The sequence below is a fragment of the Phormidium sp. CCY1219 genome (genome assembly GCF_055795085.1).
In genome coordinates this window covers 1-41,089 of sequence record NZ_JAYFEQ010000859.1, presented here as the reverse complement: position 1 = coordinate 41,089, position 41,089 = coordinate 1, and the positions used below count along the sequence as shown (strand labels likewise).

The window sequence follows — 41,089 nt, the reverse complement described above, 5'->3', positions numbered from 1 at the left end:
CATTTCCCCTGGCTCTCATCCCGACGCTCACCAAGCACGGGTAGAGCGCGGGGCTTCCCGCCGAGAAGCTAAATATTGGCAAATATTGGCTGCCAACTGTGTTCGGTCGAATAGCATTTGCGATCGCCCGTCGTCCATTGTTGGCCGGATGGACTACCCTCTATTTTCTCTACAATCTTGGTATATTCACCATTACACTGCTACGAGGGCAGGAGAAGACCTCCACGCCTATGGGTCTGCATCAAGGGTCGCTACGCCTGTCACACCCCGCTGAGGGAGCTATCCGGGGTTGAGTTGGGGTTTGGCATCCTGCCACTTCCCGCAATCGGAATCAACGGGTTTTCGTTTCCTGTTTGGAGGCGATCGCAAAAGCCGCACGCCGTTTTCGCAATCGCCAAGCCCGTCGAAGCCTCTAGCTCCGTTATAGCCTTTTGTCCCCTACAACCCCAAGACAGTTTTAAGCTAAGGTATGGTTTGGAACTTTCAAGTCCCTGCCTCGATCGCTTGCAGTTTTCTAAGGCAGCGACCCCTGCCGCCACTGAACGCTGTCGTCTCTCAGGAGAGCGTCAGCGCATTTTAAACCAGGGTGCAAGGGAGCCTCTGTTCGGGGATAACCTAGGAGCGATTGCAGAAGCGGCAATGCAGGCCGCCTCATCCAGTTCCGCAGGCGCGTGCAACCACTCGCCGCAACGGCCTCTTTTTCAATTTACCTTGAAAACATCCACTCCCCTCCCCTTTGTTTGACTTTCCCCTAGTGGCTGGATGCCAATCTGTTGTATAGTCAGCCATACGCCCCCTTTCATTTTGGAGGCGCGCGCCGTCCAGTTTCCCGGAATTGTCAAACCCATTTCCCCCCCCCCGGTTCCAAGGAGCGGCGACCGGTTCGACCCCACCCCGCGTGACTGTTGCCAATCGATAATATTTTAAAATGCTGGGTAAAGTTATTGTAGAGGCCGCTTATTTCCCACCGAGAAAGCTGCTGAATTCTCCCAGAAAGCCATCTGGCTTTTCGTGTCAGCCTGAATCATGCTTCTTGACCAGTTCACACCAGCACAGTTCTAGCTATGGCCCCTGCCAAGATTCTTGTCGTTGATGATGACCCTGCCATCCGCAATTTAATCCATCGCTTTTTAAGCAAGCAAAACTATCAAATGGAGTCGGCTGAAGATGGAAAAAAAGCGCTCGAGTTATTCGAGAAATTTAACCCGGATTTAGTGGTTTTGGATGTCAATTTGCCCGATACGACGGGCTATCAGCTCTGTCAAGCCATGCAAAACCGAACCGGGGTTTTTGTATTGATGCTCACTAGCCGCACCGACGAAGCCGACAAAATTAGAGGCTTTAACTTGGGGGCGGATGATTACATTACCAAACCCTTTAGTTTGGTTGAACTCGGTGCCCGCGTCGGGGCGCTTTTAAAGCGCCAACGAGTGGTTCAAACCGCAGAACAACCCTGTCTGGACTTCGGTCACCTGCAAATCGATCCGGTCCGTCGAGAAGTCACCCTCGACGAACTCCCGGTTTCTTTAACTGCCTTAGAATTCGATTTACTTTATTTTTTAGCCCGTCATCCCGGTCGCGTTTGGCGCAGAACCGAACTGCTTCAAGAAGTCTGGGACTATGACTATGTGGGCGATCGCCGCGTGGTGGACGTGCATATCGGTCAAATCCGCCGCAAAATCGAACCGGATGCCCATCATCCCAAACTAATTCAAACCGTGCGCGGTGTGGGCTATAAATTCGAACTCGAACCGAGCCAAAACCCCCAATCTACTGAGTCAACATGAACCCACTGAGTCGCGAGCCGTAGAACCCGTGGCGCTTCTCCCTGGCAGGGTGGAGAAGTTCTCCAGACTCCCACGGCTCGATCGCTTCTTTTGGCTTACCGACTCTCCTTTACCTTAAATATTCCCGCAGCTTTTCAGCCCCCTCTTGGGCGCGACGCACGCAGTCTCCTAAGGCGACACCATCGCTGTAGTTGCCACACAGGTACAATCCGGGAAACTGCTGCAATTGTCTCTCGATGCGATGGAGACGCTGCAGGTGTCCGAGGTTGTATTGCGGAATGGCTCGCTTCCACAAATGCACCGCTAATACCTTCGGCTCTACATCCTCCCCGAGTAGGGTTTGGCACAGGTCTCGATGCACCGCATTCACGATTTCTTCTTCGCTTAAGTTGGCGATCGCATTATCGGTGGCTCCCCCAATAAAGTTAATCACCATCTCCCACCCCTGCGGCGCACGTCCGGGAAATAAGCTCGATCCCCAAATGGTTCCAAGGGTGCGAATTCCCTGCCCTCGCGGAATTAAATTCCCAAATCCTTTCATGGGCCGCTTGAATGCTTCTGTGGGATATCCCAACACCACACAAGCAACCGACGGATACGTAATCCCCTTTAATGCCATCCCTAATTCCACATCGAGCGGCTCTAATATCTCCACCGACGCATAGGTGGGAGTGGTCAGCACTACGCTGCGACTCTCTACCTGCTTTACTCCCTCTGGTGTGGAAAATTCGGCAATGTAGGTGCCTTTTTCCCTGGGACTGAGGCGCAACAGGTGCCAGTTCAGTTTCACCGCGTCTCCTAGGGTGCCGGCGATCGCTTTGGGTAGGGCTTCTAATCCCTCCCGAAATGACCCCAATTGCCCCCGCTTCGCTTGCGGTACGTTCGGATCCACTGCCACGGCAGGTTTTTTCTTGTTCTTGGCTGACAGGATTGCCCCCGCAACCAACCCCCCGCCTATCTCTTCTAGTCGCTTTACTCGCGAAAATGCTGCCGATGCACTCAGTTGATTCGGATCTCCGGCATAAACTCCAGAAACAAATGGCTCCACCAGTCGCTTGAGAACCTCATCCCCTAAATGACGTCGGAAAAATTCCGCTACGGTTTCCTCTCGCTCCTCGGACCCCATCTTTGGCCCTACAAATCCTAATGCCCCGACTAATGCCCGGAGTTTCCCCGGCACACTCAACAGCTTTGACTTGACCATTGCTGGAGGACTCATCGGTACTGGCATCAACTCCCCTTGCCAATACACAAACCGGGGCAGGAAGCGATCGGCAAGCAGTAGTTCGTCTTTTAACCCCACATCTACCGCTAATTTCATCAGCTCTGGGGTCGGGGCAAAGCTATTTGGCCCGGACTCCCAGAGAAACCCATCCCCGGATGCGGTGACGATTCGTCCTCCAACTCGCCCTTGACTTTCGGCGACTAATATGTTAAACGGGCGATCGCTTTTCCGGGGGTGCTGTAAGTCGTGCGCCATACTTAGCCCACTAATCCCTGCACCCACTATCAAGACATCGACTGTGGTAGATGGATTCGCTGCTTCGGTCATTTCAATCTTTACTATTTAGAGCTTAGCCTTTCGATTTTAGACTGCTCTCGCTTCCCTCTACACCGGATGCTGAAATAGGGTCTCTAAATACACCCTCGCTGCTTGGTGATAGTTGCGCGAGGACTCCGGCGTGCTATTGTCCCCATTTTGCAACAAAAACAGGGACAGGGCTGCCGCAAATACTCGGTCTTGGTCCCACTCGGGATGAGCATCTAAGTACCCCTTGAGCGATTGATGCAGTTCTTCTGGAATCTCGGCCAATATGCTGACGTTTGGGTTCATTTCTCGAAATCCTCCTTGCGCGTACAACGGCTTTCCTAACTTTCTAGTCTTCTGGGGGCTGCATTCTCCCGATCGAGGCACCTGTGTGATGATGCCCCTCTCCAGATATCCCCCAGTTGCCCGATTCGCTCCCCCCTCCCTCAGTCTCGAATTTCCCGTCTCTTTTGCTGACGTCACTTTTCGATTCCTCTGGGGGGTTGACAAATCTTTAGATAGCTGTATGCCGCTGCCAGAATTTTTAGGTCGGCGGATTCATTGTGCGCTTAGAAGGGGTGGGATTGTCAACGTTGCGAAATGTTACAACTCACCCACACGGCTCCTACCCCCTACGAAAGAATCAGCCTTTGAAGCCACTTTTTGTTACAAAAGTTCATAAAAAAGGATCCGCCAGTTCCCTGGCGGCTGGGCGGCGGAGAAATCCCCAACTCCACCGAAACACTCCACCTCGAGCGCGATCGCCTGTGGAAAACCTTGTTTAATCTGTGGAAAACTTCAGTTCCCCTGTGGAAATCCATGTGGAATCTGTGGGGAAAACTCCATCGAAAAATAAGAATTGCAAAATTTTTCCAACTTCCGGGCAGAGGTCATTGACCAATGACCAATGACCAATGACCAATAACAAATGACAAATTTATCATTCGATACCAGAACCGAAACGATACCCTTTGCCATAGACGGTATGAATTAAAGGAGCTTCGCCGGGGGCTTCTATTTTGCGACGCAGGAGGCGAATTTGAGCGGCGAGAACGTTGCTGCTGGGTTTAGTTTCTTCAGTCCACAACTGGTGATAAATTTGGTTGTGGGTGAGTAACTGACCCGCGTGGCGCATAAAATATTCCAGGAGTTTGGTTTCTTTTTCCGAGAGTTCGATAGCGCGATCGCCTCGGTAGGCGAGCTGATTGTCCGGGTCTAATTCCAAGTCATCCACGCGCAGGCGATCGGGATTGGGGGCGGTTTCGCCGACGAGCGATCGCCGCAATTGCGCCCGAACCCGGGCAAGTAATTCGCGCAATTCAAAAGGCTTGACCAAATAATCATCAGCCCCAGCATCCAAACCGAGTACGCGATCGTCCAAGGTATCTTTTGCAGTTAAAAACAGCACCGGGGTCATATCGCCGCGATCGCGAATTTCCTGACAAATTTCGATGCCCGATTTTTGCGGTAACATCCAATCTAAAATCAGCAGGTCATAATGTTCTCGAGTTGCCAATTGGCCACCAGTTGCGCCATCATAAGCCACATCAACGCGATACCCTTCGCGAGTGAGCACCCGAGACAAGGGATCGGTGAGTTCGACTTCATCATCAACTAACAGAATTCGCATAGAGATAATACAGAATTGGCGAGTAGGGTTGACTCAGAGACACTGAGGCGGGGAGAATAAGAGCGGGAAAACACTTGGGAGTTGGGACGGTGTGGTTTCATCCTTCACCCCACCAGGGATTTCCACTCGGCGCGCGATCGCGAGTAAACTATAGAACCATTACTTTATCATTGTCCTATGCTTACCGTTGCTTTGCCCAAAGGATCTCTATTACGCGATAGCATCCGACTGCTACAGTCAGTGGGATTAGATTTTAGTGCATTTCTCGATTCATCCAATCGACAGTTGCAAATTCTCGACCCCACGGAAAAGGCGAGGGGACTACTGGTGCGCGCGCAAGACGTGCCGGTGTATGTCGAATACGGTCAAGCGCAGTTGGGAATCGTCGGTGATGACGTTTTGCGGGAAAAACAACCGCGAGTGGCCCATTTAATCGATTTAGGATTTGGCGGATGTCGGTTGTCGGTGGCGGTGAAAGAGTCGAGTCCCTATCGGCGATCGCTGGATTTACCCGCCCACGGACGAGTCGCGAGCAAATTCGTTCGTTGCGCGCGCGAACACTTTCAAAAACTCGATTTACCCGTAGAAATCGTGCCCTTGTACGGTTCGGTAGAACTCGGTCCGATTACCGGCATGTCTGAGGCAATTGTGGATTTAGTCTCCACAGGTCGTACCCTGAAAGAAAACGGGTTAATCGAAATCGAAATCCTCTTTGAAAGTACCGCCCGATTGATTGCCAATCCCTTAAATTATCGCCTGAATAATGATGGATTGTCCGACTTGACTTCCCAAATACGCGAAGCCAGTTTGGCAACAGTTTAAAGGTGAAATTGAGGGAAAAATCGGGTAAAATAGAAAAAAACCGAGTTTTTTCCTGAGAGGATTTCTGGATAATTCTGCGAATAACGGCGGCGATATAAAATCCGAGAAACCCAATCGAAATCCGTGGAAATATTCGGCAAAAATTAACCCTTGGCAGAAACAGGAACGGGGACAGCGGTGCAGTGAAGGGGAATATTGCGCGCAATCCGTTCCCTCTGGCGGGCGGGATGCCCCATCGGTTTTCTATCTGGGGGATGAGGAGAAAATCGGCGGTTGCGCTACAGTGGGAGGGCGTGTATTTCTGCTTGGCAAAAGGTTTTTTTCGATGACTAGCTTATCACCGCCCACAACAGAGCAAAAGCGATCGCGCCGTCGCGAAAATGACTGGCGTTTGTTTTTGCGGTTGGTACCCTATGCCCGTCGCAGCGGGCGTTTGCTGCTGATTTCGCTGTTATTATTAATCCCCCTTTCCCTGGCGGGTGCGGTTCAACCGATTCTCATCGGTCAGGCGGTGTCCCTAATTCGTTCTGAACCGACGAATATTCCCTTTTTGCAAGGGGTAACGCTCTCGCGCGGGTTGAATATTCTCGCCTGGTTATTATTCGCCACGATCGCGGTGCGATTCACCCTACAAGCGGTGCAAGGATATCTGGTTCAGGAGGTGGGTCAGAAAATCACGGCGGATATCCGCAATGATTTATTCGACCACGTAACCTCCTTGGCGGTGCGATTTTTCGATCGCACCCCGGTGGGCCGCTTGATTACCCGCCTCACCAGCGATGTGGAAGCCCTCGGGGAGGTGTTTTCCACCGGGGCGATCGGCATCATCACCGATTTATTCTCCATTGTGGTGATTTTGGTGGTGATGTTCTATCGTCAATGGCAACTGGCAACATTGCTGTTGCTGATGCTAATCCCGATCGCGGGGGTGGTGATTTATTTCCAGCAGCAATATCGCCAGGAAAACTATCGCGCCCGGGAAGAACTTTCAGCGCTCAATTCCAAACTGCAAGAAAACATTACCGGCGTCTCGGTAGTGCAACTATTTCGCCGGGAAACTTTTAACGCTGAATTATTCCGAAACAATAACCAGCGCTACATCAAAGCCGTGGATCGAACGATTTTGTATGATGCTTCGGTCTCGGCAACTCTAGAATGGATTGCATTGGTGGCGATCGCCGGTGTCTTGTGGTTGGGCGGAAGGTTGATTCTCGCCGATACCCTAACCTTTGGTAAATTAGCCGAATTTATCCTATTTTCTCAGCGATTGTTCGACCCCCTGCGCCAGTTTGCAGACAAATTCACCGCCATTCAAGCTGGATTTACCGCCATGGAACGGATTAGCGATATTTTCAACGAACCTATCGAAATTCGCGACCCGGAACATCAGCCAACCGAAGGCGGAATCATGCGCTACGTTTCCGTGCCGGCTCAAACCGAAAACGAACCGCGCGATCGCGGGGCAACCCTCAGTCAATCCCACGCCGGGGAAATTCGCTTCGATCGCGTTTCCTTCGCCTACAAAGAGGATGAATACGTCCTCAAAAACTTGAACTTTACCATCAAATCCGGGGAAAAAGTTGCCCTCGTCGGTCCCACGGGAGCGGGAAAAAGTTCGATTATTCGATTGTTATGTCGCCTTTACGAAACCAGCAAAGGTCGCATTTTAGTCGATGGCATCGACGTGCGCGATATGCGCCAAGCTGAACTGCGTCAGCACCTCGGAGTTATCCTGCAAGATGGATTTATTTTCGCCGGGGATGTGAAAAGCAATATCACCCTAGGCGAAACCTATTCGATGGCGCAGATTCGTGAAGCGGCGCGATCGACGAATGTGGAGAGTTTTATCGAAGCATTGCCCGAAGGATATGATACCCAATTGCGCGAAAGAGGGACGAATCTTTCTGCGGGACAAAAGCAACTTTTGGCATTCGCCCGCGCGGCGATTCGCAACCCGCGAATTTTAGTCCTCGATGAAGCCACCGCTAGTTTGGATGTGGGCACGGAAGCGCTGATTCAAGATGCCCTCGATCGCCTATTAGAAAACCGCACGGCGATTATTATTGCCCACCGCCTCTCGACGATTAAAAATGTGGATCGGATTTTGGTTCTCAAACAAGGGGAATTGGTAGAACAAGGCACTCACGAAGAACTCTTGGCGCGGGAGGGATTGTATGCCAGTTTGTACAAGTTGCAAATGTTGGGTAATTAGGGCAAAAGTGGGTATGAATCGTTCATAATTTAACCGAATGAGGGAGAATATTTGACGGATTCTGGAGTTGAAAGCTTCCCCTTTCAACTTCCCCACCTCGGTTCCCTCAAACAATTGACGATTAAGATATTTAGGGATAAAATCAAAGATATTACAGGAAGTTTATTAGCATTGATTTCAGGATTTTGCGAAATTCCATAAAAGTTGAGCGAAACATGAAAGGGGAAAACGCGGAAATATTAATTGTAGACGATCGCCTAGAAAACCTGCGGCTGTTACTGAATATTTTGGAGCGAGAAGGGTATGTAGTTCGCTGTGTCAGAAGCGGGGAGATGGCGCTGAAGGTGCTGGAAAATACTACGCCGGATTTGATTTTGCTGGATATCCAAATGCCAGAAATGAATGGTTATCAAATTTGCGAGCAACTGAAATCCAATCCAAAAACGCGGGCTATTCCGGTGATTTTTATCAGCGTTATTGATGAGACAATGGATAAGATAAAAGCCTTTCGCGTGGGAGCAGTAGACTATATTAAAAAACCCTTTCAAGTGCAAGAAGTGGTGGTGCGGGTGGCGAATCAATTGACGATTCGCCGTCTGCAGCAGCAACTTACCTATCAAAACGAGCGCTTGCACGCCGAAATCCGCGATCGCGAAGCAGCACAACAGCAATTGCAGCAGTTAAACCAAAAACTGGAACGTTCAAATCAAGAATTAGAAGAATTTGCCTATGTGGTTTCCCACGACTTGCAAGCGCCTTTAGGAACTATCGCTAGCTACGCGGAACTGCTGGAAAATCGCAGCGAGGAACACCTGGATGCTAAAGCAAAAAAATATATAGGCAATATCATTGGCGGTAGTCTGCGAATGCAAGGTTTGATTCAAGATTTGCTGGAATATTCCCGGTTGGGAAGAAGCCGCGATAAAGGGTTTGAAATGATAGATTGCAATCGGGTGTTTGCGTTGGCCATATCCAATCTGGCACAAACCATTCGCCAGACCCAAGCAGTGGTCACATCCGAGGGAAATTTACCCCGGGTTTGGGGGAATTCGATTCGTTTGGTGCAGTTGTTTCAAAATTTAATTAGCAATGGGATCAAGTATCATCAAGAAGGTAAACCCCCAGTGATTCGCGTGAGTGCGGTTCTCCAGGAGAATGATTGGGTGATTTCCGTGGAAGACAATGGGATCGGAATCGACCCGAAACAACAAGGGCGCATTTTTAAAATTTTTCAGCGCTTGCATACGGAAACGGAATATCCCGGAAGCGGGATTGGATTGGCAATTTGTAAAAAGATTGTGGAACTTCATGGCGGGAAAATTGGGCTGCGATCGCTTCCCGGCGAAGGCACCACCTTTTATTTTACCCTTCCCAATGTCAATCCTTCCCGGAATGAGAAAGAATTACAATGCAAAAATCACAGCGATTGAGCGCCGCAGGTGAATCGATCGCCCATTCTCTATGGATAACAAAAGTCGGCTCAATTTCAACTATATTTGATAGCAGGCGATCGCCCTTTGCGCTGGGCGGCCCTATGGGGCGATACCCCTCTCCCCCTCATTCACCCGATTAAATTGGGAAAATAAAGACAAAACAAGCTATACTGCTTTCAGGCTTTATCAGCCACAAACTAATTTTCGAGCGGTTCTCAAGTCTCAATCCTCCCTCTCTCGATCCGAAAAACCTCGAGATAGAGACCGATATGGGCAAACAACAATGAAATCAAGCACCAAACTGTTCACTATTTTAATGGCCAATGACGATAGCGGATTTTGCGTTTTGATGCAAGAAGCATTATCAGAAGTGGATTTACCGGTCCATTTTTACGCTGTGCATAATGGTGAAAAACTCCTGGATTATCTGTATCACCGCGATCCCTATGCAGATGTAACCGCTTTCCCGACACCGGATTTGATTTTGCTGGATTTGAATATGCCCCGAGTGGATGGGCGCGAAGCCCTGCAACGCCTCAAGTCTGACCCGAAAATGCGAGCAATTCCCATTGTGGTAATAACCACTTCCCACCAAGAGGAAGATATCTTTAATTGCTATCAAGCGGGAGTTAATTCTTTCTTGGTAAAACCCATGACATTCGAGAAATTAGTATGGATGATGCAAGAAGTCTGTCGCTACTGGTTTGAGTTGGTTTGCTTGCCCTCTTGTAGCAGTTGAAAATAACATGTAACACGCTGTTTAACCGCAATACCCCTGCGGTTTTTTCCTTTGATTTTCCCTCCCAAAGGATGGTAGGGTTGCCCGATCGCAATCGGTTTGCCTTGTGGTTGCGGATGGTTCTCCCCCGGCCCGTGCGGTTGAGATCTCGCACCCAACCAATATTCCCGGCTATTCAACGGCGATGATATGAGTTGTAATCTCATGGTGGGTCAAATACCAATCAAAAGCGGGCTATTTCAATCGCCCGCTTTAATTAACTATCCACCGGACGCGATATAATATTGCCACATCTTCTCCCCGGGAATTGAGCGCAAAAATGGGGGAGTATCACACCACTGGCGTCTGACTCAATTGATGCTGCGCTAAAAACACTTCTGTCTGTTTCCTGTTGAGCGGTGGAGAGAAAAAATACCCTTGTCCGTATTTGCATTTGAGCAATTCTAGGTGCTGCACCTGCTCGATATTTTCGATGCCTTCGGCGATCGCATCCATCCCCAAGCCGTGAGCGAGGGCAATAATCGTCCGGACAATTTGCGCGTTGTCATGGCTAGAATCTGCCATTTTACAAATAAAAGAGCGGTCGATTTTTAAAATATCCACCGGAAATTGATACAGATAGCTCAAGGAACAATAACCCGTGCCAAAATCATCGATGCAAAGCTGAATATCCCGGGCTTTGAGCTGCTTGAAAATCGCGATCGCCCCTTGAGGATCGGCAACAATCGCGGTTTCGGTAATTTCTAACTTTAAATCCCATCCTTCTACCCCGGTTTCGCGCAGAATGGCACCGATGCGATCGCTCAAATCCGGCGTAAGCTGCTTCCCGGACAAATTGACGCTCATTCTCAAACAAGGATAGGTGGGAAATTGCTTTTTCCAAATCCGCAACTGGCGACAAGCTTCGCGCAAAGACCATTCTCCCAACGGTGCGATTAAACCGGCTTCCTCGGCGACGGGAATAAACTCGCCCGGAGACACCACCCCTCGCCGAGGATGATTCCACCGCATTAAGGCTTCAAACCCGCTAATTTCGAAGGTCCCCAAGCGGAGGATCGGCTGGTAGCACATCTCGAATTCTTCGCGCTCGATCGCGCGGCGCAAATCCGTCTCCAACTCCAATCGCCGCACGGTTTCTTCTCGCATCGCCGCATCGAATATCGCCCAGCCCTTTTTCCCCATTGCCTTAGCCCGATACATGGCAATATCGGCATCTCGCAAGAAGTCGGGATGGTGACAATCCCCGCTGATGCTGTGGACGATACCGATACTGGCGCTGGCAAAGATTTCGCGATCGCTGACGTGAAATGGTTCGCTCAACCCCTCCTGTATCTCCTCCGCAATGGCGATCGCCGCTTCGATTCCGCCAATGTTTTCCAGCAAAATGGTAAACTCATCGCCGCCAAATCTGGCTAAGGTATCCCCGTCACGCAAGCGCCTTTCCAGTCGCCCCGCGATCGCCATCAGCAAGCGATCGCCCACCGCATGACCCCAACTATCATTCACTAACTTAAAATCATCCAAATCCAAAAACAACACCGCAAACCCATACTCTTCCTCCATCTGATTGCGCGACACCGCCTTGACCAGCCGATCCATGAAAAACGACCGATTCCACAGTCCCGTCAGCGCATCGTGAGAGGCATTGTATCGCAGTTGTTCCTCAGTCCACTTGCGACTGGTAATCTCCACCACCGACCCTTCGTAATACAACAGCTCTCCCCCATCGCACACCGCTCGCAGGTTCTGCAATACCCATATCTTGCTCCCGTCTTGCCGATATACTTGCGCCTCAAATCCCGACACCCGCCCGGTTTCTCGCAGCAAGTCCAAAAATTCCTGGCCGCGATTCGGGTCAACATAGTGCTGATAATCCACTTGGCGAAAGCAGGTCATCATCTCCCCTACGCTGGCATACCCGTAGATTTTCGCCAATGCGGAATTGGCACTGCGATACTGTCCCTGCGGCGTAATTTGAAAGATCCCTTCCACCGCATTTTCTACAATGCTGCGATATTTCGCTTCTGCTTGCTGCAGGGCGCGCACCGCCTGTTTGCGCTGAAATAGCCCCCCTAACTGCATCGCCACTGAGGATACCAGGTCGATCGCGTGCCGGTCTTCTTCTCCCGGCGCACTCATAAAAAACACTAACACCGCCAACACGCGATCGCTCTGGACGATCGGTACTCCTAACCCCGCTTTCAGCCCGCACTCTGCCGCAATCTGATGCCGCACGCACACTTCCCCCGAAACTCGCGATACATCCTGAATCCATTCGGGATGCCGAGATGAGTACACTCGTCCGGGCAATCCTTCATTGGCGGCCAAAGTATAGTTTTCGCTGCAGCGCCGAAATCTCTCCCACTTCGGTTCTCGATAATACCACACCGGACTATAGGAAAGCTCGGTTCCCTCTTCATTGGGAATCCACGCTTCTCCAAATTCCCAGTCGGTGGTTTCTCCCACCCGCCGCAGGGCGACGGCGATCGCCGATTCAAAATCTGCCGCTTCGCTCACATCTTGGGTAATCTGTTGCAGCAGGCGCGTTTCTGCTGCAGCGCGATCGCTATTGCTGATATCGATTCCTACCCCAAAAAAGAATTCCACCTCCCCGGTTTCTTTATTGAAAATCGTTCTCCCATGCCATTCCACTAAAATTTCTCGCTTGTCTTTGGTTAGCACGTGGTTTTGATTGCGCGTCGGGCGATCGTGCTGTAGCAATTCCACGAATAATTTTGCCACCGTTTCTTGCTCTGGCTTCGGCACAAAGTTGGATAAATAATCTCTCCCGATTGCTTCATCTAACGTATAGCCCAATCGGTCGAGCATGGATTGGTTCATTAACAATACTTTACCGTCGGCTCGAATCGCCACGAAAAATGCCGGATTGGCTTCAAATAACGCTCTGCTAAATTGTTGTTCTTGTTCTAAGGCATGCTCGAGGGTACAGCGATCGCCCGGTTGCGCCCAGAGAAACTCCCCGACCCGCCTTCGCAAGGCGATCGCCATCAGACTCCCTAACCCGATCGTTGCTGCGATCGCACCCACTCCTACCAGGGCCATTTGCCCATCTATCCCTCGGTACAATTGCCGTTTGTTTGCGATCGCAATTACTCCCCAGTTCTCCCTATCTATCATCGGCGCATAGGCCATCACTTGGCTGCAATCGCGGCAGTTTATCGCGGTACTGGGAAACGCAGATTGGTTGTCTAAGACTTCGGTTAGCGCCCGCTTTTCTGCTACACTTAACCGATTAGTTGGGGGAAAATTCCCCAGGGGAAATACCTCGAGTTTGTCGCGATGGTCAATCAGCGCGACCCCGCTATTCTCGGCTAAGTTGGTATTGCTGGTTTGAGAGAGAATTGGCGGGAAATTGTTCAGGGCAAATATCATCAAATTGCTTCCCAAGCCGCGATCGCCGCCAATTTCTTGCCGCAAAATTAAGTAAGATTGCTCATGTACTGCGATCGCTTCCCGGTCTCGGGAAAGCCACTCGGATGGTTGCGGAATTTGCACCCCCACCTGCACCACCGGCTGGTCATTCTCATCCCAATGCGCGATACCCACCAGAAATTCATCGAGTCGCGCTTCCAACTGTGGCGCGATGGATTCGCGATAGTCTTGGCGGCTGATTTTACCTTGGTTATAGTCTGCCCAACTTTGGCGCAACTGGGAATCTTCCCAGAGATGTTCCCCGGTTTCTCTCGCTGTCACCCAAAGGCCCTGCATGGCTAACGCTTTGGTCTGCACGGTCCACAGGAGTTCTCTTTCTCGGTGTTGTGTTAGGGGTTTGTAGAGGGACAAGAGACTGGTAAAGGTGACGACACTGGCGATCGCCAACAGTCCTACAATCGTCCTCCCACTCATCGGTTGTCTTACCCTCGGTTTTTTCATCTGCCCCACCAGACATTTCCTCTGATAACTTTCTATCTTAGGACAGATTGGCAGAGGATCTTTGTTGCACTCGACACAGAATTAACCGCTGCGATCGCCCGGGTTATTCCCTCTGCCATCGATTGCAGATAAACAATAAAATATTTTAGCGCCTCAGTGTCCGATGCTTTGGTTTCCTGACTCCAGTCTGCCAGCGATCGCGCTTTGGGAACGATAAGGACACGGCGATGCCATGTCCCTCCGTTATGCTAAATTCCGCTTATCTGCATCCTCACTCTTTGGTTGGTTCAATCAGGGCGCGAAGCCCTCTGAAACACTCATCGAGCCTTCCCCTCATCTTACCCCATTTTCCGCTCGTCGGATAAAAAGATTACGCGATCGGCAGGGTAATCTTCACCAAAGTGCCCACTCCCGGCGTGGAATCGCAACGAATTTTTCCCCCATGTTTCTCCACTACAATCTGATAGCTAATCGATAATCCCAATCCAGTTCCCTGTCCCGCAGGTTTTGTGGTAAAAAATGGGTCGAATAAGCGTTTTTTCGTTTCCGCCGTCATTCCCACTCCATTATCGGTAATTTCCAGGGTAATACATTTACCTTTAGTGACAGCAGTGCGAATGTGAATACAGGGTGAGGATGGCGGGGCAAATGCGGCATATTTTTCCGCTTTTTTCTCTTTTTCCTCCACCGCATCAATGGCATTGGTCAACAGGTTCATAAAGACTTGGTTTAGCTGTCCTGCATAACATTCGATTAAGGGCAGTTCGCCGTATTCTTTGATGATTTCTATGCTGTGTCGTCCCGCTTTTGCTTTCAGGCGATTTTGCAAAATCAATAAGGTACTGTCAATGCCTTCGTGAATGTTGACGGGCTTTTTCTGCGCTTGGTCTAAGCGGGAAAAGTTTCGCAAGGAAAGTACGACCTCGCGAATGCGATCGGCTCCCACCTGCATCGATGTCATCAGTTTGGGAAAATCTTCCCGTAAAAATTCCAATCCGATATCGTCGAGATAGGCTTCGATTTCCGGTTCGGGGTCGGGATAATGTTTCCCATACAGTGCGACCAAATCTAGTAATTCATTGGCATATTGTTGGGCGTGGGCAATATTTCCGTAAATAAAGCTCACCGGATTGTTGATTTCATGGGCTACCCCGGCGACGAGTTGTCCCAAACTGGACATTTTTTCGGTTTGAATTAGTTGGCTTTGGGTTTTTTTCAGTTTGTCTAAGGTGCGTTCTAGCTGTTGCGCTTGTTGGCGAAAGCGTTCTTCGGAATCTCGCAAGGCGACTTCTGCTTGTTTGCGTTCGGTGATGTTTTGCGTCATCACCATTCCGGCTAAGATTTCGCCATTGTCGTTGCGAACTGGAATGTGATGGGCGAGGTAAAGGCGATCGGCATAAGGCACTTCGGTGACGGTTTCTTTTCCGGCTAGGGCGGCGCGATAAAAGGGTTCGCAAAGGGTGGCGATTTCTTCACCGAATACCTCGCGCAAATTGCGAGATTCTAGGTATTCTTTGGATAAGCCGACTTTGCTTAATTCCGTGCCTTCGGCTAGGGTATAGCGAAGGTCGGCATCGAACAGGCAAACCGCCCCGTTGGGAAAGTTTTTGGCCAGGGTGCGGTATAGGGTTTCGCTGCGGCGCAATGCGGCTTCCATTTGCTTGCGATCGCTAATGTCTAATCCCACAAATACCGCATTTTTGCCTTGATTGTATTTCTGAGCCACGATTAAATAACTGCAGGGTTTACCCTCGATCGCAATCGTCACTTCTTGGGAGATAGTCTTTTCCTCACTGGCGAAAAATTCCTCTACCAGTTGCGCGAATTTCGGACTGTTTTCTAAAAAGCCTACCCGCTGCCCGGGAAAGCTTTCTAAGGGCATTTTAAATGCGGTTGATAAGTGATGGTTGACGCCGACATAGCGCAAATCGGAACTCACCCAAGACACTAAGCCGGGAACTGCATCTAATACGGCTTGCAGTTGCTCGTTGGCATTTTGCAGGGCTAGTTGGGCTTGTTTGCGTTCGGTGATGTCGCGCACGAAGGCACAGTGATATTCTTCTCCGTTAAATTTTAAATAGTTAACGCGCACTTCTACGGGAATGATTTCTCCGTTTTTGGTGCGATAGTTGGATTCAAAGGTGAATTTTTTAAACTGTTTGATGGCTAACCAATGTTCTGCCCAAATCGCTCGGTTAAAGGTGGGGTCGATGTCGCTGACAGTGAGGGAGTTCAGTTCTTCTGTGGAATAGTCGAGTAACTGACAGGCGGCTTCGTTGACGTAGCTGAGTTTGGCATCGGCGGTCATCCAAAATACTGCATCCGCCGCTTTATCCATTGCGAATTGCGTCAGTTGGAGGGCGTCGGCGAGTTGTTTGCGATCGCCAATCGGTTCGCTATAAAGGATTAATCCGCCGATTTTCCCAAAATTATCGGTCCACGGCTGGATTTCCCATTTCACCCACTCTACGGTACCATCGGGCTTGATAAAGCAATCTTCGTCGCTTTTTGCTTCTCCAGCGCTCAGACAGCAATGATATATTTCCTTCCATTTTTCTGATAGGTGGGGAAACAAATCGTAATGAGACGCGCCGATCGCCTCGCAATCGCCGAAGCAATAGGTGTTTCGCCACCGCTGGGACATGGCTAAATACCGCATCTTGCGATCGACCATCGCTACCGCTACTGGCACCTGTTCCACAAATTGGCGAAACATTTGTTCGCTCTGAGTGGCGATCGCTTCGCTGGATTTGGGAAGCGATCGCCAGTTCTGGGGGTGGTGATGCTCTATTGTGGTCTTAGTATTTGCCTGCACTGATATATTCTGCATGGCTGAAAACCTCCTCTATGATAGTTGTGACCCTGTGCATTTTTCTACTAAAATACATGACGCGACGCGATCGACTCTCATTTCATTCGCTCCGTCATCCTCACCCTGACCCCTCCAAAACGCCCGCTGAGCGGGAACATGCACTCTCTCCCGCTGCTGGTTCGTTCTGTGGCGATCGCTCCTCCCTGCTGTTGTTTATTGACCCTGGTGCTACCCGATTCCGATTTAGCGATGCTCCCCTATATTCGATTCCGGTCAAACTCCCGAGCAGATGCCAACCCCATTCTCAACCGGACTTTCAATACAATCCCCTGCGAAGCCGATTCCGGAAAAATCCTTCCTCTACCCTGTCGCTTTTGCCAAGTTTTGTATTTTGTAGCATATTTTTAAGGTAGTTTTACATTTTTTGCGTTTTTTTGCAACCCGCGATCGCTTTTCCCTACATTCTCCCGATCTGTTCCTCACCCACCCCGGGATCCATTGCAACTTATCGCAAGTTTAGAGTTAATTATTTACAACTTGCAATTTCCGCCGGCGATCGAATTGCTCTTATGTGTTCTCGTTGTGTTCTCGTTCCCAGAAGCTGCTCTCGTTCCCAGGCTCCAGCCTGGGAACATCCTTTCCGAGACCCCGCCTCTTTATCTCACATTGCTCTCGTTTATGTTCTCGTTCCCAGAAGCGGGCGATTGAAATCGTGCCTGAGCAAGCCAAGCCCGCCTACGCGGGCTAATTCTTCGCTCTCGTTTGTATGTGTTCTCGTTGCTGGAGTCGCAATTAAGGATCGCAATCACCTGAGTGATGATAGAGTAAAGAACATGAACCAACCCCCATCCAGACCCCCCACCTCATCCGTAACCTGGGCGCGTGACTGGGACTTTTCCAAGAGAAGCTCGCCCCCCGGTGAGGCTTGTAGGTCCGCCGGGTGAATCAGGGGGAAGCAGCACCCCCTAATCCTTAGGTTATGACCCGATAAAATTGATGAAGGGATATTCCAGACAGCAGATGCGTTAACATTAAAAAACCCAGGCAAAACATACAAGGAACGGTTAAGGAGGCAGCCGCCTAAATCATCCTTGTCTCTTTAGTTAATATCACCATTCAATGCAGGAGGATTTATGTTACTGCAAAAAATCATCCAAGAATTACAAGATATTCCCGAAGAAAAACTCGCAGAAATTTACGACCTGATTCACTATTTTCGTTTGGGTTTGGAGCGAGAAAAAAGCCAACCGCGCACCCCGGTAACAATGGGGGACGTTTATCTCATGCACCCGGATGAGACCCCAACCGAAATAGCGATAGAAGGCATTCGCCAAGGGTTACAGGAAGCATTAACAGGAGAGACGATTCCCCTCTCAGAAATGTGGGAGGGCATTGATGCAGAGTGAACCTTCACCCATCCAAATCGCCCTAACTCCTCGCTTTAAACGGGATCTGTGAGAACTGGCTAAACCCTATCGTTCAATTCGTAGCGATATCCAGCCTTTAATCGAGCAACTTCAAGCCGGTCAACTCCCCGGTGATAGAATAGCAGGCGTCAAATATCAGGTCTTCAAAGTTCGTCTCAAACATAGCAACCTTCAAAAAGGAAAAAGTGGCGGATATCGAGTGATTTCTTATCTCAAAACCGAAGACAATATTATCCGGGCCACCATTTATTATAAATCGGATTTATCAGATGTTAGTGATGAAACGATTAAAGAAGCGATCGAGCAATACGAGCGAGAAAATCACATAGAAGAGAATTCAGAGTAATCCTTATCTGAACCTATCCCATGAACGGCCCGAAACCCATGCCGAATGAATTCACCCCGCACTCAAAACCACCGGGGCGTTGTCCCCGATCGCCGGATTTCTCGCGAGCATATCACCCGCGATCGCTGATTGGGTAGTGGAAAACCAGGTACGCCCGAATCTGGCGATTAGCTGCTAGTTTACCGCAATTAAAAACTCGCCGTCATCGAAGCCAAAAAAGACGAATTGCCAGCTACCGAAGTTGTTCGCACATCGGGAACTCGCAACACTAATCGCAACATCTATCTACAGCATCCTAGAAAAGTTGAATTTGTGGGGGATGGTTATTCGGTTATTCCTGTTACTTCCTCATCTGCAATTCATTCCCCTTTTCCATCTTTTTAGCGAACATACCTGAGTTTTCCATCCAAATTAACAAGCCGTTCGTTAAGATTCAACAGGTTATCAGTGGTGGGTGTGGGAAGAAAAGGAAAAGGGAAATAAAAAACACTGGAGTCTTTATGACATGAAGCTAACAAGGTTGGGGAATAAGAGAGTGTTTCCGAGGTAATAACTTCCAACTCTGCCTTACAACTTGAAGTAAAACTCCCATTTTCTTGCCAAACTAACTGCCCGTCAATATTGGTAATATAGTGATTGATGTCGATACTGGCAGGAATCCATTCACCTGCCATTGTTTTGCACTCTGCCCTTAAAATCGAACTGTAAGTTCTGTCATCAAGGGTTAAACTTCTACAACGGTGACTAAAAAATTGCCATTAGCTAAAGCCATCTTGGGCAACAGTGAGTATGCTACTGCAAGGAAGCCGAGTAAAGTGATAAATGTACGGTAATTCAACATCAGCAAATCCTCTCTCTTCCTACAAATATGGCCCATATGTTTCTGTTAACTAGGGTTTGTCGGGGAGACTCTTCAGGAGATTTCCTCCAATCTTTTTAACTTATCGGTAGAAAAGCGATCGAGCGTTCCTCCTCACATATTAATCCGATCGGACAAAAAAGTAACTTAACGAAAGTTGAAAGGAGTAGCGGGGATGCAAGCGCAATGAATCCAGCAGGTGTCAGCGCCCCACCCAGTGCGCCAAAAAACAGAGCGATCGCCCCTACAACCACCCTACCAACCTGCACCCCTTGCACTGTCTCCATGAGCTATAACGGGAAGCGTTCCTCGCGATCGCCCCAGACTTTCCAGCCATTGGGTTGGTGCGTCACCCCCGGAGGAAAGGGTGCAATTTTCCTACCCATTGGCGAGGGGGGTGACGCACCCTACGCGGGCTAGACAACTGCATTCCCTGGGACTATGGTTTTAATATCTTCGCCGGCGAGAGCCTTTACATCAACTACGATTGCATGATTCTCGAGTGCAACCAGGTTCGCCTGGGCGATCGCGTATTGCTCGGCCCCAAGGTGCAAATTTACACCGCCACCCATCCCCTGGATCCGGCGCAGGGAAAAGAGGGGTGCGAATTTGTATTCTACCATTGGCGCTGGGAGTGTGGTGACGCGAGATGTGCCCCCGGGGGTTGTTGCGGCGGGAAACCCCTGTCGCCCCATCCGCAAGCTAGAGGATGACAGCAAATCAGCAGGGAAATAAAATGGTAGCCGATGGATTGCCAATAAAATTAGCCCCCGTAGGCGGGCAAAAGCAAGCCGGACCGAGACTTCTACTCGCCTGGGCTTTTCCCGAAACATCCCTGTATCCGAGATTACCCCCTCAACTTCTATCTACAGACAGATACCCAACCCCAATCGGTTTGGATATAGTAGAACCATAAGAAAGCAAAAAGCATTCTGTTTAACACAGACCCCAGGGGTCTTTTTAGTAAATCGAAATAACAGACAATCCCGCTAGAATTCTCTGGCGGGATTGTTGTGTTCGGGGGAGGTTGTTAACACCCATTGTTTGAAATGATATGAAATCCGCCGTCGGTCAAAATGCTGTTTGAAAATAGCCCTTGTCATGCCCTGGCGGGTTCCCATTTAGCCTTACCCTTCCATAAAAGGCGCTTTTTTCAGCCGTTTTTTCTGTCAAACCCATTCTCAACCCCCAATCTTTAATTTTCAATTATTTTTCAACTCAGTGCCGCAAATCTTGCAAAACTGGGCATCGCGATCGTGACGGGGCAATCCGCACACCGTACAGCGACTTTCCACCTGATTGGAATTTTTCACCAATTCCTTAATTAACGCCCCCAGTTGCCCCGGAATCAAGGCAATTCCGGTCAAAATCATCAGCACCGTCATCAATCGCCCCCCTTCCGATAAGGGCGTCACATCCCCAAATCCCACCGTAGTCATCGTCACCACGGAAAAATATACTGCATCCAAAAAGGTGGAAAACTGTTCCGGATTGATAGAATGTTCCACCTGATAAATCAAACCAGAATACACAAAAATAATCGAAAAGAGGGTAAATAAAATCCGCGTAATAATCAGACTATCTTCTGGATAGCTGCCAAAAAACACTTGTCCTTCCACAAAGCGCAGCAACCGCAGCACGCGAAACCAGCGAAATATTCGCAAAAAACTAATATCAAATGCTCCCAAAAACACGGGCAAGATGACGATTAAATCGATTATAGAATAGAGACTAAAAATATAGTGTATTTTACGTTTTGCTGCCCACAGTCTGAGCAGATATTCCCCGGAGAAGATAATTAAAATTGCCGTATTAATTTGCCGCAGAATTGCATCGACTTCTGGGGGGAGGGGATAGGTTTGAGCCACGAAAATGGCGGAAGATAACAGAACGAATCCGCTTAAGATAAAATTCGTCCAGCGGCCAATTGGCGTATCGGTTTCTTCTAAATAAAGCGCCAGTTTGTGTGAATTTTGCATAGGTAAAGAATGAAGAATTGAGAATTGAGAATTACGAAAAATTGCTCAATTCTCAATTCTTAACTTCCCGTGGGAGTGGGTTAACGAGAGCTTTGGTCCCGTTTTTGGCGACGGCGATCGCGCCACTCAGCGGCGGTGAGATAGACAATTCCACCCGTAACCACCACCATCAATCCGAGGGCGAGAGTTGCCAGAATAGTCGAGAACGATGTTTCCACAATTCCTCCTAAACGAACGTTAAGACGCGATCGGCAAGGGTGCAATTGATTGTACTTGCCTGAGTTGGGGGGAGGCGCAGCCTCGGGGGGGCGTTCCCAAGCTGGAGCCTGGGAACGAGCAGTGTATGCATTTCGATTCGCCCGCTTCGGTGGGCATTGCAAGCCGACTCGGGACTTCTCGTCGCCTCGGCTTGTTTACCCAAACGGGGGCAATTCTTCTTTAATCGTAAATCGGACGTGATTGATTGCCAAATCGCCGATGGGAAGCTCGCTCTTATGAAGGGGAACCCCATTGAGTTTGAGACTTTCAAACCGGATGCCCTTGCCCAATTCAATATGATACCAAGCCAAGCCCATAAAAAAGCGCATCGGGTGAACAGCTAGGTCTTGATTGTCGTCGGGATTCGATTCCATCGGCACCCAACCGGATCCGGGGATATAGAACTCCAACCAGACGTGATTGTAATCGGGTTGCAGGGGAACGCCTTGGCGATCGGGGTGGGGGGGACATTTGTAACGGCCCACAGTGCGACAAGCAATTCCATTCAAGCGCAGCAGGGCCAGCATCAGACCCACATATTCCCCGCAGGATCCCACGCCGCGCTGCAACACCACATCTGGGGAATCGATATAGGGTTTGATACCGTATTCGAGCTTGTCATAGACATAATCGCGGATGTTGAGGACTTTTCGCAGCAGATTGGTTTCCGAGGCGATCGCATCGCGCGCCGCTCGTTGAACGATGCTGGTATCCATTGCCAATTGGTCATTATCCACCAAATAGCGCTCTTCATACGCCGGCGGGAGGGGGGGTAAATCTTCCGCATCCCGAGGGGCAAAGCGGTACTTGATGCTGCGAACCTCCAGCAGGGCTTTCCAGCCAAAGATGCGCGCTTCGGCGGTGTCGAGGGTATCGAACTTAAACACTGCAATCCGCTGCCCGTCGATCGCTTCTTCGGTAAACGGCATGCCGATGGGTTCGATGTGCTTTAATTTTTGCCGAGGGGTTTCGGCGGGAAAGGCAATTCGCCATTCCAAATTTTCTAAATGCACTTCATCGAGGGGGGCCAATTCTTCCACATAACACATTTCGATTAAATAGCCGTTGGATAAAGCGTAATGCTTTTGCGGCTCGTAGTGAAAGTGGAGGGGATGAATCAGGGTGCGATCGCGAAATGCCAACTGATGCGGATCCCTGGCATTCGGATCGTCGCGGATATAGGCTTCTTCCCCCGCATACGCCACGTAAAGCACCTCTTGTCCGGTTTCCGGATGGCGGTGAAATGCCAACCCCGAGGGTCGTTCAAACGGGGTCAGCACGCTAAATAACAGTTCCCCAGTGGCGCGATCGAGACAGAACACGGTTTGTTCTTCACTGTCGCAAACCCACAATTCTTCCTCGCGAACTGTTAAATTTTGCACCCCAATTCCGGGGGCGGGAAATCGGGTAATTTCTTCCCCGGTTTTGCGATTGAAAATCAGAATATAGCCGGCTTTTTGGCAGCTAACATAAACCGTGGATCCCCACACTGCCACCCCATTGGCGGGATAAGACAGGGTGACAAAATGTTGGGGTTTCAACTCGGTTTTGCCCAGATCGCTTCCGGCATCTTCACAAAAATAAACGCTGTTTTCTCTGGTCAACCAAAGGGTATTTTCCCACAACGCCACCCCCGTGGTGTCCATAAACTCGGACGCTTGATAGGGATTTAGCACCGTGGTGTTGTCGTTGGTGCAGTCAATTTCTAGCAAATGTCCGCGCACGGAATCAATCGCAATCAGCGCATCCCCGAGGAATGTCATACCGTGTAGGGCATAGACCCCTAAGGGTCGCACCGTGCGTAACCAGCGATCGGTCAAATGGGGGAGAACAGGTGAATCCAAAGTCATACCACAAAATTGTAGGAGAGCTAAAAGTATTAGGATATCAACGGATGAAGGGATGGAGTGTAATGGTTGTAGCCAGACTCTGCCCAATTTTCTTTCAGGGTCGGGTTTTGCACTCGGCGTCAGCCCCCTGTGCGCCGGAATCTCGGTGTTTGGACTTCGGTGGGGAAAATGGGGACAAAACGCCGCAGGGGGCGAAGATGAGGGGAGAGGCGACGCTGATACCCGCAGGCGGATGGAAAGCGGGCGCATCATCTTGCGTTCGATCGGTTTAACTCGTTCCCAGGGGATTTAACTGGTTCCCAGGCGATCGCAGAGGCACCCCTCCTGAGGCTCCGCCTCCGCGCGATCGCGCTGCATGCAAAGGTTTCCACCCTTGCTTATCAATTCTCAAATCGAACTGCTGTGGTAACACCGATTTTTTCCCCGCTTCGCTTGACTACAGTTGATAGTTTACGGTAAAATAAAAGCCTTCATCTTGGGCATTGTCCCCTTTATCGTCAATCTCGAAAATCGGACGACCGTAGTCGAGACGCAGGTTCAAACCGGGGAATAATTGCCAGAGTATCCCCATTCCTACCCCGGCTAAAAAGGTTTCGTCCGGTAATTCGTTGGGATTATCTGGGTGATTCCAAACGGCTCCTACATCCACAAACGGAGCTAATTGAAAAATGGGGGTTCCGGAAGCATCGCGCATGAGAATAATTCGGTCTTCTACGGAGACGCGAAAGCCATTATCTCCGGAGCGCACATTTTGCCGATAGCCGCGTAAGGATGCGCCGCCACCGATGACAAATTGTTGGGAGGAAAGCAGGCTATTGGTGGATAACTGTAGGTCTCCTTGGACGATTAACAGTTGAGAATTGCCGATCCGCTGCACGCGCTGTACTTGCGCGATCCAGCTAAAAAACCGCCCGTCGGGAATCGGATCGGGATTCACGGTGGCGTCGAGAAAGCCGGTGCCGAGGTTAAATAGCGATCGCAATGACCAAGCCCCCCGCACGTCGCGCCGCAGGTAATCCACGCCGAATTTTATGGTGCTGGTGCTCCCGATCCCATCTTCATCCGGACCGCTACCAAACCCAAAGGGTTCTTCATCCACAAAGGTCTGACTTTCTTGATGGGTAAAACCCAGGGAAAGGGCAAATTCTTGCCGGGGCGATCGCACCAACGGTTGGCGAAAGCTCACTTCGTAAAGTTCCGATTCTCCTTCAATATTTAACTCTCTAAATTCGGGCTGAATAATCCCATTACTATTCGGTGCTACTCGAATTCCGAGGGTGCCATTCATGGCATTGATGGGAATGCGATAGCTAAAATCCCACACCTGGGAGTCTCCCACGCCCCAATAATATGCCGCCGATATTTCGTCGCCAAAGCCGGTAATATTGCGATAGCTCATTACCCCTCCCAAGCGCTCGGACCCCACACTGGGAGGCGATAAGTTATCCGCCCCGACGCTCAAGCCAAAGGGGTTGGCTTCTTGCACGCGCACGGTGAGAATGCTGGCTCCAATTTCTTCCCCGGCGCGCAAACTGGCTTCGATATTTTCAAATAAGGGATTGAGGCGCAATAACCGCAGTCTATCTTCGAGGTTGGCGGTGTTTAAGGGAGAACCTGCGCCGAGTTCGATGCGGGAGCGAATATAGGAATCTCTCACGCGATTGTTGCCTTGCACTTCGATTTCTTGCAGGCTTCCTTCGATGACGCGAATTTCTACAATGCCATTTTCGACCACTTGATCCACCAAGACGGCGCGGGAGGTGATATAACCGCGATCGAGATATTCTTGGGTAATGCGATCGGCGATTCGGCGCAGTTCTTCTAAGGTGACGGAGGTTCCCTCAATCGGTGCGGTAATCGCCTCGATTTGCTCTTCGGTTAACACGGTACTCCCGCTGACGCGAATTTCTCGCACGGGAATTTGAGGGCTGGGAGTCTCTTCTGGTCCCGTCTCCTCGTCGGGGGATTCGATGACGGGTTCTTCTTCCTCGTCGGGTGGGGTGGGTTCGACTTGCGGACCGGGTTGCAAAAAGGGGTCGCGATCGGGATCCTCTGTGGGCGGTGAGGGCGCTTCTGGAGGCGGTGAGGGGGGTTGTGTCTGGGCGTGCCATTCCCGCCAGGGCAAGGATTCTCTCGCCAAGGCGGCATTATCTTTATCCCCAGCAGATATGAAAGGAGCGATCGCCCTATCGGTTTGGGGCATGTTTCCCATACGTGGCATATCCCGATCGCCGGTGGTGTTGCCCCCCGGAAAGTGTAGGTCGAATTCATAATGATTTTGAGGTGTTGAGGCGAGAATCTGCTGGAATGCTGCGGTTGTCGGGGACTCTCTATCCTCGGCGATCGCCACCTCTACTCTCTCCCCGGCTTCCTCGGGGTGGAATACTCCGCCAGTGGGTGTTGCTTTCACCTCAGTTGCCGCAAAACTCGCGATCGCCACTAACCCCGGAAAGCATACCGGATATTGCCAACCCTTAACCCTTTTGTTCGAGACCATCTGCTTTAAAAACTCCATTATTGTTCCCGTGGAGAAAGAGCCACTGTAGAAATGCAATGGCTCTGTTGTTAGTTTATCCATTGGTATCTGTTCCCCACAAGAGGAGAAGGCGATAAATTCTTCAAGAAGCGATCGCGGCTGGGAATTGAGAATTCAGAATTGGGAATTGACTACCCCTAGGGTGGGGAATGCCAAGCTTTCCATCCCACCCCGCCATGCAAGCAAAGCATTGCACAAGGTTCCTGCCTCCCCCATTGGTTCCATTCTACCCGATATCAATTACATTTGTCAACAACATCCGTTTTAGGGCGATTTCATCCATGCCGATTCAAAAATTTTTGTCCCAATCGACGAGAGGACATATTAACAACACTTGCGATCGCACCGATGAAAACCCACCTATCTTTTTCCCAGAGAGAGAAGCGCGGCTAAGTTCCCCCTCGAAGCTGGTGTTTTGTGGTCTGCAAGCCGGAAAACCCTTTTTTTTGGTGCTAGCATAACCATTGCAGGTCAAAACAATTAAGTTTTGTTTCTGGTTGGCGCTCAAGATGAATGCTCGAGATTATCCCCAAAATTTTAACATGGACTCCAGAGGAAAACTCGAAGATTTGGCCGGCAAATTGTTTCTCAAGCACTTGACAAAAAAAAGGGCATCGGGTATAATAAAGCCGTGGCGGCAGCCAGGGCTTATGTGCAATGCATAGATTGCTTTATGAAGCCACTGGCTTAACTGGAGCCTCACCTAAGTTACCAAGGACTGCCGATAGTGGTAAAGCCTGACCAATAATAAGGATGAGAGAAGTCGCGACCCTCTTGGAGATCCAGGGGAGTCGGCAAAACAATGCTCCCGGATTTGCCAGTACCTTGCACGCGACCATTTTCGATGCGAACCTCGCCGCGCAAGAGAGCCAGTTGTGCCTGACGCAGTGCCTCGGCGACAATGGGTGTTTGGCGCAATTGTTCGTAAAACTTGCTCATCAGAGCCAAAGTGCCTTCATCGCTAACGGACCAGAGACTAGCCACAGCAGTTTGCGCCCCTGCATTGATAGCTAAGCCGGCGAATCCTAACTCTGCCTGGGCATCTCCCACTGCAGTGCTGCAAGCGGAGAGAACCAGCAACTGCACGGGGGGGTCATTCCAGCCGAGTTCGCGGATTTCATTGAGGCGCAACCGTTCTTCCCACAGTTGAATGTAAGAATTGCTCGGGTCACCGGGTCTGAAGACCCCATGTGTAGCCAGGTGAACGATGCCAAAAGGCACCTGTTCTCGCTGTGAGAGGAGATTAGACATCGTAAAGCCTTCATTGAGAAAATATTCCCCGGGCCATAAATCGCCCACAATCGTCTTTAATTCTACCGGAACGGCGGGCAAAGGAGAAAGGTTGGAGAAGGTGGAAGCGCCCATTGCCAGGACTCTCGCGTTGCGGATATCGGTATAGCGCGTATCTGCGAGAGACAGACTGGGCATGATGCCCATACTGTAGCGTTCGATCGCGAATTGTTTGCCATCGTGGAGGGCAGCGATCGGGAGCGATCGCAATCCAGTATCCATAATAAACACCAAGCGATCGATATTGCGGGCTTGCAAATCCGCTTCAATCGGGGCCACGATCCACTGATAAAACTGTTGTGCCCAAGACAAATAAGTTTCACTTTGACGGCGAGAGGGCTTCGTTAGTTCCGAGCGAAAAGCTCGCACAGCAGACATGGCGCGCGCGCGAGAGGCACCGGCGACGCGACGGCGCAGGGGCTTTCCGCGACTAGTGAGTGCGATAATTTCGAGTTGGTCGGTATCTTGGGGGAGGGGGGAGTTGCCCGGATTGAATTGCAGACCTGGAGGAACGAAAGAGAGATAAATAAAGGCAGGTTTTTGGCCGGTTTGCTGTTCCACCTTAGCAGCCAAATTGCGAATGTCCCCCACAGAGCTAATGGTAGGGCTGGTGGGGAATCCCAGATAGCGATCGAACTGTTCGGTGAAAGAGGCTTCCAGTTGTTCGATTTCCACTTCTAGGGGTTCGGTATCCAGGGGTTGAGCCACTAACTGGGTATCGGGTGCGATCGCCCGTTCGTTCAAGGGAGGTCTATTCTCATAATCTACCATCGGTTCGGGATCCGGAGTCGGTTCGGGATCCGGAGTCGGTTCCGGAACCGGAGTTGGTTCCGGGTTGGGTGCTGGCGAGGGGGCGGGGGGGTCTTCAGTGAGAAACCGCACGTTATTTTCCTCGAAGGAGGAGGGATAAACTTGGAGCGGGGTCAGGGTTGTTTCGCCGGTAGTTACCACCCCGGCGGTGCCATTGAAAGTTGCGTCACCGATCGCAAACGGGGTGGGCGGGTTAGTGGTTCCGCCGCCGTGACGAAGGGAGATCGCACCTGACCCCGTGCCCCCGGCGGTGAAAATGCTAGCACCGAAAACCTCGGGTTCTGTGAGGGTAGCGGTAGCTTGGAAGACGCCGGCGCTGGAGATATTCACCGTGCCTCCCGTTCCCCGATCGCCGCCTCGAGCGGTGATAAAGGAAAGTTGAATCGGTCCGCCCGAAGTGAGCGTTACCGAGCCACCATTGCCCAGTGCGGAACTGGTATCGATGCCGCCGAGTTGCAAAGAATTGGGCGCAGAAATCGCGATCGCGCCCCCCTCCAGTTCCCCAGAGGACAGCACGCTGCCGGTTCTCACAGAGCCTTGGCCGCTTTCCAGCGTAATATCTCCCCCCGTGCCACTCCCGTCCAAGCTAGCTGATTGTATATTATTGGCGACGATATTTCCCGGCGACCTCACAGAGATACTTCCCCCCTCCCCGCGCGAGGTCGCAATTAAATTCCCCGCCCCGGTGTCAATCGTCCCATTGCGGCTTTCAATCAGAATATCGCCGCTATTGAACTCGCTAAACGAGAAAATGTTGCCCGTGGAGATATTCCCCTGCGCCGCGATCGCCACCTCGCCGCTATTATCCGTCACCGCCAGCACCTCACCCGTATTCGCATTGGCGATTTCTCCCCCACTCACCAACCGTTCCCCGCCCGTATCCACCGTGCCGGTAGTGCTGGTAATGCGAATCGCGCCCCCGTTCAAATCGCCCAGGGTTTGAATCCCTTGGGTAACAATGTTTCCCTCAGCGGAGAGAATTGCATTTCCACCATTGCCATTGCGCGCCGTAGCGTTGAGGATGCCCCCACTAGTATTAATCTCACTGCGGGATAAGATAATCACATATCCTGCATTACCAGTCACACTGCTAGTATCGATCGCGCCAGTAGCGATCGTGCCCCCCGGTAAGGCGAGATTGGGGAACACAGTATTGGATAAAATCACCGCCCCATCCCCAGAGGCGATCCGAATATTGCCCGTTTGAATATCCGCACCGGTAGCCCTAGCGCTCAACGTGGGGGATAGGGATCCGGCAGATTGCACCGCATCCAACGACGGAAGATTCAATTGCGGATCCGAGAGATTCACCCCACTCAACACCACCAACTGCGGTTGCGAAGCCAGATCCACCGCTATCTGGGATCCCTCAGGTAACGGAATGGAGAATTGAGGGAAACCCGTGGCATTGGGGTCGCGCCCCGTAATCGTCACATCCCCCAGGGTGACGCTTCCCCCCGCCAGAATGCCCAAGGAGCCACCTTCGTAGGATCCCAAGGACACATCCCCCCGGGCAAAGATTGCCGGATCCTGGGGACTGACTAAATCTCCCGGGGTGCTGTGGGTACAAGTCGGGGTAGAGCAAGTTTCGATGCGGAAATTGCCCCCGGTGGAAAACCGGGCATCGCCGATCGCCGGATTAGGCGATCGCAACCGCATATCCCCCGCCGCCACCAGACCACTTGCGGGATGATTTAACGCAAAAATATCGATTTCCTTCCCAGAGAGCGTCAACTGGCCCCCCACCCGAATCTGCAAAGGATCCGTGGCACTGTCGCGAATTTGCACCGTTTCTTGCGCCACCCCCGTCAGATTCCCGGTGGTTTGCATCGATTCCCCACCGCCTGGGGATGAAAACAGGGTTAAATTCCCCTGGGCGGAAAGGGTAGCACTGTGGGCGCGGTGGGAACTTGTGGCCACATCCCCCGGTTCTACGGACAAGCCGGCACCGGTTAATTCTACCCGCCCATCCGGGTAAACTTGGATATCCCGGGCGTGAGTCACCTCGCCCCCAGTGAGCAACTGAGGCAAAGAAACCGACGTCAGCGGTGCAGACACCCGGGCGGGATCTGGGGAAGGGGCGATGTCCAAACTCAGCAGATGGTGGGGCTGAGAAATCCGCACCCGGTGTTGACCCGGGATAGCGGCTACGATCAGGTTGCCATCCGGGGCGGCGAGGGTGCCGGTATTGAGAATGGTGCCCCCGAGGAGGGCGAGGTCGTGACCTGGGGTGAGGGTTAAGTTGCCGAGATTGACAATCGGACTCGGTTGCGCGGGGAACTCAAAGCGGTTCGGGGTGCCCAGTAAGCGAGTGTAATCGCTATCGCCTTGCGCGCTCAACCAGCGCCTGTCAAAGCCAATCCCCGTGGCGGTGGTGGCGGTAAACGACGCGGGAACGTTTAAACGGGCCTCTGGGCCAAAGAGAATGCCGGCGGGATTGATTAGGAATAAGTTGGGGTTGCCCCCGGTGATTTGGATTAACCCGTTAATCACGGAAGGATCGCCGCCGACAATGCGACTGAGGATATTGGCGATCGCCGGTGTGGCGTGAAAATTGGCAATTTCCCCCGCATTGAGGTTAAATTGTTCGAAACTGTGAAACAAATTTGCGCCATCGCCAGAGGTTTGACCCCCGGTAATCTCGTAGCGATTGCGATCGCGGGTGACTTCCGTATGGGTGCCATCCTCCCTAGGCGCGATCGGTTGCGCGTAAGCCGGCAGGCTAATCCCGGCAAATAAAATAGCCAGCCGTGACAGTTGGCTCAACCATTGACTCGCCACCGCTAACAGATAGGTCTTTTCTCGATTGAGCTTCAACAAGGGATTTCTCGCTACTGCCAATAAATTAGCTGCTCGATTTTCGCATGTTTGACCCGATTTATCAATTCCCACTCTCAGGGGGTTCGGGAGTTTCTGGTTTTTTCCCATTTTCCCCCACACTAGCACGGTGTATTGCAACCGCGCGATCGCTTTGGCGCTTTGATGCACTCCCCAACCGGGGTGGGCTGTAATGGGGTTAATCCTTTATTAAAAAAGAATTAATCTTCAGCAACTTTTCCCTCGACCCACTTTTCAATCAGAGAGCTTAAGCCACAAACTCATATCTAAGCCTTCCATGCCACATTTTGCTTTAAATCGGCGCTTCAAGGTGGTATCGAGGACGATGTTGAGCCGATCTGTGCTCTTTTTTTCTGTTTTTTCTGTGGTTTTAGCCATAGCCGTTTTTTAGAAAGCCAACGCCGTGGTTTTTTATTGGTTGTCTACGCTTTATTTTAACGAACTGTTTCGAGATTGCTTTCGGCAAGATTTGCAGTGATGGAAAGCGGGGTATTGTTATCGCGAATCATTAACTCGGGGGCGATCGCCGCTCGAAGGGGCCGAGACAAATAAAAATGGTGGAAAAGTGTGGGAAAAATCGACAAAATAAGAAAATTGGCATATATTATAGCAGAGGTATTTGGCAATCTGCAAGTAAATTTGGCGGATTTGAGATGGGTGTTTTCCGAGGCTAGAGTTTGGGAGGCGATCGCCCGCACGCAGGTCTGGTAAGGGCGGATTGCTTTTGGGCGATCGCTGACGGGGGAAATGGCACCATTGGGGTGCAGCAGTTTGGATGAAAGAGAAAGACACGGCGGTAAGCCGTGTCTGCGATAGTTTGGTCAACCATTGTCGAAATAGCACACAAATCGGTGAACAATTGATGGCTGATGCCGATCGCAACAAAGCGAGGCGGAGCAAAGCGCCTGGGAAAAGCATGAGCTGCGATCGGGCTAAACTGACGAATTTTCCGGGGTACCTACAGACTTATCCTCGGGGAATTGGTCGAAGGCAGTTTGCTTAAAATTCGTTGTTTGCTCGATAATTTGGCGACCCTCATTCAGAAGATAGTCGCAAAAAGTACGAGCCACCACCGACAATTGCTTGCCGGTGGGGTAGATTGCATACCAATGACGGGGAATGGGAAAACCCTGCACGTCGAGAATCGTCAATTGATTGCGCCAGCCTTCCAGGGCCAACACATGACGAGACAGAACCGAGATTCCCAACTCCCCAGCGATCGCTTGTTTGATTGCCTCATTGCTTCCCAGGTCCAGGCGGACCTTCACCTCAACCGAGTGTTCGTCAAATAGTTTTTGGACCGCATGTCGCGTTCCCGAACCCGGTTCGCGCATGATAAACGGTTCGCCATTGAGGCGATCGAGAGGAATATTCGTTTCCGATGCCAGAGGATGATTCACCGATGCCAAAACCACCAGCGGATTTTCCAGAAACGGGTGACAAGCCACATCTGGACTGCTTGGCGGTTGACTCAAGATATAGATATCGTCTTGATTGTCGTTGAGACGTTCCTGTAACCCCTCGTGATTGGTCACGGTTAGAGAACAATCGATTCCTGGGTAGCGCTGACAGAATGTCCCTAACAAGCGGGGGATCACGTATTTGGCTGTGGTAATCACGCACAGCCGCAATTGTCCCTGTTTGAGACCTTTAAGATCCGCCACCGTCATTTCAAACTGAGCCAAGCGCTCGAACACTTCGCGGCAAGTGCCCAGTAACTCCTTACCCGCTTCGGTTAAATACAACCGTTTTCCCACTTGCTCAAACAGCGGCATTCCCACTGATTTGCTCAACTGCTTCACTTGCATTGAGACAGAGGGTTGGGTGAGAAAGAGCTCCTCTGCAGCGCGGGTAAAGCTACTGTGGCGAGCCACCGCTTCAAATACCCTAAGCTGGTGCAGCGTTGCCTGCTTCAATGCTTATCTCCTAAATAACCCTTAAATCTATAACTAAAAATCTATTATAGTCATAAAAAACTATGCCTTCCCTTTATAGTTGAAAAACGTTAATATAAATTTACTTGCAAAAACTGTAAGACTCCCTTCTCCATAGTGTTGCACGGCGATCGCAGACTCTAATGGTAACTTTTGTTGCTATTATCCCTTATTTCGTGCCCAGGGAGTTCCGCGATCGCCGCGCAGCGCCTTTCATCCACTGGAGATCCGCTTTGAATCAGCATCATGCACTTTTTCCCATTGCGGAAAAAGTGCATTCCATCACTCCCTTGCAATTGTCTTCCTATTTATTCTTTTGCAATCGAGCGTCTTTTCTCCATCAAACAAAACCTCAACTGCAATCCTAACTCCTTTCTGGGGTAAAAAGGCTTTCGCCCGAGAGGCGATCGCCTGCCCCCCATGCTTGTGTCTTCCTCATGCGTCCCTCATAGCTAAGCGCAACCCATAACCATTGAGCGATCGCCAAACCGGGGACGTCCATCGGGTGCCCCGGTGTATGGTGGGGGTTAATGAGTTTGGGGTTCCGAGAATAACTGACAATCGCGAGTTGTCGGTTGGTTGACCTCCTGCAAGCGGGAGGTGACGAATCGATCCATCCACTGTTCGAGATAAGCGCGATTGGCTTGTTGTTGTTGTGCATCCTGGGTATCCAGGGGATAAGGAGCCAATCCTTTCATCGCTGCCGTGGTCACGCAAAACATAGATTTTTGAAAGCTTTGGCAGATTTGCACCCGCAAATCGTCTTCCCCGCGACAGCTTTCGCGATAGACCCGATGCAGATAATCGGGCAGATAGTGCCTCATATCCTGCATCAATAAGGTTGGCGGAATCCCTGCGGCACCGGTAGGCAGAGGATCCGCATACAGGGCACCATAACTAAACGCACTTTGGCGTTCTGGAATTTGATGAGCCTGAGCGTTGTAGGAAACCGTGCCCGGAAACGGCGCACCTCGGAAGAAAATCGAATCCACATAAGGCACGGCGGTATCCATCAGAAAGGTTAACCCTGCCTCCTTGGGGATGATGGGGTATTCGCGATCGCCAATCTTCACCGCATAAGTAATCGGTTTATTCGCCGCCGCCACTAACCCATCGAGGATATGCTGCACCACTTGCGCAATCGAAGTGATTTCCCCCCTGTCATAGCGATCGCTCAGGGAGAGAAAAATATCGCTCATCACCCGCCAAAATTGACCCAAACCGCTGTAATAAGCCAAGCAGCGCACCTGTTCGAGCAAAAAGTCAGGAAACAGCCGATTGAGTCCGAGAATCACCGGATTGCGCTTAAATTTAGCCGCGATCGCCTCGCAAGCTAACTGGCAAAATTCTGGCGAATCTAAATAGGTATCCAACCCACCTCCACCATGCCAAAACATGACTTTCATGCAGTATTCGGCATACTCGAAATTAATGCGATCGTGTCCCCAGTGACGCAACAGCTTTGGTAGATTCACCTCCCCATTAAAATACTTAAAAAACGGAAAAAACACTAAAAACTGATGATTGGCAATATAGATAAGATTGCGGGAATACGCATCAAGGACTACCCCGTAGCTTTTGAGAATTCCCACCACTTCAATCATATTTTCTGGGGAATGCGGTAGCAAGTCTCCCCCGGATTCCAACCTTTTAATATAGGGGGCTAATGGATGATTAGAGGGTTTTAATTTTGTGCTTGTCATGGGTGAAAGAATCCTCCCTGAATTGGTTTTAAACAAGTTTATTTTTTTTAAGACAGCAAGACAATACAAGCGAATAAATTTTTTTTGTGAATAAAAACGGGTTAATTTTAACGATGATGTTCTGAAATTTAACTGTAACTCGTTCCCATAATGGGGGGGGGAAACCTCGGCTTTTTAGAGACGCGATTAATCGCGTCTCTACGGGGTCAAATAACCTGCACATTTGCTGAGCCTTTCCCCGTGGGGGTGATGGGTGGGAGGGATGAAGAATTAGGGCGTCGGGGAGGTCACAGTGGGCGAGACAGCGATCGCGCCTGTGGGCTGACTCAAGGCAGTAGTTTGCGCTTCAGTATAAGCCACCAAGCCAGAAGGCCACAGACCCAGAACCACGATCGCCACAGCCAGAACGATCGCCGGAATGCGATCGGCCCATTCAACCCGAGGCAAATTCACCACCGGTTCGGACAATCGGCCAAAAAAAGCGCGATTAATCAGCAGTAAAAAGTAAACCGCCGTCAGACCCGTGCCCACCATACACAAGAGAGTTTGCACCGGGAACACCGGCAAACTGCCGCGAAAAATAATAAACTCGGCAATAAATCCCGCCATTCCGGGGATACCAGCACTTGCCATCACCCCCAAAATCATCAGAGAACCCACCATCGGCAAACCGCGTTCCGGGTTCAACAACCCCTCAATCGCTTGCAAATCGCGCGTTCCAGCTTTTTTGTACACCACCCCCACCAGCAGAAAAAGCAAACCACTAATCAAACCGTGGCTGACCATTTGAAACACCGCACCCAACAGACTCAACGGCGTATTTGCCGCACAGGCTAAGAGGATATATCCCATATGGGCAACGGAGCTAAAGGCGACCATTTTTTTCATATCGGTTTGGGAGATGGCGTTTAAGGCACCATAGAGTACGGCGATCGCCGCCACCGTAGCCAACCAAGGTGCCCACGCGGCCCAGGCATCGGGAAACAAGCCCAAGCCAAAGCGCAGCAAACCGTAAGTGCCTAATTTTAACAAAACCCCTGCCAGCAGCACCGAAATCGGCGTAGAGGCTTCCACATGAGCATCGGGCAACCAGGTATGAAACGGAACGATGGGAATTTTAATCGCAAAGCCGATCAGCAAAGGTGCCAGCAGCAGTTGTTGCTTGTCCAGGGGAAGGGTTGCCCCAGCAAAGGTTTGGTAAGCGAAGCTACTCGCCTCGGTGAACCACACCAAACCCAAGAAAGAGGCCAAAATCAGGATGCCGGAAACGGCGGTATAGAGCAAAAATTTAGTAGCGGCGTAGCCTCGGCGATCGCCCCCCCAAATGCTGATTAATAAATAAAGGGGAATCAGTTCGAGTTCGTAGAACAGGAAAAACAGCAACAAATCCTGGGCGAGAAACGCCCCCGAGACGCCGGCGTTTAACAGCAAGAGTAACGAGTAGTAAAGCCGAGGTCGAGAGATAGAGGGTTTAGTGCTGTAGAGGGCGATCGCCGTTAGCAGGGCGTTTAAGACTAATAACGGTAAAGAGAGACCATCGATGCCTACGCGGTAGCCCAGACCCAAGGTTTCGATCCAAGGGAGGTTTTGCGAAAATTGCATCCCCGCCTGATGGGGGTCAAATTGGGTTCCCAGAAAGACGGTCCAGAGGAACAAGACAGAGGCGATCGCGATGGCAAGCTGACGCGATCGCCTTCCATCCATTTGGGTGGGCAATAGTCCGACAATTGCGGCACCGAGCAACGGCACCCCTATCAAAGCACTGAGCATGAATCAATTCGGCTCCTTTGTCACGAGGGTTTTGCACGAGGAAAATTGGGGGAAAAGGGCTGAAGAGAGTTCGCGGTGGGTTCCGGGGGGAAATAGGGCCTCGGAACCGTGGCGGATTGCAACTGTTGAGCGTTTAGGTGATGCTGGCAATTTCATCGGTTTTCCCGCCGCGATCGCCCCAGGAAGTGGGCAGGGAAAAGGAGGAATGAGGCAGCATGGGCGATGAGCTCAACTGCCGAATAATTGAGGTGTTCGAGTGGAGTTTTGCGGGCCAACGGCTTGCGGATGTAGGCGGGGGACTTGTCTTACAACAGGGAACTCATCAGCAGACCCAAAGCGGCGACGCCGATGAGAATGGTGAGGATGTAAAGTTGGGAAACACCGGGGACGGTATATTTTAAGCCTTGGCCGCTGAAGACGGTAGCCAAGCCAACAAAATTGACCAATCCATCGACAAAATAGCGATCGAACCAGGCGCTGATTTTGGAAAACTGTTCTACGGCGAAGACCACAGTGAGGCGGTAGAGGCGATCGATGTAAAAGTCATAGGCGAACAAATCTTGCAGGGATTGCCAAGGGAGTTGGACGGGTTGGCGTTGTGCGGGTTTGATATAAAGCAGGCCGGCCACCACACAGCCCAAAATGCCAGAGAAAACCAGTAAGGGGAGGGAAAACACTGCCGGATCCGGACCAGTTCTTGCCCAAGGGCCGGCCCAACTGAGCAACAGTTGCCAGTGTTGGAGCATTAGGGGAACTAAGAGGGTGACGATAGTCAAGCTAACCATTGGTAAAGCCATTGGCCAAGGGACTTCCGGGGCGCGGCGCGTTTTCGGTTGCGGTTCGCCCAAGAATACCAGACTAAAGACCCGGGTGAAGTTGAGGGCGGTTAAACCATTGACCGCCACCAGGATAAGGACTAGCCACCAAGGGACGATCCAGAAGCCATTGAGCCAGCGTTCCATTGCCCAAAAGGTGCCCAGGGGGAGGACGGCGATCGAGCCTGCGCTACCCACCACAAAAGCGAGGGTAGTGGCGGGCATTTTCGACCAGAGGCCACCCAATTCGGTAATGTTTTGGTTGTTGGTGGTGATGATGACCGAACCGGCGCTCATAAACAGGAGACCTTTGGCGATCGCGTGGGTGAACAGGAGCAATAAGGCCACATCCACATGCTGCATGCCCACGGCGATAAAGACCAGACCCAATAAGGCGCTGGTGGAATGAGACAGAGTGCGCTTGATATCGATTTGGGCGATCGCCACTGCAGAAGCGCCGATCGCGGTGACGGTACCGATCGCAATTAAGGCGATCGGGGTAATCGGGCACAGGGACAACACGGGGGATAACTTAATCAGCACGTAAGCGCCGCAAGTGACCACCAGGGAATTTCGCAACAAAGACGCCGGGTTGGGACCTTCCATCGCTTCATCCAACCACAGGTGCAGCGGGAATTGAGCGCATTTGCCGATCGGTCCGGCGATTAACGCCAGACCCAGGAGGTTGGCGATCCAGGGGGAGAGTACGGCAGTTTCCGACCAGGTTTCGAGATCCGAGAAACTAAAGCTGCCCGCCAGAGTGCCCACACTGACGACCCCCATCAGCAGCAAGATATCTCCCACGCGCTTGGTTAAAAAGGCATCCCGCGCGGCGGTGACCACCAGAGGTTGGGCGTACCAGAATCCCACGATTAAATAGGTGGACAGGGTGAGCATTTCGAGCAAGGCATAGCTGAGAAACAGGGAATTGCTGATGGCCAAACCGCTCATGGCGGCTTCAAAAAAGCCCATCAGGCCGAAGAATCTGGCTAATGCCCAGTCTTTTTCCATGTAGCCGAGGGAAAACAGTTGCGCCAGCAGACTCAAGCCGGTGACTAATTCCATTGCCCCGGTACTGACTTGGGAGATGTCGAGGACCACCGAGAGGTCTAAATCTCCAGTGCTGAGCCAGTGGAAGATTAGTTGTTGTGGATCTTGGTTCCAGGTGGTTCGGAACAAGAATGCGCCATGAATGAAGGCAAGGGTGGTGGTGAAGAGGTTAAAGTAAGCGGCGGGTCGCGGCCCGGTGCGTCGGATCGAGCCAGTTGACCACGGCAAGGTCAATATTGCTCCGATCAGACTGTAGAGGGGAACCCACCAACTCGTTTGCACGAGAAATTGATTCATTGGAATTGCCCGTTGAAACTGCTGTGGTTGTAAAGTTTTTCTGTAAAAGGTTGGCTGAATGCTTTGCCCAAAGCCGATGGGCGGCGCGCTGCGGAGGGCGGGGTCTGGGTGGAGATGCCAGTGGGGGAGGGAACCGTGTCAGGGGCGTGCCTCCTGGATAACCGCGATTCGATGAGGCCGATCGTGGTGGCGACGCGCTTTCCATGCCTCCCGTGCCTCGAGGCTTTCGCCGCCTCTCCCCCGGGGGGTTCCAGGCTCTGCGATCGCCTCTTTCGGTGGAACCTCCTTTACATTTCACCATTAATTTTATTAATAAAGTATTAATTTTCTTTACAATATAAGTCCGGCTGATTGCGTAGATTTGCCAATATGATTATTATTTATATTGTCAAGGGATACAAGCTTCACCTATTCTGGTTAAAGGAAGACAATAGCGTTAACTAAGCAAAAAAATAGAGTGGGGATTCCCGTAAATATTCACATAGCAGCTTAGTTGTCGTAAAACGACTCATCAGTTCAGGAGACACAAGACATGCCAATTGCAGTGGGAATGATTGAAACCAAAGGCTTTCCAGCGGTTGTGGAAGCCGCAGACGCAATGGTGAAAGCCGCTCGCGTGACCTTGGTCGGCTATGAAAAAATCGGCAGCGCGCGCGTCACGGTCATCGTTCGGGGAGACGTATCCGAAGTGCAAGCCTCTGTGGCCGCCGGGGTCGAATCGGTCAAGCGAGTTAATGGTGGAGAAGTCGTATCAACCCACATTATTGCCCGTCCGCATGAGAACCTAGAATACGTACTGCCGATTCGGTACACCGAGGCCGTGGAACAGTTCCGAACGTATTAGCTCGGCGCTATGGCGCGTAGGTAACAACCGAGTCCGACAGGACGCAAACAGACCACTACACTATGAGGGAGTCAAACTCATGTCAATCGCAGTCGGGATGGTGGAAACCCTCGGGTTTCCAGCCGTGGTAGAAGCCGCAGACGCGATGGTAAAAGCTGCCCGCGTAACCTTGGTGGGTTACGAAAAAATCGGCAGCGGTCGCGTGACGGTAATCGTTCGGGGAGATGTGTCGGAAGTGCAAGCTTCTGTGGGTGCCGCACAGGATAACGTGACCCGGGTCAGGGGCGGACAGGTGGTCTCCACCCACATCATTGCTCGTCCCCATGAAAACCTGGAGTACGTGCTGCCGATTCGCTACACGGAAGCCGTGGAGCAGTTCCGGGAAAGCACCACCGGCATTCGCTTAGGTCGCCCCTAAACCCATGCAACTTGCGAAAGTTCGCGGTACGGTCGTCAGTACCCAAAAGGAACCAAGTCTGCAAGGAGTGAAATTTCTCCTGGTGCAATTGCTAGATGACCAGGGCAACCCGCTGCCCAAATATCAGGTAGCTGCCGATAGTGTGGGAGCAGGTGTAGACGAGTGGGTACTCGTCAGCCTAGGCAGTGCAGCACGTCAGGTTCCTCGGCGTGGCGATCGACCAGTGGATGCCGCAGTCATCGCGATTGTGGACACGGTGAGTGTCGAAAATCGCATCCTATATAGCAAGAAAGATCAGTATCGTTAGGCGTAAGCTCGTCCTTTGTCATTTGTTATCGCTCGTGGGCATCGTGGCGATCGCGCAAATGACAAAGGACAAGGGACAATTGTTCAGGAAGGAGGAATTCAGTTATGGTAGTCCGCAGCACAGCGGCTCCGCCGACACCTTGGTCGAAAAATATGGCCGAGCCTCAAATAGATAAAAGTGCCTACGTTCATTCCTTTTCTAACATCATTGGGGATGTGCGGATTGGTGCCAATGTGTTGGTTGCACCGGGAACCTCGATCCGGGCCGATGAAGGCAACCCGTTTTACATTGGCGATGGCACCAATATCCAAGATGGGGTGGTCATTCACGGTCTGGAACAAGGCCGGGTTCTCGGAGATGATAACGCACGCTACTCGGTGTGGATCGGCAAGAATTGTTCGATTACCCACATGTCCTTGATCCACGGACCGGTTTATGTGGGTGACGATTGCTTTATCGGGTTTCGTTCCACGGTATTTAACGCCCGGGTGGGCAAGGGCTGTATCGTGATGATGCATGCCTTGATCCAAGATGTGGAGATTCCCCCGGGAAAATACGTGCCCTCTGGGTCGGTGATTACCAACCAGCAACAAGCCGAGCGCTTACCAGCGGTACAAGATACGGACGTGAAGTTTGCCACCCATGTAGTGGGTGTCAATGATGCCTTACGCTCCGGCTATCGCTGTGCCGAAAATATCGCTTGCGTGACCCAAGTTCGCAATGAGGCAGGCTCAACCCCCTATTCTAATGGCTATAGTTCAAACGGTCAGACGATGACGACAAGTTTAAGTGGTGAGGCGATCGAGCAGGTCCGCCAGTTGCTCGCCGGTGGATACCGCATCGGGACGGAACATGTGGACGAGCGCCGCTTCCGCACCGGTTCTTGGAAGAGCTGCGCGCC

The 41,089-nt window shown here is 51.2% G+C and carries 29 protein-coding genes and 1 pseudogene; 14 read left to right on the top strand and 16 right to left on the bottom strand.

Features of this window, described 5'->3' with window-relative positions:
• Positions 1-274 (top strand): hypothetical protein (locus AC0QH1_RS27975; protein ID WP_324634726.1); only part of this gene is annotated, 274 nt, incomplete at its 5' end.
• A gap of 790 nt (positions 275-1,064) precedes the next feature.
• A complete protein-coding gene (locus AC0QH1_RS27970) occupies positions 1,065-1,787 on the top strand; it encodes a response regulator transcription factor (RefSeq protein WP_324634725.1) in 723 nt (240 codons plus the stop codon).
• Between the two features lie 109 nt (positions 1,788-1,896).
• Here the strand turns inward: AC0QH1_RS27970 and hemG are convergent, their stop codons facing one another.
• On the bottom strand, positions 1,897-3,339 hold the full coding sequence (gene hemG, locus AC0QH1_RS27965) for a protoporphyrinogen oxidase (protein ID WP_324634724.1): 1,443 nt from the start codon (positions 3,337-3,339) through the stop codon (positions 1,897-1,899).
• 57 nt (positions 3,340-3,396) lie between these two features.
• Positions 3,397-3,621: a DUF2811 domain-containing protein gene (locus AC0QH1_RS27960; RefSeq protein ID WP_324634722.1), complete on the bottom strand. Its 225-nt coding sequence runs from the start codon at positions 3,619-3,621 to the stop codon at positions 3,397-3,399.
• A 357-nt stretch (positions 3,622-3,978) separates the two neighbouring features.
• On the opposite strand from AC0QH1_RS27960, the gene AC0QH1_RS27955 reads away from it, so the two are divergent.
• Positions 3,979-4,212, top strand: coding sequence for a hypothetical protein (locus AC0QH1_RS27955; protein WP_324634721.1), 234 nt, complete (start codon positions 3,979-3,981; stop codon positions 4,210-4,212).
• Between the two features lie 43 nt (positions 4,213-4,255).
• Here AC0QH1_RS27955 and rppA read toward each other — a convergent pair whose 3' ends face one another.
• Positions 4,256-4,945 carry a two-component system response regulator RppA gene (gene rppA, locus AC0QH1_RS27950; protein ID WP_324634720.1) on the bottom strand — a complete coding sequence of 230 codons (690 nt, stop codon included), beginning with the start codon at positions 4,943-4,945 and terminating at the stop codon, positions 4,256-4,258.
• A 177-nt stretch (positions 4,946-5,122) separates the two neighbouring features.
• Between rppA and hisG the strand changes: the two genes are divergently transcribed.
• The 4 genes from hisG (at position 5,123) to AC0QH1_RS27930 (ending at position 10,151) form a co-directional block, all read left to right on the top strand.
• On the top strand, positions 5,123-5,767 hold the full coding sequence (hisG, locus tag AC0QH1_RS27945) for an ATP phosphoribosyltransferase (RefSeq protein WP_324634719.1): 645 nt from the start codon (positions 5,123-5,125) through the stop codon (positions 5,765-5,767).
• A 325-nt stretch (positions 5,768-6,092) separates the two neighbouring features.
• Positions 6,093-7,979, top strand: a complete 1,887-nt coding sequence (locus AC0QH1_RS27940) for an ABC transporter ATP-binding protein (protein WP_324634718.1) — start codon at positions 6,093-6,095, stop codon at positions 7,977-7,979.
• Positions 7,980-8,194: 215 nt separating this feature from the next.
• Positions 8,195-9,409, top strand: a complete 1,215-nt coding sequence (locus AC0QH1_RS27935) for an ATP-binding protein (protein WP_324634717.1) — start codon at positions 8,195-8,197, stop codon at positions 9,407-9,409.
• A gap of 286 nt (positions 9,410-9,695) precedes the next feature.
• The gene (locus tag AC0QH1_RS27930) at positions 9,696-10,151 is read left to right on the top strand and encodes a response regulator (RefSeq protein ID WP_324634716.1); all 456 of its coding nucleotides are present in this window, start codon (positions 9,696-9,698) and stop codon (positions 10,149-10,151) included.
• A gap of 330 nt (positions 10,152-10,481) precedes the next feature.
• Here the strand turns inward: AC0QH1_RS27930 and AC0QH1_RS27925 are convergent, their stop codons facing one another.
• Positions 10,482-14,045: an EAL domain-containing protein gene (locus AC0QH1_RS27925; RefSeq protein WP_324634715.1), complete on the bottom strand. Its 3,564-nt coding sequence runs from the start codon at positions 14,043-14,045 to the stop codon at positions 10,482-10,484.
• A gap of 370 nt (positions 14,046-14,415) precedes the next feature.
• Positions 14,416-16,875 (bottom strand): PAS domain-containing sensor histidine kinase, encoded by a 2,460-nt coding sequence (locus AC0QH1_RS27920; protein ID WP_324634714.1) that lies wholly within the window; start codon positions 16,873-16,875, stop codon positions 14,416-14,418.
• 1,115 nt (positions 16,876-17,990) lie between these two features.
• Here AC0QH1_RS27920 and AC0QH1_RS27915 point away from each other — a divergent pair.
• Positions 17,991-18,263 (top strand): hypothetical protein, encoded by a 273-nt coding sequence (locus AC0QH1_RS27915; RefSeq protein ID WP_324634713.1) that lies wholly within the window; start codon positions 17,991-17,993, stop codon positions 18,261-18,263.
• Between the two features lie 220 nt (positions 18,264-18,483).
• The gene (locus AC0QH1_RS27910; protein ID WP_324634712.1) at positions 18,484-18,630 is read left to right on the top strand and encodes a hypothetical protein; all 147 of its coding nucleotides are present in this window, start codon (positions 18,484-18,486) and stop codon (positions 18,628-18,630) included.
• A 380-nt stretch (positions 18,631-19,010) separates the two neighbouring features.
• On the opposite strand, the pseudogene AC0QH1_RS27905 reads toward AC0QH1_RS27910, so the two are convergent.
• A pseudogene (locus AC0QH1_RS27905) lies at positions 19,011-19,367 on the bottom strand (CVNH domain-containing protein); the annotation flags it as partial.
• A 613-nt stretch (positions 19,368-19,980) separates the two neighbouring features.
• Here AC0QH1_RS27905 and AC0QH1_RS27900 point away from each other — a divergent pair.
• Positions 19,981-20,202 (top strand): LbetaH domain-containing protein, encoded by a 222-nt coding sequence (locus AC0QH1_RS27900; protein WP_324634711.1) that lies wholly within the window; start codon positions 19,981-19,983, stop codon positions 20,200-20,202.
• Between the two features lie 489 nt (positions 20,203-20,691).
• On the opposite strand, the gene AC0QH1_RS27895 is transcribed toward AC0QH1_RS27900, so the two are convergent.
• The 10 genes from AC0QH1_RS27895 to AC0QH1_RS27850 form a co-directional block, all read right to left on the bottom strand.
• On the bottom strand, positions 20,692-21,468 hold the full coding sequence (locus AC0QH1_RS27895; protein WP_324634710.1) for an ion transporter: 777 nt from the start codon (positions 21,466-21,468) through the stop codon (positions 20,692-20,694).
• An 80-nt stretch (positions 21,469-21,548) separates the two neighbouring features.
• Positions 21,549-21,686, bottom strand: coding sequence for a hypothetical protein (locus AC0QH1_RS27890; RefSeq protein ID WP_324634709.1), 138 nt, complete (start codon positions 21,684-21,686; stop codon positions 21,549-21,551).
• A 195-nt stretch (positions 21,687-21,881) separates the two neighbouring features.
• The gene (locus AC0QH1_RS27885) at positions 21,882-23,576 is read right to left on the bottom strand and encodes a transglutaminase domain-containing protein (RefSeq protein ID WP_324634708.1); all 1,695 of its coding nucleotides are present in this window, start codon (positions 23,574-23,576) and stop codon (positions 21,882-21,884) included.
• Between the two features lie 436 nt (positions 23,577-24,012).
• Positions 24,013-26,154: a ShlB/FhaC/HecB family hemolysin secretion/activation protein gene (locus AC0QH1_RS27880; protein WP_324634707.1), complete on the bottom strand. Its 2,142-nt coding sequence runs from the start codon at positions 26,152-26,154 to the stop codon at positions 24,013-24,015.
• A gap of 666 nt (positions 26,155-26,820) precedes the next feature.
• Positions 26,821-31,200 carry a CHAT domain-containing protein gene (locus AC0QH1_RS27875; protein ID WP_324634706.1) on the bottom strand — a complete coding sequence of 1,460 codons (4,380 nt, stop codon included), beginning with the start codon at positions 31,198-31,200 and terminating at the stop codon, positions 26,821-26,823.
• Between the two features lie 84 nt (positions 31,201-31,284).
• A complete protein-coding gene (locus tag AC0QH1_RS27870) occupies positions 31,285-31,428 on the bottom strand; it encodes a hypothetical protein (protein WP_324634705.1) in 144 nt (47 codons plus the stop codon).
• 554 nt (positions 31,429-31,982) lie between these two features.
• Complete coding sequence (locus tag AC0QH1_RS27865; RefSeq protein ID WP_324634704.1) at positions 31,983-32,966, bottom strand: LysR family transcriptional regulator; 984 nt, start codon at positions 32,964-32,966, stop codon at positions 31,983-31,985.
• Positions 32,967-33,511: 545 nt separating this feature from the next.
• Entirely contained in the window at positions 33,512-34,687 is a 1,176-nt protein-coding gene (locus AC0QH1_RS27860) for a CO2 hydration protein (RefSeq protein WP_324634703.1), read from the bottom strand.
• Positions 34,688-34,957: 270 nt separating this feature from the next.
• Positions 34,958-36,457, bottom strand: a complete 1,500-nt coding sequence (locus AC0QH1_RS27855; protein WP_324634702.1) for an NADH-quinone oxidoreductase subunit M — start codon at positions 36,455-36,457, stop codon at positions 34,958-34,960.
• 305 nt (positions 36,458-36,762) lie between these two features.
• Positions 36,763-38,619 (bottom strand): NAD(P)H-quinone oxidoreductase subunit F, encoded by a 1,857-nt coding sequence (locus AC0QH1_RS27850; RefSeq protein ID WP_324634701.1) that lies wholly within the window; start codon positions 38,617-38,619, stop codon positions 36,763-36,765.
• Positions 38,620-39,151: 532 nt separating this feature from the next.
• Between AC0QH1_RS27850 and AC0QH1_RS27845 the strand changes: the two genes are divergently transcribed.
• The 4 genes from AC0QH1_RS27845 to AC0QH1_RS27830 form a co-directional block, all read left to right on the top strand.
• Positions 39,152-39,463, top strand: a complete 312-nt coding sequence (locus tag AC0QH1_RS27845; RefSeq protein WP_324634700.1) for a carbon dioxide-concentrating mechanism protein CcmK — start codon at positions 39,152-39,154, stop codon at positions 39,461-39,463.
• 79 nt (positions 39,464-39,542) lie between these two features.
• On the top strand, positions 39,543-39,881 hold the full coding sequence (locus AC0QH1_RS27840) for a carbon dioxide-concentrating mechanism protein CcmK (RefSeq protein ID WP_324634699.1): 339 nt from the start codon (positions 39,543-39,545) through the stop codon (positions 39,879-39,881).
• A 4-nt stretch (positions 39,882-39,885) separates the two neighbouring features.
• Positions 39,886-40,188, top strand: coding sequence for a EutN/CcmL family microcompartment protein (locus AC0QH1_RS27835; RefSeq protein WP_324634698.1), 303 nt, complete (start codon positions 39,886-39,888; stop codon positions 40,186-40,188).
• Between the two features lie 104 nt (positions 40,189-40,292).
• On the top strand, positions 40,293-41,089 hold a 797-nt coding region (locus AC0QH1_RS27830; RefSeq protein ID WP_442957371.1), incomplete at its 3' end, for a DapH/DapD/GlmU-related protein.

Excerpts from the sequence above, each read along its gene's own strand:
- AC0QH1_RS27920 (WP_324634714.1), bottom strand. The coding sequence starts at position 16,875 with ATGCAGAATATATCAGTGCAGGCAAATACTAAGACCACAATAGAGCAT.
- AC0QH1_RS27835 (WP_324634698.1), top strand. The coding sequence starts at position 39,886 with ATGCAACTTGCGAAAGTTCGCGGTACGGTCGTCAGTACCCAAAAGGAA.
- hisG (WP_324634719.1), top strand. The coding sequence starts at position 5,123 with ATGCTTACCGTTGCTTTGCCCAAAGGATCTCTATTACGCGATAGCATC.
- AC0QH1_RS27895 (WP_324634710.1), bottom strand. The coding sequence starts at position 21,468 with ATGCAAAATTCACACAAACTGGCGCTTTATTTAGAAGAAACCGATACG.
- AC0QH1_RS27960 (WP_324634722.1), bottom strand. The coding sequence starts at position 3,621 with ATGAACCCAAACGTCAGCATATTGGCCGAGATTCCAGAAGAACTGCAT.
- AC0QH1_RS27925 (WP_324634715.1), bottom strand. The coding sequence starts at position 14,045 with ATGAAAAAACCGAGGGTAAGACAACCGATGAGTGGGAGGACGATTGTA.
- rppA (WP_324634720.1), bottom strand. The coding sequence starts at position 4,945 with ATGCGAATTCTGTTAGTTGATGATGAAGTCGAACTCACCGATCCCTTG.
- AC0QH1_RS27860 (WP_324634703.1), bottom strand. The coding sequence starts at position 34,687 with ATGACAAGCACAAAATTAAAACCCTCTAATCATCCATTAGCCCCCTAT.
- AC0QH1_RS27880 (WP_324634707.1), bottom strand. The coding sequence starts at position 26,154 with ATGGATAAACTAACAACAGAGCCATTGCATTTCTACAGTGGCTCTTTC.
- AC0QH1_RS27935 (WP_324634717.1), top strand. The coding sequence starts at position 8,195 with ATGAAAGGGGAAAACGCGGAAATATTAATTGTAGACGATCGCCTAGAA.
- AC0QH1_RS27930 (WP_324634716.1), top strand. The coding sequence starts at position 9,696 with ATGAAATCAAGCACCAAACTGTTCACTATTTTAATGGCCAATGACGAT.
- AC0QH1_RS27840 (WP_324634699.1), top strand. The coding sequence starts at position 39,543 with ATGTCAATCGCAGTCGGGATGGTGGAAACCCTCGGGTTTCCAGCCGTG.
- AC0QH1_RS27855 (WP_324634702.1), bottom strand. The coding sequence starts at position 36,457 with ATGCTCAGTGCTTTGATAGGGGTGCCGTTGCTCGGTGCCGCAATTGTC.
- AC0QH1_RS27915 (WP_324634713.1), top strand. The coding sequence starts at position 17,991 with ATGTTACTGCAAAAAATCATCCAAGAATTACAAGATATTCCCGAAGAA.
- hemG (WP_324634724.1), bottom strand. The coding sequence starts at position 3,339 with ATGACCGAAGCAGCGAATCCATCTACCACAGTCGATGTCTTGATAGTG.
- AC0QH1_RS27940 (WP_324634718.1), top strand. The coding sequence starts at position 6,093 with ATGACTAGCTTATCACCGCCCACAACAGAGCAAAAGCGATCGCGCCGT.
- AC0QH1_RS27900 (WP_324634711.1), top strand. The coding sequence starts at position 19,981 with ATGATTCTCGAGTGCAACCAGGTTCGCCTGGGCGATCGCGTATTGCTC.
- AC0QH1_RS27870 (WP_324634705.1), bottom strand. The coding sequence starts at position 31,428 with ATGGCTAAAACCACAGAAAAAACAGAAAAAAAGAGCACAGATCGGCTC.
- AC0QH1_RS27845 (WP_324634700.1), top strand. The coding sequence starts at position 39,152 with ATGCCAATTGCAGTGGGAATGATTGAAACCAAAGGCTTTCCAGCGGTT.
- AC0QH1_RS27885 (WP_324634708.1), bottom strand. The coding sequence starts at position 23,576 with ATGACTTTGGATTCACCTGTTCTCCCCCATTTGACCGATCGCTGGTTA.
- AC0QH1_RS27850 (WP_324634701.1), bottom strand. The coding sequence starts at position 38,619 with ATGAATCAATTTCTCGTGCAAACGAGTTGGTGGGTTCCCCTCTACAGT.
- AC0QH1_RS27970 (WP_324634725.1), top strand. The coding sequence starts at position 1,065 with ATGGCCCCTGCCAAGATTCTTGTCGTTGATGATGACCCTGCCATCCGC.